The organism is Enterobacter sp. R-1.6.2, from assembly GCF_035064085.1.
Lineage (GTDB): Bacteria > Pseudomonadota > Gammaproteobacteria > Enterobacterales > Enterobacteriaceae > Enterobacter > Enterobacter asburiae_B.
Window position 1 is genome coordinate 113,976 of record NZ_JASEYI010000007.1, and the last position, 56,397, is coordinate 170,372.

55 protein-coding genes and 1 pseudogene (2 of these 56 running past the window's edge) are annotated in these 56,397 nt (G+C 57.5%); 21 read left to right on the forward strand and 35 right to left on the reverse strand.

From position 1 onward, the window contains the following. Positions 1 to 14: the start of a hypothetical protein gene (locus QMN93_RS09945; protein ID WP_193138813.1), read on the reverse strand. 670 nt of this gene lie to the left of the window's left edge; the window shows 14 of its 684 coding nt (coding positions 1–14); its start codon is at positions 12 to 14; its stop codon lies beyond the left edge, outside the window. A gap of 185 nt (positions 15 to 199) precedes the next feature. Next, the gene (gene trpS / locus QMN93_RS09950) at positions 200 to 1,201 is read right to left on the reverse strand and encodes a tryptophan--tRNA ligase (RefSeq protein ID WP_193138814.1); all 1,002 of its coding nucleotides are present in this window, start codon (positions 1,199 to 1,201) and stop codon (positions 200 to 202) included. Positions 1,202 to 1,400: 199 nt separating this feature from the next. Between trpS and fosA the strand changes: the two genes are divergently transcribed. Then, positions 1,401 to 1,826 (forward strand): FosA/FosA2 family fosfomycin resistance glutathione transferase, encoded by a 426-nt coding sequence (fosA, locus tag QMN93_RS09955; protein ID WP_193138815.1) that lies wholly within the window; start codon positions 1,401 to 1,403, stop codon positions 1,824 to 1,826. 108 nt (positions 1,827 to 1,934) lie between these two features. On the opposite strand, the gene QMN93_RS09960 is transcribed toward fosA, so the two are convergent. The 4 genes from QMN93_RS09960 to QMN93_RS09975 are packed head-to-tail and all read right to left on the reverse strand — an operon-like array spanning position 1,935 to position 6,681. Continuing rightward, positions 1,935 to 2,756, reverse strand: a complete 822-nt coding sequence (locus tag QMN93_RS09960; RefSeq protein WP_033144516.1) for an alpha/beta fold hydrolase — start codon at positions 2,754 to 2,756, stop codon at positions 1,935 to 1,937. Positions 2,757 to 2,786: 30 nt separating this feature from the next. Beyond that, positions 2,787 to 4,406 (reverse strand): MFS transporter, encoded by a 1,620-nt coding sequence (locus QMN93_RS09965; protein ID WP_033144517.1) that lies wholly within the window; start codon positions 4,404 to 4,406, stop codon positions 2,787 to 2,789. Then, positions 4,403 to 4,810 (reverse strand): DoxX family protein, encoded by a 408-nt coding sequence (locus tag QMN93_RS09970; protein ID WP_193138816.1) that lies wholly within the window; start codon positions 4,808 to 4,810, stop codon positions 4,403 to 4,405. Before QMN93_RS09970 ends, QMN93_RS09965 begins: the two co-directional genes overlap by 4 nt. Then, positions 4,810 to 6,681 (reverse strand): amidohydrolase, encoded by a 1,872-nt coding sequence (locus QMN93_RS09975; RefSeq protein ID WP_193138817.1) that lies wholly within the window; start codon positions 6,679 to 6,681, stop codon positions 4,810 to 4,812. Before QMN93_RS09975 ends, QMN93_RS09970 begins: the two co-directional genes overlap by 1 nt. A gap of 217 nt (positions 6,682 to 6,898) precedes the next feature. Here QMN93_RS09975 and QMN93_RS09980 point away from each other — a divergent pair, with 217 nt between their 5' ends. The 5 genes from QMN93_RS09980 to QMN93_RS10000 all read left to right on the forward strand — a co-directional run bounded on the left by QMN93_RS09980 (position 6,899) and on the right by QMN93_RS10000 (position 14,121). Next, positions 6,899 to 7,585: a hydrolase gene (locus QMN93_RS09980; RefSeq protein ID WP_023334356.1), complete on the forward strand. Its 687-nt coding sequence runs from the start codon at positions 6,899 to 6,901 to the stop codon at positions 7,583 to 7,585. 61 nt (positions 7,586 to 7,646) lie between these two features. Then, positions 7,647 to 7,868 carry a DUF1427 family protein gene (locus tag QMN93_RS09985; RefSeq protein WP_029739325.1) on the forward strand — a complete coding sequence of 74 codons (222 nt, stop codon included), beginning with the start codon at positions 7,647 to 7,649 and terminating at the stop codon, positions 7,866 to 7,868. Then, positions 7,865 to 8,125 (forward strand): XapX domain-containing protein, encoded by a 261-nt coding sequence (locus tag QMN93_RS09990; RefSeq protein ID WP_010427264.1) that lies wholly within the window; start codon positions 7,865 to 7,867, stop codon positions 8,123 to 8,125. The genes QMN93_RS09985 and QMN93_RS09990 overlap by 4 nt, the downstream gene beginning before the upstream one ends. Before the next feature lie 23 nt (positions 8,126 to 8,148). Further along, on the forward strand, positions 8,149 to 8,529 hold the full coding sequence (locus QMN93_RS09995) for a response regulator transcription factor (protein ID WP_193138818.1): 381 nt from the start codon (positions 8,149 to 8,151) through the stop codon (positions 8,527 to 8,529). Between the two features lie 9 nt (positions 8,530 to 8,538). Next, positions 8,539 to 14,121, forward strand: coding sequence for an ATP-binding protein (locus QMN93_RS10000; RefSeq protein ID WP_193138819.1), 5,583 nt, complete (start codon positions 8,539 to 8,541; stop codon positions 14,119 to 14,121). Positions 14,122 to 14,124: 3 nt separating this feature from the next. On the opposite strand, the gene QMN93_RS10005 is transcribed toward QMN93_RS10000, so the two are convergent. Next, positions 14,125 to 14,742 carry a response regulator transcription factor gene (locus tag QMN93_RS10005; RefSeq protein WP_033144524.1) on the reverse strand — a complete coding sequence of 206 codons (618 nt, stop codon included), beginning with the start codon at positions 14,740 to 14,742 and terminating at the stop codon, positions 14,125 to 14,127. Between the two features lie 185 nt (positions 14,743 to 14,927). Beyond that, positions 14,928 to 15,314 carry a VOC family protein gene (locus QMN93_RS10010; protein WP_045888820.1) on the reverse strand — a complete coding sequence of 129 codons (387 nt, stop codon included), beginning with the start codon at positions 15,312 to 15,314 and terminating at the stop codon, positions 14,928 to 14,930. 88 nt (positions 15,315 to 15,402) lie between these two features. Between QMN93_RS10010 and QMN93_RS10015 the strand changes: the two genes are divergently transcribed. Next, entirely contained in the window at positions 15,403 to 16,005 is a 603-nt protein-coding gene (locus tag QMN93_RS10015) for an ATP-dependent Clp protease proteolytic subunit (protein ID WP_023310243.1), read from the forward strand. Between the two features lie 58 nt (positions 16,006 to 16,063). On the opposite strand, the gene QMN93_RS10020 is transcribed toward QMN93_RS10015, so the two are convergent. The 15 genes from QMN93_RS10020 to QMN93_RS10090 form a co-directional block, all read right to left on the reverse strand. Further along, the gene (locus tag QMN93_RS10020; protein ID WP_033144527.1) at positions 16,064 to 16,360 is read right to left on the reverse strand and encodes a hypothetical protein; all 297 of its coding nucleotides are present in this window, start codon (positions 16,358 to 16,360) and stop codon (positions 16,064 to 16,066) included. Between the two features lie 141 nt (positions 16,361 to 16,501). Continuing rightward, a complete protein-coding gene (locus QMN93_RS10025; RefSeq protein WP_064673167.1) occupies positions 16,502 to 17,752 on the reverse strand; it encodes a hypothetical protein in 1,251 nt (416 codons plus the stop codon). A gap of 1 nt (position 17,753) precedes the next feature. After that, the gene (locus QMN93_RS10030) at positions 17,754 to 18,182 is read right to left on the reverse strand and encodes an IrmA family protein (RefSeq protein ID WP_048980632.1); all 429 of its coding nucleotides are present in this window, start codon (positions 18,180 to 18,182) and stop codon (positions 17,754 to 17,756) included. A 25-nt stretch (positions 18,183 to 18,207) separates the two neighbouring features. Further along, positions 18,208 to 18,684 carry a hypothetical protein gene (locus QMN93_RS10035; RefSeq protein ID WP_193138820.1) on the reverse strand — a complete coding sequence of 159 codons (477 nt, stop codon included), beginning with the start codon at positions 18,682 to 18,684 and terminating at the stop codon, positions 18,208 to 18,210. A gap of 51 nt (positions 18,685 to 18,735) precedes the next feature. Then, positions 18,736 to 19,218 (reverse strand): hypothetical protein, encoded by a 483-nt coding sequence (locus tag QMN93_RS10040; protein ID WP_033144529.1) that lies wholly within the window; start codon positions 19,216 to 19,218, stop codon positions 18,736 to 18,738. An 11-nt stretch (positions 19,219 to 19,229) separates the two neighbouring features. Then, complete coding sequence (locus QMN93_RS10045; protein ID WP_033144530.1) at positions 19,230 to 19,928, reverse strand: hypothetical protein; 699 nt, start codon at positions 19,926 to 19,928, stop codon at positions 19,230 to 19,232. A gap of 18 nt (positions 19,929 to 19,946) precedes the next feature. Then, on the reverse strand, positions 19,947 to 21,482 hold the full coding sequence (locus QMN93_RS10050; protein WP_083239558.1) for an SUMF1/EgtB/PvdO family nonheme iron enzyme: 1,536 nt from the start codon (positions 21,480 to 21,482) through the stop codon (positions 19,947 to 19,949). Continuing rightward, positions 21,472 to 22,653, reverse strand: coding sequence for an ABC transporter permease (locus QMN93_RS10055; RefSeq protein WP_226852594.1), 1,182 nt, complete (start codon positions 22,651 to 22,653; stop codon positions 21,472 to 21,474). The genes QMN93_RS10050 and QMN93_RS10055 overlap by 11 nt, the downstream gene beginning before the upstream one ends. A gap of 31 nt (positions 22,654 to 22,684) precedes the next feature. Next, positions 22,685 to 23,353 (reverse strand): ABC transporter ATP-binding protein, encoded by a 669-nt coding sequence (locus QMN93_RS10060; protein ID WP_033146480.1) that lies wholly within the window; start codon positions 23,351 to 23,353, stop codon positions 22,685 to 22,687. 17 nt (positions 23,354 to 23,370) lie between these two features. After that, the gene (locus tag QMN93_RS10065; protein WP_048980623.1) at positions 23,371 to 25,326 is read right to left on the reverse strand and encodes a vWA domain-containing protein; all 1,956 of its coding nucleotides are present in this window, start codon (positions 25,324 to 25,326) and stop codon (positions 23,371 to 23,373) included. A gap of 8 nt (positions 25,327 to 25,334) precedes the next feature. Next, positions 25,335 to 26,294, reverse strand: a complete 960-nt coding sequence (locus QMN93_RS10070) for a hypothetical protein (protein WP_193138822.1) — start codon at positions 26,292 to 26,294, stop codon at positions 25,335 to 25,337. A gap of 6 nt (positions 26,295 to 26,300) precedes the next feature. After that, on the reverse strand, positions 26,301 to 28,964 hold the full coding sequence (locus tag QMN93_RS10075) for a putative virulence factor (protein WP_193138823.1): 2,664 nt from the start codon (positions 28,962 to 28,964) through the stop codon (positions 26,301 to 26,303). Then, complete coding sequence (locus tag QMN93_RS10080; RefSeq protein WP_033144535.1) at positions 28,964 to 31,969, reverse strand: virulence factor SrfB; 3,006 nt, start codon at positions 31,967 to 31,969, stop codon at positions 28,964 to 28,966. The genes QMN93_RS10075 and QMN93_RS10080 overlap by 1 nt, the downstream gene beginning before the upstream one ends. Further along, positions 31,970 to 33,343 carry an SrfA family protein gene (locus QMN93_RS10085; RefSeq protein WP_231926979.1) on the reverse strand — a complete coding sequence of 458 codons (1,374 nt, stop codon included), beginning with the start codon at positions 33,341 to 33,343 and terminating at the stop codon, positions 31,970 to 31,972. Between the two features lie 249 nt (positions 33,344 to 33,592). Beyond that, positions 33,593 to 34,813, reverse strand: a complete 1,221-nt coding sequence (locus QMN93_RS10090) for a VWA domain-containing protein (protein ID WP_033144537.1) — start codon at positions 34,811 to 34,813, stop codon at positions 33,593 to 33,595. A 332-nt stretch (positions 34,814 to 35,145) separates the two neighbouring features. On the opposite strand from QMN93_RS10090, the gene QMN93_RS10095 reads away from it, so the two are divergent. Further along, positions 35,146 to 36,267 carry a cupin domain-containing protein gene (locus QMN93_RS10095; RefSeq protein ID WP_193138824.1) on the forward strand — a complete coding sequence of 374 codons (1,122 nt, stop codon included), beginning with the start codon at positions 35,146 to 35,148 and terminating at the stop codon, positions 36,265 to 36,267. Positions 36,268 to 36,366: 99 nt separating this feature from the next. Here QMN93_RS10095 and QMN93_RS10100 read toward each other — a convergent pair whose 3' ends face one another. After that, positions 36,367 to 37,782 (reverse strand): PLP-dependent aminotransferase family protein, encoded by a 1,416-nt coding sequence (locus tag QMN93_RS10100; RefSeq protein WP_033144539.1) that lies wholly within the window; start codon positions 37,780 to 37,782, stop codon positions 36,367 to 36,369. Between the two features lie 176 nt (positions 37,783 to 37,958). Here QMN93_RS10100 and QMN93_RS10105 point away from each other — a divergent pair, with 176 nt between their 5' ends. Next, positions 37,959 to 38,120 (forward strand): DUF1127 domain-containing protein, encoded by a 162-nt coding sequence (locus QMN93_RS10105; protein ID WP_023334364.1) that lies wholly within the window; start codon positions 37,959 to 37,961, stop codon positions 38,118 to 38,120. A 94-nt stretch (positions 38,121 to 38,214) separates the two neighbouring features. On the opposite strand, the gene QMN93_RS10110 is transcribed toward QMN93_RS10105, so the two are convergent. After that, the gene (locus QMN93_RS10110; RefSeq protein WP_032660945.1) at positions 38,215 to 38,469 is read right to left on the reverse strand and encodes a DUF4282 domain-containing protein; all 255 of its coding nucleotides are present in this window, start codon (positions 38,467 to 38,469) and stop codon (positions 38,215 to 38,217) included. A gap of 81 nt (positions 38,470 to 38,550) precedes the next feature. Continuing rightward, complete coding sequence (locus tag QMN93_RS10115; RefSeq protein ID WP_193138825.1) at positions 38,551 to 39,939, reverse strand: PLP-dependent aminotransferase family protein; 1,389 nt, start codon at positions 39,937 to 39,939, stop codon at positions 38,551 to 38,553. Between the two features lie 101 nt (positions 39,940 to 40,040). On the opposite strand from QMN93_RS10115, the gene QMN93_RS10120 reads away from it, so the two are divergent. Beyond that, the gene (locus tag QMN93_RS10120) at positions 40,041 to 40,520 is read left to right on the forward strand and encodes a carboxymuconolactone decarboxylase family protein (protein WP_010427243.1); all 480 of its coding nucleotides are present in this window, start codon (positions 40,041 to 40,043) and stop codon (positions 40,518 to 40,520) included. Here the strand turns inward: QMN93_RS10120 and QMN93_RS10125 are convergent. Next, positions 40,507 to 41,409 carry a LysR family transcriptional regulator gene (locus tag QMN93_RS10125; RefSeq protein WP_193138826.1) on the reverse strand — a complete coding sequence of 301 codons (903 nt, stop codon included), beginning with the start codon at positions 41,407 to 41,409 and terminating at the stop codon, positions 40,507 to 40,509. The genes QMN93_RS10120 and QMN93_RS10125 overlap by 14 nt on opposite strands. 100 nt (positions 41,410 to 41,509) lie before the next feature. Here QMN93_RS10125 and QMN93_RS10130 point away from each other — a divergent pair, with 100 nt between their 5' ends. The 7 genes and pseudogenes from QMN93_RS10130 (at position 41,510) to QMN93_RS10160 (ending at position 46,914) form a co-directional block, all read left to right on the forward strand. Further along, the gene (locus tag QMN93_RS10130; RefSeq protein ID WP_193138827.1) at positions 41,510 to 42,925 is read left to right on the forward strand and encodes an aldehyde dehydrogenase family protein; all 1,416 of its coding nucleotides are present in this window, start codon (positions 41,510 to 41,512) and stop codon (positions 42,923 to 42,925) included. Between the two features lie 152 nt (positions 42,926 to 43,077). Then, positions 43,078 to 43,401, forward strand: coding sequence for an antibiotic biosynthesis monooxygenase (locus tag QMN93_RS10135; protein WP_033144543.1), 324 nt, complete (start codon positions 43,078 to 43,080; stop codon positions 43,399 to 43,401). Between the two features lie 4 nt (positions 43,402 to 43,405). Further along, a pseudogene (locus QMN93_RS10140) lies at positions 43,406 to 43,495 on the forward strand (amino acid-binding protein); the annotation flags it as partial. Next, positions 43,470 to 44,165 carry a helix-turn-helix transcriptional regulator gene (locus QMN93_RS10145; protein WP_193138828.1) on the forward strand — a complete coding sequence of 232 codons (696 nt, stop codon included), beginning with the start codon at positions 43,470 to 43,472 and terminating at the stop codon, positions 44,163 to 44,165. The pseudogene QMN93_RS10140 and the gene QMN93_RS10145, both read left to right, overlap by 26 nt. Positions 44,166 to 44,313: 148 nt before the next feature. Then, the gene (locus tag QMN93_RS10150; protein ID WP_064673177.1) at positions 44,314 to 44,784 is read left to right on the forward strand and encodes a MarR family winged helix-turn-helix transcriptional regulator; all 471 of its coding nucleotides are present in this window, start codon (positions 44,314 to 44,316) and stop codon (positions 44,782 to 44,784) included. Next, a complete protein-coding gene (locus QMN93_RS10155; protein WP_109846354.1) occupies positions 44,781 to 45,848 on the forward strand; it encodes an HlyD family secretion protein in 1,068 nt (355 codons plus the stop codon). Before QMN93_RS10150 ends, QMN93_RS10155 begins: the two co-directional genes overlap by 4 nt. After that, entirely contained in the window at positions 45,838 to 46,914 is a 1,077-nt protein-coding gene (locus tag QMN93_RS10160; protein ID WP_182383002.1) for a DUF2955 domain-containing protein, read from the forward strand. Before QMN93_RS10155 ends, QMN93_RS10160 begins: the two co-directional genes overlap by 11 nt. Here QMN93_RS10160 and QMN93_RS10165 read toward each other — a convergent pair. Next, positions 46,911 to 48,182 carry a DUF445 domain-containing protein gene (locus QMN93_RS10165; protein WP_193138829.1) on the reverse strand — a complete coding sequence of 424 codons (1,272 nt, stop codon included), beginning with the start codon at positions 48,180 to 48,182 and terminating at the stop codon, positions 46,911 to 46,913. The two genes, QMN93_RS10160 and QMN93_RS10165, sit on opposite strands and share 4 nt — an antisense overlap. A 170-nt stretch (positions 48,183 to 48,352) precedes the next feature. Here QMN93_RS10165 and QMN93_RS10170 point away from each other — a divergent pair, with 170 nt between their 5' ends. Further along, the gene (locus QMN93_RS10170) at positions 48,353 to 48,640 is read left to right on the forward strand and encodes a BrnT family toxin (protein ID WP_193138830.1); all 288 of its coding nucleotides are present in this window, start codon (positions 48,353 to 48,355) and stop codon (positions 48,638 to 48,640) included. Next, a complete protein-coding gene (locus QMN93_RS10175; protein ID WP_033144548.1) occupies positions 48,627 to 48,929 on the forward strand; it encodes a BrnA antitoxin family protein in 303 nt (100 codons plus the stop codon). Before QMN93_RS10170 ends, QMN93_RS10175 begins: the two co-directional genes overlap by 14 nt. Positions 48,930 to 48,959: 30 nt before the next feature. Here QMN93_RS10175 and QMN93_RS10180 read toward each other — a convergent pair whose 3' ends face one another. Then, on the reverse strand, positions 48,960 to 49,598 hold the full coding sequence (locus tag QMN93_RS10180) for a LysE family translocator (RefSeq protein WP_193138831.1): 639 nt from the start codon (positions 49,596 to 49,598) through the stop codon (positions 48,960 to 48,962). Positions 49,599 to 49,645: 47 nt separating this feature from the next. After that, the gene (locus tag QMN93_RS10185) at positions 49,646 to 50,335 is read right to left on the reverse strand and encodes an AraC family transcriptional regulator (protein WP_226852701.1); all 690 of its coding nucleotides are present in this window, start codon (positions 50,333 to 50,335) and stop codon (positions 49,646 to 49,648) included. 205 nt (positions 50,336 to 50,540) lie between these two features. Between QMN93_RS10185 and QMN93_RS10190 the strand changes: the two genes are divergently transcribed. Further along, entirely contained in the window at positions 50,541 to 51,911 is a 1,371-nt protein-coding gene (locus QMN93_RS10190; RefSeq protein ID WP_193138832.1) for an NAD-dependent succinate-semialdehyde dehydrogenase, read from the forward strand. Positions 51,912 to 51,956: 45 nt separating this feature from the next. Here QMN93_RS10190 and QMN93_RS10195 read toward each other — a convergent pair whose 3' ends face one another. After that, on the reverse strand, positions 51,957 to 52,277 hold the full coding sequence (locus tag QMN93_RS10195) for a hypothetical protein (RefSeq protein ID WP_182383010.1): 321 nt from the start codon (positions 52,275 to 52,277) through the stop codon (positions 51,957 to 51,959). Continuing rightward, entirely contained in the window at positions 52,277 to 52,822 is a 546-nt protein-coding gene (locus QMN93_RS10200; RefSeq protein WP_023310269.1) for a YfaZ family outer membrane protein, read from the reverse strand. The genes QMN93_RS10195 and QMN93_RS10200 overlap by 1 nt, the downstream gene beginning before the upstream one ends. A 411-nt stretch (positions 52,823 to 53,233) precedes the next feature. On the opposite strand from QMN93_RS10200, the gene QMN93_RS10205 reads away from it, so the two are divergent. Continuing rightward, positions 53,234 to 54,592 carry an esterase-like activity of phytase family protein gene (locus tag QMN93_RS10205; protein WP_193138833.1) on the forward strand — a complete coding sequence of 453 codons (1,359 nt, stop codon included), beginning with the start codon at positions 53,234 to 53,236 and terminating at the stop codon, positions 54,590 to 54,592. A 476-nt stretch (positions 54,593 to 55,068) separates the two neighbouring features. Here the strand turns inward: QMN93_RS10205 and yjiA are convergent, their stop codons facing one another. From yjiA to QMN93_RS10220, 3 genes are all read right to left on the reverse strand, one after another. Beyond that, positions 55,069 to 56,022, reverse strand: a complete 954-nt coding sequence (yjiA, locus tag QMN93_RS10210) for a GTPase (RefSeq protein WP_047059031.1) — start codon at positions 56,020 to 56,022, stop codon at positions 55,069 to 55,071. A gap of 10 nt (positions 56,023 to 56,032) precedes the next feature. Beyond that, positions 56,033 to 56,236 carry a YbdD/YjiX family protein gene (locus tag QMN93_RS10215; RefSeq protein WP_003856610.1) on the reverse strand — a complete coding sequence of 68 codons (204 nt, stop codon included), beginning with the start codon at positions 56,234 to 56,236 and terminating at the stop codon, positions 56,033 to 56,035. Positions 56,237 to 56,336: 100 nt separating this feature from the next. Then, positions 56,337 to 56,397 carry the 3' end of a carbon starvation CstA family protein gene (locus tag QMN93_RS10220; protein WP_023334384.1) on the reverse strand. The gene runs 2,093 nt beyond the window's last position, so only the last 61 of its 2,154 coding nucleotides appear in the window; its start codon lies off the right edge, out of view; it ends in the stop codon at positions 56,337 to 56,339.

The following is a 56,397-nucleotide window of genomic DNA, read 5'->3' on the forward strand; positions in this document are numbered from 1 at the left end:
TCTACATCAGCCATAGTATCCCTTTAATTGTATTATAAAGGATAATATCAATGTGATATTTATGCGATTAAAGCAATTTATTTTATCTAAACGATAGATTAAGAATTATTAACGGCATTAATATTATCTAAATGAGATAATACGCGGCTTCATGCCTATCCCACGCACTCCACCGCTCAATCTCAATCAACTCACTTCATCAAAACACCGGCACCCCCAGTCCCACCTTCACCTCCCTCAACGTCTCCTGCGTCACCCCCTGCGCCCGCTCGGTCCCGCGCTTCAGCATCGCCATTAGCTCCCCCTTGTCTTGCATATACATCGCTCTCCGCTCCCGCATCGGCGCAATCAGCTCCTGCAGGCATGCCTCTAGCTCGTTCTTGCACGCCCGGTCGCCCAGCCCGCCCGCCTGATAGTGCGCCTTCATCGCCGCCACTTTCTCCTTGTCCGGATGAAACGCGTCGAGGTAGGTAAACACCACGTTCCCCTCAATCTGCCCCGGGTCGCTCACCTTCAGGTGGTTCGGGTCGGTGTACATGGCGCTCACCGCACGGTGAATGGTCTCTTCGCTGGCCGAAAGGTGCAGCGTGTTGCCCAGCGATTTCGACATCTTGGCGCTGCCGTCGATGCCGGGCAGGCGGCTGGTGTCGCTCAGCATCGCCTTACAGTGGCGCAGTACCGGGGCGGGCAGGAGGCTGTTCATCTTGTGCACAATCTCGTTGGTCTGCTCAATCATCGGCAGCTGGTCGTCGCCGACGGGCACGCACTCGGCCTTAAACGCGGTGATGTCCGCCGCTTGGCTGATGGGGTAGGCCATAAACCCGACCGGCAGCGAGCGGGCTAAACCCTTCTGCGCAATCTCGTTTTTCACCGTCGGGTTACGCTCCACGCGGGCGACGGTGACGATGTTCATATACAGCATCGTCAGCTCGGCGAGGGCGGGCAGGGCGGACTGCAGGCAGATCGTGGTGAGGTTCGGGTCGAGGCCGGCGGCGAGGTAGTCGGCCAGCACTTCGGGGATGTTGTCGCGAATTTTCTGCGGGTTGCTGCCGTTGTCGGTCAGCCCCTGCAGGTCGGCAATCAGCACAAACTGGCTGTGCGTCTGCTGGAGCGCCACGCGCTGGCGCAGCGATCCGACGAAGTGGCCGAGGTGCAGCGGGCCGGTTGGGCGGTCGCCGGTGAGGATGGTTGGTGCGTTCATAAAGACTCCTTAACGTTGTAATGCCGAAAGGGGTCTTAAATGTGAGAAAGCCGCCTTTCGGCGGCAATCTGAAAATGGGGAAAACTACTCCGTGCCGCCTTTAAGAAGGCAGCCACCAGCGGTTTACGGTGAGCACGGCGTGGTTTATGTTCATCTCTTTACCGTATCACGTCCGGCGAGAAAAACAAAAGGGCACGTCATGCTGCAATCTCTCAACCATCTGACCCTCGCGGTCAGCGACCTGCAAAAAAGCGTCACCTTCTGGCACGAGCTGCTGGGGCTGATGCTGCACGCCCGCTGGAATACCGGGGCCTATCTCACCTGTGGCGATCTGTGGGTCTGCCTGTCGTACGACGAGTCGCGCGAGTACGTGCCGCCGCAGGAGAGCGACTACACCCACTACGCGTTTACCGTGGCGGAAGAAGATTTTGAACCGTTGTCGCAAAGGCTTGAGCAGGCGGGCGTCACCGTCTGGAAGCAGAACAAAAGCGAGGGGGCATCGTTCTATTTTCTCGACCCGGACGGGCACAAGCTGGAGCTGCACGTGGGCAGCCTCGCCGCGCGGCTGGCGGCGTGTCGGGAGAAGCCCTACGCGGGCATGGTGTTTACCTCAGACGAGGCTTGAGGCGCGCACCTTCAGCCTGCAGGTCCTGTCTCAGCGATCACTGGCTACGTGCCGCTGGCGGAGCGAAAGCGCCGGGTGGCGGCTGCGCCTTACCCGGCCTGGAAAAAATTACAGCGACTTCACAAACGCCAGCAGGTCTTCGTTAAGCTGGTCCTGGTGGGTCAGCGCGAAGCCGTGCGGCGCGTTGTCGTACACCTTCAGCGTGGCGTTTTTGATCATCTCTGCCGCCAGCTTGCCGGTGCTTTCAAACGGCACGATCTGGTCGTTGCTGCCGTGGATCACCAGCGTCGGCACGTCGATTTTCGCCATATCCGGGCGGAAGTCGGTTTCGCCGAACGCGGTCACGCAGTCGATGGTGCCCTTCAGCGACGCCAGCAGGGCGATGTTCAGCGTCTGGGTCAGGGCACCGGCAGAGACGGTCTGCCCGGCGTTGATGCCGTAGAACGGCGTCGCGAAATCGCTGATGAACTGGGCGCGATCTTTACGCAGTCCGTCGCGAATGCCGTCGAACACGCTCTGATCCACGCCCTGTGGGAAGGAGTCGGATTTACCGAAGATCGGCGTCACCGCGCCCAGCAGCGCCAGACCGGCCACGCGCGCGCTGCCGTAGTTGTTGATGTAGCGGGTCACGTCGCCGCCGCCCATGGAGAAGCCCACCAGCGTCACGTCCTGCAGGTCCAGGGTGGTGATCAGGTCGTTGATGTCGGACGCAAAGGTGTCGTAGTCGTAGCCGTTCCACGGCTGATCCGAGCGGCCAAAGCCGCGACGGTCAAAGGCGATGGCGCGGAAGCCGCGCTCCGCCAGATAGTTCAGCTGGCTGTCCCACATGTCGCCGTCCAGCGGCCAGCCGTGGCTGAAGAGAACCGGTTTGCCCGCGCCGCCGTCCTTGTAGTAAATCTGCGTGCCGTCTTTTGCCTTAAACGTTGCCATAGTGTGTTCCTGTGCAGGTGATGGTTAGGGTTATACCGGCGCGACCAGGTAGCGTATTGCCGGTGATGTTGTGCCCTGATGAAAAGCCAGAACGCGGCTCTGCAGCAGGAGGTCATTCATGGTGTGGCGCTCCTGCTGGCGCAGATGCTCGATCCACGAGCCCATCAGGAAGGTCTCGATAAACAGACCGGGGCGCTCAATATCCTCGTATACCGCCCAGCTCATCGCCCCGGCGCGGCGGCGCACCCGGCGCAGCTCGTGGACGGCTTCCAGGAAGGCTCTGGTGTTCTGCGGGTCGATGATGTACTCGTGCGACACCAGCACCGGGCCGCGCTCGTTCGGCAGGTCAATCTCCACGCCGTCCAGCGGCTGGCCGCTGAGGTCGAGGTTCAGGTCAGGATCTTTGCCAAGCTTCCAGCGGAACACCGTCGCGCTCGCCAGCACCATCCCCAGCGTGGCGACCACCAGCGATGTCGGGGTGCCGAAACGGGAAGCGATCTGCCCCCAGATGGCGCTGCCTGCGGTCATTGAGCCGAAGAACACCGTCAGGTAGACCGCCAGCGCGCGGGCCTTCACCCAGCGTGCGGCGCTGCGCTGCGCGCCGAGGTTCAGCGTTGAAAGCACCGCAATCCACGCGAAGCCGGTGAAGAACTCAAACAGGTTGAGCAGCCAGACGTGGCGCACGAACGCCAGCGCCAGCATGGTGAGGGCAAAGGTCAGGCTGGCGGCCACCATCAGGCGGTCGGCGTCGAGCCGCTGGCGCAGGCGCGGCAGCAGAATGGCCCCGGCAATCGCCCCCAGGCCAATGCACGCCAGCATCACGCCGTAGCCCGCCGGGCCTAGGCCCAGCTCGCGGCGCGCCACCAGCGGCAGCAGCGCCCAGCCCGCGCTGCCGAAAACGAAGAAGGCCACGGTGCGCACCAGCACGTTGCGCAGCACCGGCGCGGCGTGTACGTAGCGAATCCCGGATCGCACCGCAGAGAAGAAGTGCTCCGGCGGCAGACGCTGAATGGACGGTGCCGGACGCCAGCGCCACAGCACCCACGCCACGCCGACCACGGAGAGCGCATTGAGGGCAAACACCATCCACGGCCCGGCGAGCGACAGCAGGAAACCGCCCAGCGCCGGGCCAATTGCCCGGCTGATGTTCACCCCGAGCGAGTTCAGCGCCACGGCGGCGCCCAGCTCCGGCTTGCTCACCAGATCGGGCACCACGGCCTGAAACGGCGGCGAGCTCATCGCCGCGCCCACGCTCAGCAGAAACGTCGCCACCAGCAGAACGGCGGGGGTGACGTGTCCGGTGAAGGAGAGCACCGTCAGCCCGGCGGCGGCGATGAACACCCACAGCTGGGAGAAGAGCAGGTATTTACGCCGGTCGACGATGTCCGCCATCACCCCGGACGGCAGGGCGAAGAGGAACATCGGCAGGCTGCTGGCCGCCTGCACCAGCGCGATATCCAGCGGGTCGGCGCTCAGGGTCAGCATGCTCCAGTTGATGCCGACGTCGCTCATCCATGAGCCGACGTTAGAGACCACCGTGGCGATCCACAGCATGCGGAACACCGGCTGGCTCAGCGGCTGCCAGGGCGAAACCGTCGGTGCGGGCGTCGTCTCGACGTGTGCGTCGCGAACGTCGTTAACCTGGGTCATGCGTACCTCTCCGCTGTCTTACGCTGCAGCCGCCACTGGCCCGGCCCGGTGAGGGCGAGGGTGGTGAAGATAATCAGCAGCAGCCAGCCAAACTGCCCTTCGGCAATCGACCAGTTCGGGTGGACCGCCAGCATTGCCACCAGCAGCACGGCGATAATCGGCAGGCACGCCAGGCGGGTGTACACGCCCGCAATGATAAACAGCGGGCAAACCACCTCGGCGACAATCGCCGGGATCAGGCTCGCCCAGGGCCCGAAGCCGAACGGATCTTCAATGCGCGTCAGCTCTTCGCTGAAGTGCAGCACCTTCGGCAGGCCGTGCACGTACAGCAGCAGCAGGCTGCCGGTCAGGCGCAGGAAGAACAGCCCCAGGTCGATCCGGGGCGGGATAACGGTGTTTTTCATCAGAATGCAAAGCAGCTGCAGCCCAGCGCCCCCCAGAAAGCGTTATCGTCGGATACCGGCATCTCTGACGTGCGGGCGAAATCATGCTGGTGGCTGTGAACCCCGCACGGGCCGCTGCAGTGGTGGATAGGGCTCATCCCGACGCGGGCGGCCTGCGGCGGCGCGCTGCGGTAGTGGCCCGGCACCTTCACCACCGGGGACCACTCGGGAAGAACCGGAATGGCCGGCGGCGCGAGCGGGCCAAAGCTGCCTGCGGCGTAGACGATGTCGCCGTTGACCACGGTGAGGACGGACTCGATGCCCTTGATCTCCTCTTCCGGCACGCGGAAGAAGTCTTTGCTCAGCACGGCCAGGTCGGCGAGCTGGCCGACCTTGATCTGCCCCTTCTGGTTCTGCTCGCTGGAGAACCACGCGCTGCCCTGGGTCCAGAGCATCAGGGCGGTATCGCGATCCAGACGGGCGCTATGGTCGTACATCTGCATCCCGCCGACGGTGCGGCCGGAGACCAGCCAGTAGAGCGCGGTCCATGGGTTGTAGCTCGCCACGCGGGTGGCGTCCGTCCCTAAGCCCACCGGCACGCCGGTCTCGAGCATTTTCGCCACCGGCGGCGTGTGGCGGGTGGCTTCGATGCCGTAGCGCTCGGCAAAGTACTCGCCCTGGAACGCCATGCGGTGCTGGACGGCAATGCCGCCGCCGAGCGCTTTGATGCGGTCGATGTTGGCCTGGGTAACGGTTTCCGCATGGTCGAAGAACCAGTGCAGGCCGTTGAACGGTATGTCGCGGTTCACCTTCTCGAAGACGTCCAGCATGCGGCTGATGGATTCGTTATAGGTGGCGTGCAGGCGGAACGGCCAGCGGTGCTCCACCAGATGGCGCACCACGCGCTCCAGCTCGTCTTCCATGCCCGGCGCGAGGTCCGGGCGCGGTTCGAGGAAGTCTTCAAAATCGGCGGCGGAGAAGACCAGCATCTCGCCCGCGCCGTTGTGGCGGAAGAAGTCGCTGCCCTGGCCCGGCGTGAGCATGTCGGTCCATTTTTCAAAGTCTTCCAGCTCGTGGCCCGGACGCTGGGTAAACAGGTTGTAGGCGATGCGGATGGTCATCTGCTTTTTCTCGTGCAGCTCGGCAATCACCTCGTAATCTTCCGGGTAGTTCTGGAAGCCGCCGCCCGCGTCGATGGCGCTGGTCAGCCCCAGACGGTTCAGCTCGCGCATGAACTGACGCGTGGAGTTGACCTGCTGCTCAAGCGGCAGCTTCGGCCCTTTAGCGAGCGTGGCGTAGAGGATCATGGCGTTCGGACGGGCAATCAGCATCCCGGTCGGGTTGCCGTTGGCATCGCGCTGGATCTCTCCGCCCGGCGGATTTGGCGTGTCCTTGGTGTAGCCGACCACCTTCAGCGCGGCGCGGTTGAGCAGCGCGCGGTCGTACAGATGCAGGATGAAGACCGGGGTGTCCGGCGCGGCGTCGTTGATCTCGTCCAGGGTCGGCATCCGGCGCTCGGCAAACTGGAACTCGGTCCAGCCGCCCACCACGCGCACCCACTGAGGCGACGGCGTGCGCAGGGCCTGCTCTTTCAGCATCCGCAGGGCGTCGGCCAGCGACGGCACGCCTTCCCAGCGCAGCTCGAGGTTGTAGTTCAGCCCGCCGCGAATGAGGTGCAGGTGCGAGTCGTTCAGGCCGGGGATGGCGGTGTGGCCTTTTAAGTCGACCACCTTGGTGCCGTCGCAGTGGTGCTGCATCACCTCGGCGACGGTACCCACTTCCAGAAATTTTCCGTCGCGCACGGCAACGGCTTCCGCGACGGGGTTCTCGCGATCGACGGTGTGAAACTGGCCGTTAACCAGAATGAGATCGGCTTTACCGAGGGTAACCATACGTGCTCCTGACTGAGAGGGGAATGGTCAGGATTATGGGAACCGGTTTCGGCAAAGATCCAGTTATACAATAGGATAGGTATACCAAAGTATAACTATACCTAAGGTTAACTATACGAAGAGATAATTACGCGCAAAGACGGAAAACCGCAGGATGAGGGTGTCTTTATCGTCGCGGCGTTCGCGGCGATTTCACCCTTAACCACTGGAAAATGCTATGACCTCTTCAAAGCTCGAAGTGTTAACCCCTGCGAACTGTCAGGTAATCTTTATCGATCACCAGCCACAGATGGCGTTTGGCGTGCAGTCTATTGACCGTCAGGTGCTGAAAAACAACACCGTGGCGCTGGCGAAAGCGGCTAAGGTGTTCAACATTCCAACCATCATCACCACCGTTGAGACCGAAAGCTTCTCCGGTAACACCTATCCGGAGCTGCTGGACGTGTTCCCGGGCCAGGACATTCTGGAGCGTACCTCCATGAACTCCTGGGACGACCAGAAGGTGCGTGACGCGCTGCAGGCCAACGGCAAGAAGAAGGTGGTGGTTGCCGGCCTGTGGACCGAAGTGTGCAACAACAGCTTTGCCCTGTGCGCGATGCTGGAAGGCGACTACGAAATTTATATGGTGGCGGACGCGTCCGGCGGCACCTCCAAAGAAGCCCACGACTACGCGATGCAGCGCATGATCCAGGCGGGCGTGATCCCGGTGACCTGGCAGCAGGTGATGCTGGAGTGGCAGCGCGACTGGGCGCGTAAAGAAACCTACACCGCGGTGATGGATATCGTACGTGAGCACTCCGGCGCGTACGGCATGGGCGTCGATTACGCCTACACCATGGTGCACAAAGCGCCGTCTCGCCAGAAGAGCGAGCACCGCACCTTAGCGCCGGTCCCGGCTCGCTAAGTTCCGCTGGCGGGCTGGTCCCTCATCCGGCTCGCCGCTGCCTTTTTCTCTGGAGTTCACAATGAGTACTGGGCTGATATCCCTTGCGGCAGGCGTGTTGATTGGCCTGATGTATGCCGTGCTGAAGGTGCGCTCCCCCGCGCCGCCCGCGCTGGCGCTGATTGGCCTGCTGGGGATGCTGGCGGGTGAACAGGCGACGCGACATCTGTTATCCCGCGACGGCGCGCCGCCGCCTCCGGTGACCGTTCCGCAGGCCAAATCGCAGACGGGAGCGTCGTCATGAAAGCATGGATAATTTCGCTGGTGTGCGGCGTGGTTGCTGGGGTAATTTACGCTCTGCTCGACGTCCATTCCCCGGCGCCGCCGGTTGTCGCCCTGCTTGGCCTGTTTGGCATGCTGGTGGGCGAACAGCTCATCCCGGTGGGACGGCGTTTACTGAGTCGCGAACCGCTTACCCTCGCCTGGTTTCGTCACGAATGCGTGCCGAAAATCAGCGGCACGGCGCCCCCTGCGCCCGCGAAGGACGATCGCGACGTTTAATGATTTACCAGAGGAAAGACAGCATGACGCTGCCGTGGCGCATTGCCATCATTGATGACGAACGATCCGTCCGCAGCGGGCTGAGTAATCTCCTGGAGTCGGAAGGCTATGCCGCCGATACGTTTGATTCTGCAGAGGTGTTTCTGAGCCATCCCTTCGCCCTGTCCGGCGCGGCGCTGGTGATCACCGACATCAAGCTGCGGGGCATGAGCGGCCTGGAGCTGTTTGAAAAGCTCCGGCTGCTGGCCGTACCGCCGCCGCCCGTGATCTTTATCTCCGGTCATGCTGATGAAAATATGCAGCGGTACGCTCTTAATCTGGGCGCCGCTGCATTTTTGCGTAAGCCCATTAACATCGATATTCTGCTGGATCATATTCAGCGGGAGCTGGCCCGCCGACAATAAGGATCGCGGATGAACGAACACGAGCAGCCTGCATTTTGGCCCGCCCAGGGGAATCTTCACCAGGGGCGGGTTTTTGTCCTTAAAGAGGATGTGATTTTTACCGTGCTGGCGCAGGAGGGCGGAATCGCCTGGATGCACGCGCGACATCCTCATTCCGGCGGCTCGTTCATTATCGCCACCGCGGTCAGCGACGAAGAGGAAGAGCGGGCCACCCGGCTGCTCAAAAACGAGTTTGCGCTGCGCGACGTGCTGCAGGACAGCTGGGCCATTCGCGCCGTTGCGTCAACGCAGTACCGGGGGCGCTTCGCGCTGGTGTACGCCCCGTTTTCGTTTGAACTGCTGGCGCGGCGCGCGGGCAGGGCGATCTCGGGCATCACGCGCTTTCTCGAGATGGCGATCCAGATCTGCGTTCCCCTGCGCCAGATGCATCTGCAAAACCTGATCCACGGCGATATCAAGCCCGGCACTATTTTTGTTGATCACGACGCCACCTGCCGTCTGGGCAGCTTTGGCCTTTCCAGCAGTCTTTCCGATGCCATCACCCAGACCCGGCTTGCCGTTTCAGGGGGCACGCCTGCGTATATGTCGCCGGAGCACACCACCCGCACCCAGCGCCCCGTCGACGGCCGCAGCGATCTCTACAGCCTCGGCATGGTGCTGTATGAACTCCTGACCGGACGCCTGCCGTTTGAGCTGGGGGAGGACGATCGGGCCAACTGGGCGCACTACCATATTGCCTCCGCGCCGCTGGCTCCGGACGCGATCCGCCCGGACGTGCCGGGGATGCTGTCGACCATCATCCTGAAGCTGCTGGAAAAGCACCCCGATAACCGCTACCAGACGGTCGACGGGCTGATTGCCGACCTCCGCCGCTGCCAGGCGACGCTGACCTGCGAGGGCGAGATCGTCGCTTTTACCCCCGGCCAGCAGGACCGCACCCCGGCGATCCATCTGGCGGACTCCCTCTTCGCGACGCATCCGCAGGCGAACGACGTTATTGCGGCGTTTGAGCGGGTGAGTCAGAACCTGGTGCCGGAGCTGGTGACAATCGGCGGGCCGTCGGGGATCGGCAAATCTTCGATCATCGCGACGGCGCTCAAAACGCTGCAGCAGCGTACGGTGCTGCTGGCGGTGGGCAAAGTCGACCAGTTTTCGCCGTCGCTGCCCTACGGCGTATTAAGCTCCGCGTTCCGCACCCTGACGCTGCACCTGCTGGGGCTGCCCGCAGACGAGGTGGCGAAGTGGAAAATCCGCCTGTCTCGCGCCCTGGAGGGGCACGAGGCGCTGGCCGTCAGCCTGGTGCCAGAGCTGGGCCTGCTGCTGGAGAGCAAGCCGCGCTTCTCGGCCGATACGTTTTCCATAGATGCCCGGGCGCGCTTCAGCCATATGGTGCTGGCGCTGGTAAAAACCTTTGCCTCGCAGGGCTGCCCGCTGGTGCTGGTGCTCGACGATCTCCAGTGGAGCGACGCCGCCAGCCTGCACACGCTCAAATATCTGCTGATGAACTGCGGCGCTGTTCCGCTGCTGGTGGTCGCGGCCCACAGGGATATCAGCGCCGTGCCCGACGCCGCCCTGCAGGCGCTGCTGGCAGGCCTGCCGGAGGCGGCGCAAAACGCGAGCGAGATTGTCCCGCAGGCGCTTTCCGTGAAAGCGGTGGCGCGCTGGCTGGCGACGGTATTTCGCACCCGCAGCGCGGCGACGACCGACCTCGCCACGCTGATCCACGAGAAGACGGGCGGCAACCCGCTCTTTGTGCACGAGTTTTTCCGCCGCATCGTGGATGACGGCCTGGTGGTGCACAACAAATATCAGGACAAGTGGCACTACGATCTGCAGGCGATCCGCGCCAGGCATTACACCGAAAACCTCGTCACCCTGGTGCTGGAGCAGCTTGAAGAGCTTCCCGACGAGACGCGCCGCCTGCTGGGCAGCATCGCCTGCCTCGGCGGCACGGGCGAGATGGAGATGATCTGCCGCGTGGTCGGCATGTCGATGGCGGAAATGCGCTATGCGCTGCACCCGGCGGTGATGGCCCAGCTCATCGTGCTGGCGGAAAAAAAGTACGCCTTCACCCACGACCGGGTGCAGGAGGCCGCCTTTGCGCTGCTGGATCGGCATGAGAGAAGCCATATTCACCTGACCACCGCCAGCCTGCTGGCCGACGCCGCGCGTCAGGCGGCGGGGAACGAGCTGCTGTTCCGCGCCGTTCACCACGTCACGGCCGCGCTGGACAGCATCCAGCCCGCCCCGCAGCGCGAGATGTTCCGCGAGCTGAGCCTTCTGGCCGCGCGACGCGCGAAGCGCTCGGGGGATTATCCTTCGGCGCTCGGCTATATCCAGACCGCCAGAGCACTGGGCAACGCCGGGACGGTGTCGGACTTTATGCTCGATATCGAAGAGGCGGGCTGCGAGTTTGCGCTGGGGCACCTGGAGCGGACCCGCGAGCTGTGTGACGCCATTCTCGGCTGCCCCGGCGGGCTGACCGAAAAGGCGCTGGCGGCGAACCTGCTGGTGGAGGTGTACATTCGCCAGTCGGACAGCCGTCTGGCGCTGGAGGCGGCGCTCTGCTGGCTGGGGATTTTCGGGATCCAGATTAGCCGCTATCCGGAAGATGCCGACTGCGACGAGGCCTGGGCGCTCTTTTGCAACCGCACGGCCGACGCGCCGCAAAACCTGTTTGCCCAGCTGTCGCGGATGGATAACCCGGAAACCGAAGCGGTGATGAACCTGCTCTACAGCGCCAGCATTTGCGCCAGCTTCATCTGCCCGCGCCTGCACTTTTTGCTGCTCTGCCGCATGATGCACCTGACCCTCGACCACGGCATTACCGGCGCGTCCACCACGGCGATGGCCTGGTTTGGCGTGCTGATGGGCCACCGCTACGCCGAGTATCGCCTTGGGTTCCAGTACGGCACCCTGGCCCGCGAGCTGGTGAATCGCCACGGCTACGACGCCTTCGAAGCCAAAACCCTGCTGCCGCTCGACCAGCTCAGCGTCTGGACCCAGCCTTTATCGTTTACCATCGAGTGCGCGAAGGCCTGCTTCACCTCGGCGGTGACCCACGGGGATATGACGATGGCCTGCTTTGCGGCCTGCCACCAGGTGATTAACTTCCTCTCGCGGGGCGATCACCTGGACGGGGTGCTGACCAGCATCGATCGCGGCCTGGCGTTCGTGCGTAAAACCCACTTCCAGGACGTGGAAACCATTTTGATGGTCCAGCGCGGCTACGTTGAGTTCCTGCGCACGCCGGTCATCGGCACCTGGACCGCGTCGCAGGTGCTGCCGGAGGCGCTGCTTCCCGCGTCGCCGGAGCAGGCGCCGGAGAAGAACTCCACCATGCTCTTCTGGTACTGGCTGTATCGCGGCATGGCGCACTTTACCTGCGGCGAATATGCCGACGCGCAGGCGGATCTCGAGATGGCGGGCTGGTACGCGTGGTCTGCGCCGGGCCACATCCATCTGCTGGATTACCATCTCTACAGCGCCCTGGCGCTCTCCCGTCAGCTGACGCCGGAGACCTTCTCGGCGAATCACCGCCGCAGCATTCACGCCCACTACGACAAAATCGCCCTCTGGGCGCGCGTTAATCCCGGCACGTTCGCGGATAAAGAGGCGCTGATTTACGCCGAAATCGTGCGTCTGGACGGAATGAACAGCATTGCGCTCGAGCAGTATGAGAAGGCGGTCCGGCTCTCCCGCGAGGGCGGCTTTAACCCGATCAACGCTCTGGCCCACGAGCTGGCGGGCCGCTTTGCGCTGTCCTGCGGTTACCCGACAGCGTCGGACGCCCACTTCCGCGGCTCGATTGCCGCCTGGGGCCGCGCGGGCGCGCAGGCCAAGGTGCGCCAGCTGGAGCAGGATTTCCCGCACCTGCTGGCCTCCGGGCAGGCCAGCGCCTACGACACGGTGGCGTTCGCCCAGAATGAGACGATCCGCGATCTGCAAAGCGTCATCAAAGCCTCCCGCGCGCTGTCGGAAGAGATTAACCTTGAGCGCTTAATCGAAAACCTGATGACCATCCTGCTCGAACGCGCCGGGGCGCAGCGCGGCCTGCTGCTGCGCGTGAGCGAGAGCCTCATCCCGGAGATTGAGGCCAGCGCCTGGACCAGCACCGAGGGCGTGCGGGTGCGGATCCTGAAAGACGTGCCGACGGCGACCGACCTGCCGCTGTCGGTGCTGGCGGCGGTGATCCGCACCGGGCAGGAGATCCGCACCGGCAGGCCGGAGGAGTTCCATCCCTTCAGTCAGGACCCTTATCTGGTGACCTCGGGGGCGGCGGTCATGTGCGTCCCGATGTTCAAACAGGCGCGGCTGGTGGGCGTGCTCTACCTCGAAAACCGCCTGATGCCGGAGGTCTTCACCGCCGAGCACTCGCGCGTGGTGAGCCTGCTGGGCGCGCAGGCTGCGGTATCCCTTGAGACGGCGCGGCTGTACGCCGAGCTGCTGGCGGAGAACATCCAGCGCCGACGGGTGGAGAAAGAGCTGCGATCCAGCCAGACCTCGCTGATGCTCGGCGAGCAGATCAGCCACACCGGCAGCTGGCGCTGGGAGCTGGAGCAGGATCTGATGTTTGTCTCGGAAGAGTACGCCCGCATTCTCGGCCTGCCCGGGCAGCAAAAGACGATCTCCATGGCGGAGTTTTTGACCTTCGTCCATGAGGACGATTACGCCCGCATCAGCGCCATCGTCACCCAAAGCGTGCGCGACGGGCTCTCCATGCGCGCGGAGTTTCGCGTTAAGCGTACCGACGGCTCAACGCGCTACATCCTCGGGATTGGCGATCCGGTGGGCGTGGGCAGCGAGGTGAACGAGTATTACGGCATCATCACCGATATCACCGGCCAGCGCGCGGCGGAGGATGCCATGCGGGTCGCGCAGGCGGATCTGGCACGGGTGTCCCGGGCCACCACCGTCGGACAGCTGACCTCATCCATTGCCCACGAGATCAACCAGCCGCTGATGTCGATCGTCTCGAACGCCGGGGCGAGCCTGCGCTGGCTCAACCGCGAGCCCGCCCGTCTGGATAAAGTGCGTGAGGGGCTGGAGGAGATCGCCGCGGAAGGCGCGCGGGCGGGGGAGATCATTCGCAGCATCCAGTCCCTGACGCGCAAGCAGGATCCCACCTTCTCGCGCATCGACATGCACTACCTGATCCACCATATCATCACGCTCTCCCGCAGCGAGCTGGAGCAGAGACACATTAGCGTTGATTATCTGTTACAGGCGCAGAACAGCTTTATCACCGGCGATAGCGTGCAGATCCAGCAGGTGCTGTTGAACCTGGTGATGAATGCGGTAGAGGCGATGGCCGAGGTGAAGGATCGCGCCAGCACCATTACCCTCAGCACCGCCAACGCGGACGGGAAGGTGATCGTTGAGATCGCCGATACCGGGAGCGGCATTGAGCCCGAGCGGCTGGAGCAGATTTTTGACTCGTTCTACTCCACCAAGGCGCAGGGGATGGGGATGGGGCTGACCATCAGCGCCAGCATCATCGAGCGTCACTGCGGGAAGCTGAGCGCGCGCCGCAGGGAGCCGTACGGCACGGTGTTCGCGTTTGCGCTGCCGCTGGCGGCGCAGGAAGGGTAAAGGTTACTCCGCAGGCTGGCTATTGGTCAGGCGCTCAACGGCCCTGACCAGCTCCGCCACGGAGCGCACCTGCATTTTCTCCATCACGCGGCGACGGTGCACCTTAACCGTGATCTCGCTGACGCCCAGCTCGGCGGCAATCTGCTTGTTCAGCATGCCGCTTATCGCCAGCGTCAGCACCTCGTGCTCGCGCGGGGTGAGGGACATGTGGCGCTGCTTCAGAGCATAGTGCTCTTTATTGCGCACGGCGTTGTGTTCCGCCAGCTGAAGCGCGGACTCGATGGCGTCGATAAGCGCGGTGGATTCGACGGGCTTGGTGAGAAATTCGTACGCGCCGCCTTTAATGGCGCGCACCGACATCGGGATAGTGCCGTGGCCGGTAAGAAAAATAATCGGGATTTCGCGCCCGCTGTCCTTAAGGGCATCAGCCACCTCAAAGCCCGAGATGGCGGGCATTTGCATATCGAGGACTACGCACGACGGGAGCTCTTCAAAGCGGTGTTGAAGAAACGCTTCTGCCGATGAAAAGCCGACGGCGTTCAGGTCCGCCGAATCCAGCAGCCCGATCACGGACTGCCTGACCGCGTCATCGTCATCAACCACATACACAATGTGTTCCATTCACCGCCCCGGTGCTGATTTACATGTCGAGGATGCAAACAATCCCGCCGGTTACGTAAGGGACTGTTTATGCTGACTTTCATCTTAACACATTAACTATCATTATCATTTAACAATATGATAACCGTATGAAGATGAAGTATAGCGATCCGTGACCGGAGCGGTGAAGGAACGAAACGCTGATTTTATGCACCCACAAGCTCGATGCGGTTGCCGTCCGGATCCGCAATTACCGCTTCATAGAAGCCGTCCCCGGTCATGCGCGGGGCGCTGAGCAGCGTGCCGTTGGCCTGTGCACGCCCGGCCATGCTGTCGACCTGTGCTTTGCTGCCGACGTTGATGGCGATATGCGCCCAGCCGATAAACTCCGGGTGCGCAGGGGCGTCGGGCAGATCCGGCAGCGTCATCAGCTCGATGGTCGGCCCGTCATCCAGCGTAATAAAGTGTGATTCGAAACCGGGACGATTTTTACTGACGTAGCGTTCGTTACTGCGGCCACCAAACACCGTTTCCCAGAACTGAACCTGCGCGTTCAGGCTGCGGGTCCAGAGTGCGACATGGGCAATATTCATAAGCTCCCTCGTTATTTGTCTGTGAGGACTTTCACCGGTAAAACAGGCTACACTCTGGTTTTGAGCGCGACAAGCTGAGGAAATAACAATGCACTACACACTGAAAGATAGCGACAAGGAAAAAGCGGAAGGGTCAAACGGCGCGGGCGCTCTGCAGCAAAAACTGCTGGAGTCTCGTTCGATTGTGATCTCCGGTGAGATCAACCAGGAGCTGGCGCAGAAGGTCATCACCCAGATGATCCTGCTGCAAAGCGTCAGCAACGATCCGATCAAGCTGTACATCAACAGCCAGGGCGGCCACGTGGAAGCGGGCGATACCATCCACGACTTCATCAAGTTCATCCGCCCGGAAGTGCACGTCATCGGCACCGGCTGGGTGGCGAGCGCCGGGATCACCATCTTCCTGGCGGCGAAAAAAGAACACCGCTACTCGCTGCCGAATACCCGCTTTATGATCCACCAGCCGCTGGGCGGCGTGCGCGGTCAGGCAACGGATATTGAGATCGAAGCGCGCGAGATCATCCGCATGCTGGATCGCGTGAACAAGCTGATCGCCGACGCCACCGGCCAGCCGCTGGAAAAAGTGAAAAAAGACACCGATCGCAACTTCTGGATGTCTCCGGCAGAAGCGCTGGACTACGGTATCGTGGGTAAACTGATTACCCATTATGACGAGCTGAAGCTGGATTAAGTTTTCGCGGCGTGTTTGAGTCGGGTGACGGCTTCGCCTAACCCGACCTACGCCGGACCTAGCGTACCTCGAACACCACCGCCATCCAGTTCGTTCGCGTGCCTGGCGGAAACGCCGGGTAAGGATCGAGCCGTGTGCATGCCCCCGCCCAGATGTATGTATCCTCATCAATGCGATACCAGTGCGCGTTGCCTTCCACAGCATCCCCCATCACCGCAGCCTGCACCGTCAGCTGGCTTCCCGCAGGGAGTTCACGCGCCACGGGCGAGAATACCGAGGGGTTCTGTTTACGCGTGTAGACCGCTGTTGTGGTCTTAACAAAGCCAGTGACCGGCAGTTCAGTGAAATCGCTCATTTCAGGCCTCATGACAGTTCTCTCTTAACGTAACGATATAAGCCGCTGTAAATATGGCGATCACGATAAAGCGTGAAACTGTCAGAATGTGTCATGCAGAAGTCTGAAAGGCACCCGTTGAGCGGGTGCCTGGAGGATTACTTAATTCTGGGCTGCGATGCTGATAAGTTCGTAGATTTTTTTTGCCCCGGCATTTGATTGAGTCAGTTCAATATTATGTTTCTGGCCATTCTTCATATGCAGGACAATTTTTTTATTAAAGGATCCTTTTATGACTACGCTACTGACTTCGCTGAAGCGGGCGTAGAAAGTTTCATACAATTTTCCCAACACGCAAAAAACACCGTCATCGGTTAATACCACACCATGATCCCCTTGGCCGAAAACCGTTTCGTCGTAGTAGAACAGGATCGCATCTTCCGTGAGAGGAGGCAGCGATTGACGATGACTGGCCGCCTGGACGAAATTGCTTATTTTTTTCGCGTTGAGATTGTCGTAGCGGTAAAAGTTGTGGTCTTTGTTCGTCGCATACTGTGTTAATTCACCCCCGGCTGGTTTGTGTTCCAGCGCTGGCAAGGTTTGCTGTGGCTGTTGTGGTGTTGTTATCGTTGCCTCCGATACGGAACCAACCATAGAGGCACCAACAGCTCCCATCCCCGGAAGCGTCTGGGAGGTCACGCTATGTTGAATGGTGGTCACAGTTCGGGTGTAAGCGTTGACATGGCTCCCGCCTCGCATATGCGCTGATACGTTTTGCGGGGTTTTGACCACGGTCTGCACCGGGGTCAGCACGGTTCTGAATGCCGCGCGTAAGGATGCCACAATCGAGACGATCAGAAGTGCGATAAGTGGGACCGAAAGCCACATAATTGAAAAATAGAAAATACTTTGCTTAGTGTTGGTTGCCAGCTGCGTTAACCTGGAACAATAAAGCCCTGCAGTTATCACGTACACGACACCACAAGCGATAGTGGCAGCCATGTTGCTCTCCCCGTCCATTGCCATTTCCTGGATAACGGGAAAGAGCAAACATCCATAGAGAACAGCGCTAAAGAGCGCATCGGGAAGTAATGTTTTTATCGTCTCAAAGGCTTTCGCAATATTGTAGAAGATCCATAGAAGTAACAATATCCAGCCAATGACAGGAATAGCTGCGGCGATAGCCATAAGTATCATGCTGACGATCATACTGCCAAGAATATTGCCTAAATGCCCTTCTGAAATAAGATACCAGATAAAATACAGGAAGGAACCGGCGAGAACGGCCGGGAAGGCGACCACAACGCTTGCAGGTATAAAGAAAACGAACCCGCCAAAGATAAGTAATAACAAAAAGCAAAGGCCAGGTCCATTATTGTCAGGTGTTGAGTTTGCTTCAGCGTCTATAGACATATTAGTGATCTGCCTGCGGGTTAATGATAGGGAATGGAATAAATGCCCTTGGTGTAAGCAAACTGAGAGGTAAAGGCTGTTTGGTCTTTCCGTTAACTAATGCCAGTGACGTCAGGCGCAGCGTGAGATTGCTTTCGCAATAATGCTCGCCTTCGGCGAAAGCCGTTTGGTATCGCGTGGCATCAGAATCGCCGAATGGGTCTACCTGCAAAGTATCATGAGCTACAAGGTTATTTTTTGCATCAACGAGGTCAAAGCCTATCTCTAACGAACCAACGCTTTCCATGCCACTGTCCAGCGTGAAAGTGGCGCTGCACATCCCTTGATTTGCCCAGACGGTGTTTGAGTGCCAGATCTCAATCGCATGAGTTGGAGCAGCGAATAAAAGACATGCGAATACTGTGCTACAGTGTAAGTAACGGCTCATCATATTTTACCATCCTGAAAATGATGTATTAATCAACATAACCGTATGTTGCATCATCACCGGTGTCCGCTTCTTTTACGAGGCCTTGACCGCGATATTCATTAGGTAAAAACCCCCCATTAGTGCACTCTTTTTTCATGATGAGCTTTTGGTTTTTATATACTTTCAGGCCGGTATAATCCCATCCTTTTCCCGTACCGCTATAAACAACATAGCTGTAGTTGCCATTGATGAAACGATAATAATAAGCGCCTCCACCTGAGAACGTCATTTCACCCAGGCGAACCTGCGTTTTGTCTCCCTCATTTTTGGGGAGAGTCATTTCTACTTTTTCAAGTGAGCCGTAATAATAAGTAGGAACATCGTGATCCAGACGGACGATAACGTATTTTCCGTTCGTGAGTTCGCAGTTGAAAATAAGTTCAGGCTCAGGCGGTGCAGCATGAACGCTTGGAGTTGTCGCCAGAAGTGTCAATAATCCAGCAGAGAGTAATTGAGATTTCAACGTTATTTTTCCTTAGCAGGTAAAGCAGCCGGTAATCCGGCTGCTATTTTATTATTGTGAAGCCAGTGTTTCTTGTAATTCATTCAGCTGTCCCTGCAGCTTCTGCAGTTCCATCTGTTTTTGCAATTCGGAAGCGCTTGGTTTGTTTTGCGCCTCCTTCATACTTTTTTCCAGGTCTGCAACTTGCTTTTGAGCATCAGCCCGGCCAGCTGTTTTTTTCTTCAACTGGGCGACCAGATTGTTCATCGACTTTTGCAGTTCTTGCTGCGATTTTTGTTTACTGGCTACGTTGGCATTGCTCAGTGCTTTCTCTTTTTCAATCGCATCATTCACCGCTTTGAACTCTTTATTCAGTTCCTGATCGTGTTGCAGCGTTTTTTGTTTATCTTCAACGCGCTTATCCCAGGTGCCGGAGTAGTTGCAGTTAAATTTGGTAATAATGCTGACATCACCGGTTGTCGGGTCACAATCTCGCGCGTTAGTGGCACAGCCGGCTAATATGAGTGCGCTGAGTGCAAGAAAAATATAACGCATTGCTATTCCCCTCAACCGACTTTCAGCGCGGTGCGCTGGGTATAGAGGCTATCGAGCTCGCCCTGCAGAGAGCCAATTTTGTCGCGCATCAACGCAATCTCGCTATCCAGATTTTGGGTATCACTGCCGGATTTGCTCATGTCTGCAGAAACGTCCTGCCACTGCTTCTCATGTTTTTTCATGTCGGTGATGGTGCCGCGAAGGTAAGCAATGTTGGCATCCACTCCTTTAATTTGCTTCTGTACGGCGTCTTTTTTCACCGTGTTTGCAGCCATATCTTTTTCTATTTGAGCGAGGGTCTTTTTATCAGAGTCGATAACCGATTTTGCAACGCTGGTTGCGTTCTGAATGCGTTTGTTTTCGGCTTCAACATCCTTAATCGTTGCGTTTAACTGCAGCTCTTGGGAGGCGTATTTTTTGCGCTGATTATCCAGATAGGCGTTAGCCCCCATACCCACACCGCAACCGGCGATAGCGGCGGCGGCCATACATACCGCTTTGTTGCTGGAGTTACTGACAGCGCAAGCCAGTGCGCCGATTACCGCGCCGCCAGCACAGGCCTGCCAGCCTGATTTATTGAAAAACTCAACGTCCTGATTATTGGCAAGGCGCGGGTCGACGCCGCCACTACTTCCCGTACTGCCATTCTGGCACCCCGCCAGAAATACCATCATTCCTGCTATCACTGCTGTGCGAATAACCTTTAACATTCCAATCTCCTGAACTATTTAATTATTTTTTTTACATGAACTAAGCCACGCCTCGCGCGCAACTTTTCCATCTTTCCAGTACCCCTGAAGGTTCTTCCAGTAGGTATCGAGATAACCGTTAAGGTTGGTTTTTCCGCGTGCAGCCATCTGTTGCAATACGACAGCGACCTGCGGTTCGATGAGGGGTTTGTCATAGGTTGTGCCCATGTCTACCAGGGTGTCAGCGTAATAACTGGTAATAAAATCAAGGGCTTTTTGATGTTGACCAAGCTGTTCCTGACGGCGGGAGCAATTAGCATCAAGCTGGCTGCCTGCGGCACAGGTTTTGGTGAAGAGCTGGTTGAGACGATCGTAAAACTCGCCGTCATCTTTCATTTTTGTGCACAAAAAGGCGCCCAACTGTAACGATGTGCGTATTGCCTGATCCCGTTGTTCATCCCGAAGCTGGCTATTTGCGCGCAGCTCACCGCGCAGTTGCTCAAGTTGTTTCTTCAGTGCGTCATCCTGGACTTTTGCCGAGATAGCATTCAGGTTTTTTAGCGAATCATCAGCTTTGCCTGCAGGTGTCTCCTTTTTACCCGTGCCTAATGATTGCCACTCTTTTTCAATCTCTTTCACCCGCTCGCGTGATGTCAGGGTTGTGGAAACTAAAACCAGACGAACACCGGTGCTTTTGGTTGTATTCTCGCCCGCATTGGCATAGTACGGCTCCTCTCCACGCAGTGAACTGCGGATATCCGCCTGAGGAGTCATATAACTGCCCCCCCGAACGACATAGCCCCCAGCCTTACCATGCAGGCGATCGAGCTTGTTCAGGCGGAACGGGTCAAACATCATCTCTGCTGCGTTGCCCAGTATGTCGTGCAATCCGAGCGGGTTAGGTTTCAGCAGGCCGGTAAGCTGAAGTTTTCCATTTGCAGACTGTGCCCCCGCAAACCAGACATAACCGTTTAATCCTTCAGGCATGGGGAAGTGGCGATCGCGGAACTCTGCGGGGGAAACCGCGAGCCCGCCGCGTGCGGCAAACTCCCACTCGGTTTCTGTCGGAAGCCGTAAAAATCCCGCCTGACCATCATCTTCAGGCAGTGCAGAAAGTTTTTCTTTTCGTAACCACAGGTTGTATTGATTTGCGAATACCATGGCATCCATCCAGCCAATACTCACCTTCGGTAAACGTCCTTTCATATCCGTCGTCGGGCATTCCCCAGAAAGCGCGCGATACTGCAGGTCGCTCAGTTCATATTTGGCCATCAGGTAATAACGGCCCTTACCACCCTTCTCCGGGAAACTGCCTGCAATGTGTTCCTGGCGAGATTGTTCAACGTATCCCCAGTCGTCGCCTTCTTGCCCCAGCGTGATGTTGTAATCTTCCAGCGGTTTATTCAGCGGGATAGCGACTTTGCGAAATGCCATGGCACCGTCGCACGGCATAGGCAATATCACGTCATCGGCCAGAGGTTTTGGGTTCCAGAACTTTTCATCCCAGGTGGCATTCGCCGCGCAGGCGTACCCGAGTCCAATGATAGCCAGGCTCATCGCCAGTTTAGATTTCACGTAAACTCTCCGCAGGTTCGATTTTCAATGCGCGCAGTGCTCCGATAGCGGCCACGCCTAACGCCACGGCAAGGACACAGAGCAATGCGGCGATAAAATGAAGGGGGACAAGGTGACAGACGAATGCCTGGTCCGGTAAAGAACTGCCCAACACATGGTTGAACAATGCGCTGCCCAGCAGGTAGATGATCACACCCAGTCCGTATGAGACGCCGGTCAAACACAGCGCCTGAATAATAATAAAAAGCGTCACAGCGCGACGGCGAAAACCCAGAAGGCGCAGCACGGCCATATCTTTGCGCTTACGATCAATGTTGGCGATGAAGGCACCGACTAACGAGGCGATGCACCCTGATGCAGAGATCCAGGCAATCACGCCAAAGATAATCCCCAGCACACGGTCGATGGCACGCACAGACTCAATTTGAGCTGACTGAGTGATAGCCTCAATGTTCTGCGTCTCCAGCCACCGCGCGAGGAGTGAAACGTCATCTATCGAACTGGCATAGATACGTGCTCTTGAATAGCGGGTTCTCTCTCTGGGCGGCTTGCCATCGCTGACCCCCAGCAAGGGAACCTGAAAGCCATCGCGGTAGTCTTCCAGAGCAACAAGCAAAGACAATGTAATAAAGGCACCTTGACGTGAAAATTTTGCGTCATCCAGCACGCCGGTAATGGTTAAAGCGAACGTGGCGCGTTGGTTTTTCCCTTCGCTTTTTCGGCTCACCATCAGGCGCAGGATATCTCCTGGCTGCACGCCAAGGCGCCGTGCCGCACTGGCGCTGAGTACGGTATCGCTGTCTTTGACCGGTGCTCTGACATCCTGCAAAAGAGGATCGCCTTTGGCCGTCGGGATCATTTCAGCACCCGGGACAAAGTGTTGCCCGTCCCGGACCAGATCGGCCTGAGTGTTCAGCGAACGGGTTAACGGAATCGAAAATCCGACTTCTGAACGGCGGGCGAGCTTATCAAGCCAGGCAAAATCATAATTACCATTACCCGTTATACGTACTTCCCGGGTGCGAGGGTCGTCGAGAAGCTGATGGCGAAGCTGGCTGACAATGCCATTCTTCAATCCGAACAGCAGCAATAACGGTGCGATAACGGCAATCAAAGAGAAGATGATGCACAGCGCGACCTTGCGATCGTGAATGAGATCGCGCAGAGCCATACGGCATAGCAGGGTGCCTGACGCTGGCATATCAGCTGGGTAAGAAGACACTTTTTCCCTCTCCGGTCACGGCCTGATATCGGTCAATCCCAAAATGCGTCACGCGCTGCCAGTCGTGGCTCACAACAATGGCTGCCATATCCAGTGAGCGCACCATGCCGATCATCAGGTCAAACAACCGGTCTGCATTATCAGGATCCAGCGCCGCAGTCGGTTCATCGGCAAGGAGTAAGCGTGGCTGGTGGGCAATCGCACGGATGAAGGCAACGCGCTGGCGCTCGCCGATAGAAAGCCGGGAAGGCATTCTTGTCAGCAGCGGCCGCACGCCCAGGCTGTCGATGGCCTTATCGAGCCAGGCTGACTGTAGGCTAAGTCCTGCCAGCCTGCGAACCAGAGTGATGTTTTCTATCACGGGTAACCAGGGCAACAAGCCGCCGTGCTGTAGCATAAACCCAAGCTCGCGTGCGCGAAGCGCGGCCAGGACAGGCTCGTTTTCAGCCATGAGCGGTATTGAAATATCGCGACCGGCGAGCCGGTATTCGGCAAGATGCGCTGGGCGGAGGATCGCCCCTATCATCTCCAGAAGCGTGCTTTTACCGCACCCGCTAGGCCCGGTTAGAGCGACCACCTCTCCCTTTTTCAACGAGAGGTGCGGGAGGGCGACGCTATAGCCATGCGTCCCGCCCCGGCTGATCTCCATATCGCGGATCCTCAACATCAGGGCAGGTTCTCCAGAGGTACCGGATAAACGTTATCGCGTGGGTCGCTATCGGGCGCTAATGCCACCCAACGGTCTACATCCTGGTTGTAGCGTTGATAGTAATTAAGCTTGGTATTCAGCCTGCGGATGAAACGCTCCTGCTCAAGGCCATCCCAGCTTTTCCAGGTTTCTTCGTCCAGGCTCAATACTTCACTGAGGTAAGGTAAGCTCTCGATATATTCACCGAGCAGCCCCATCTCTCCGAGGCGGGTCGCATTTTTCCCTTTCGCCTGGTTTGGATCGTTGCCCATGGTTGCCGCCAGAGAACGCAGGCTGGCAAACATGTCATCCGGAGAGATCATCCCCTCATTGGCGGCATTGACGATCTTCTTCATGACATCGCTCAGATCGCTGAGCTCGCTTTTCGTGAGCAGTACGCGCACCTCGGTCGCCGGGATGTTTTGGTCAATCAGATCGCGGTCGCTTATCCATGACTTGAATACCGGTGGTGCCGTGGTGCCTTGCTTTTCACCCAGATAGGCAAGACGCATTGCCTTACTTAACTTGTCGGCATCACTGAGCAGGGGATCTTCTTTCTTACCGGCATATTTAGGGCTTGCCCCCAGCGCGCTCCCCGCCGTTTCTTCGCCGCTCCAGGCTGTTTTAATCTGGCCGGTAATGGCATTCGCCAGGTTATCGACCATACTACCGAAGCTATTTACATCACCTGAATCAATAGGATAGTAGAGCGGTTTGTGCAGGAATGGATTTAACGTCAGCTCCTGATACTGGGCTTCAGCAGAACTGTGATTTTTCTTACCATCAGAGGTTTTCAGATGTAACGCATACAGCGCAACGCCACGATAGGCGGCTTCCTGACGCACCTGGGCGGCATCCAGATGGGTTGACGAGAGCTTATCTGTGCCATCAAGCGCGCCTGCGTCAGTAATCAGTACAACGTAGCGGGCGCCAAACTGCGTCCAGTCCACTTTGTCCAGCGCTGTCATGACCCCGCCGTAAGCATCTTCATCAACCTTGCTGCTGGAAACGGTAGCCTGCTTCAGGTCATGTACTTTAGCGAGGAAGTCTTTACCATCTTTAACGGTATTGGGGTCGACATACATCTTGCTGTCGTATTCAAGACCCGGAACCGCTTTCACGCTGGAGCGGAAAGCTACCAGGCCAAACTTGACCTGATCCTGTAAGTGTTCCTTCTCGATCCTCTTGTAGATCTTATCGATCGCCTCTTTAGTGCGATCGATATACGGCCCCATCGAGATGGTGGAGTCGATCACAAAGACAACCGAGGCGGAGAACCCTTTCATCATGTTCTTTTCATCAGCAGCGGACGCGGCCTTTTTTGCGGGCGACTTTTCGCTGACGGAGGCAACGTTGAGTACACGTACCTGGAAGCCGGTATCGGTAAACACATCATCTGAGCCAAGAACAGGTAAGAGATAAAAGTTTTTTAACTGATCCACCATGTAATCAGGCTCGCGTGCCAGAACCTGCGGGACCGGTTTATGGCTGCTCAAACTGTTGAGCATTGGTTGCAATGTTGCCGCAGGGTTTTTGCTGTTCAGAAGAGACTCAACGTCGGATTTCTCTTTAAAGAACAGCATCGGTTGACGGCCAGCAGGATTGGTAAACGCCAGCGTCAGCTGCATTTTCCAGTCAACGGTGCAGGAGGAATTCATCCAGCCAGCGGTATGACCAAAGCTGTCCGGCCCAACCTGCAGCCACGTGTCCTGACCCTGCGTTGTCCTTTGGTAAACATAGAATCGACTGAAGGCCGGCTGCTCTTTACCTGCTTCACCTGCTTTGGCGGACAGCTGGCAGCCTGGGTAAGTCAGTACCCGCTGGAATAACGCATGTTTACCTTCCTGCAAAAGCGGCTGTTTACCCGCGGCACAGGCGGGGGATGCCAGCGTTGCGGCACACACCAGGCTACTGAACCAATGCATGTATTTCATTGTTTATCCTATTTCTTCAGCTCAGCTAAACGGGCTTTGGCCTCGTTATTCTGCGGGTCCTGATTTACAACCGATTCATACCAATACGCCGCTGTCTCTGCGTCAGGATTGAAGCATCCCCCTGGTTTTGCGGTTTTCGGGTCATATTCTTGTGCATAACGAACGGCCATCTGCGTATCGCCGGACTGGGCTTTATAGGCGTAAAGGCGCTGAGCGATATCGCAATGTTTTGCCGCTTTCGCTTTTGCGATGACGTCCAGCAGTTGTGCACTACTTGGCTGGCTACGCAGGCACCCTTTAACGAACGCCATTTCATTGCCGCTCGCCATTTGTTCATCACCACACGGCCCGGTAATTTTCGCGACGGGCGCGGGAGGTGCCGCTGGAATTGCAGGCTCTGGCTTACGGGTAAACCACCACCCAGCAGCGGCCAGCAGGAGCAATAGAATGGCTAATCCCGCAAATAACGGCAGCTTACTTTTCGGCTTATGCGGCTGTTGAGATACAGGCTTTTCTGCGACAGGTTCTAAAACGACAGGTTCCGGTTCTTGAACGGACATCGGCTGCACGATGGGGGTATCATTCAGCGTCTGTATATTTTCCGGGAGTGGGTTTTCACCACCGGCCTGGGAGCTGAGTAGCCCTTCAGCGATGGTCAGAATCCCCATATCCTTATTACTTCCATCTTTGATGGTGATGCGATAGGCCGCCTGGCGGTTGGCGAGTAGTGGATCGATCAGAGAAGGGCCGACCTGAACGCAGGGCGTCTCCTCATTTTGTATCAGTGGAGGAAGGGCGAGGAAAATCTCGCCACTGACCCAATCACCGTGGCTATCCAGATACAGGCGATCCTGATTACGTACTACCGAGATTGTGACGCCCTCGGCATCGCCTTTCCAGCCTTTCAACAAGAGCAATGCGAATCCTGGTTGTATAGGGGTCAGCGTCTTAAGTTCAGGTTTGATCACGTCCAGTTACTCCTTTGCCAATTTAATCTGGCGGAGAATGACGCCCAGATTTTCGTTCTGCGCGACGCTAATCTCGCGTCCGGCAGAATGACCTGCGTTTTCGGTAATGAGTGCTTCCAGGCCAACCAGCCAGTCGATGATAAAGAAGGCACTGTAGTTCAGCTGTTGCGGCGTCAGGCGTGCCAGGCGTTCATCACCTTTCCAGACCACGCTGTCGCACGTTGGTGGACGGGTAAAGATCGGCTGTTCGGGCTGGTTGAGACGGGCCGGGCGTTTCGATTCCGGCATATTTTGATAGCCCAGCCAGGTGATGAAATCGCTCATCACGTGAAGCACGCGTGAAACCTGACGCTCGACCATACGTTCGCGACGAACGCCAGCCTGCTCGGTATTTTTCATTGCATTGACCAGCGCGTCCTCGACACGTGAACGCAATAACCCCGTGATCAATTCGTCTACCAGCGCTTCGGCAATCGGGCGCGGAAGACTGATGTAGTTGAGCATGGCGGCGGTTTCAGGCAGGCCGCGCAGATGGTTAATCCAGAGCTGAACGCTCTGGTGCGCGAAAGCGATCTCATGGCTGTGCGTCGTCACCGCAGTTGCGCTGCTTTCGAAAGCATCTTCCACACCGATATCAAAGAATCCTGCATCTTCTTCTGCTTCAGGCGCAGACAGGGTCGTTTGCTGCATGTAAAGTGCATGGAGATCGCGGCGTGCCGGAACCAACCGCGCCAGCAGTTCGCCGTGCATGCCGCTGCGTTTTTTCAGGGTGGCAAGGATCTCTTGCGCAATTCGGGATTTTCTGGACAGCTCTTCTTCGCCGTCCGGCTGGTACCAGTTCCCCAGTCCCCCTTCGACCAGTTCGTGGCGGATCTCGTCGAGCTGTTCTGCGATCCGCTCCAGTTTCAGTTCAGGGCGGGCGACGCGGGCCAGATAATCGGCCATTCGGCGCATACCACCGTCGTTGAGGGTGAGCATCGCATCCCAGGCTTCAGCAGGGTTCGCGATGTAGCGAGCGACAGCTTCATCTTCAAGGAAGGTTTTCCGCATCAGTGCTAGCTGCCCGCCATTGTCGTCGTTGAAAGCCGCTTCACTACCTGCGTTCATGCGGATAAAGGGCGTTTGCTGGCGCGGTTTGCGTACCAGGAACGTGTTATTGAACGCCTGACCCTGGCTCCATTCCTGCATCCATTTGTACTGGCCAAAACGCTCGGTCATCGCCATTTTGATCATCCCGCCAAGCCCCCAGGACTGGCGAAGAAGTGCTTCGTCATGGGAAAGGTTTTGGCTAATGCGCAGATCAAACATGGTTAATGCCCAGACTAGGCCAGGTAAGCGACGACCACGCGCGTCGGCATCGGCGCCCTGGGTGTAACGGATCCACTCGTCCAGAACGCCGCCCACTTCTTTGACATCGGACTGTTTTGTTGAGGCCGTACACACCACCAGGACATTCATCTCCTGGTTTTCGGTGTAGCGTTCAAAAAGATAGGCCACTTTTCCGCGCAAAATTAACTGCGCTAGCGGGTTGCTCTCTGCATTTTTAACCTCGCGAGTGACATCACTCATGGACTCCACCGCCAGACGGCCGCGATAACCCGGGAAATCAAGCAAGTCGACGGCTTCGAAGATTGTTTCGCGAGGCGGAGCCATTAACGGGATATGCAATTCAACGGTAAGCGCAGTGAGCTCTGCCAGCGATAGCGAAATAGACGCACCCGTTTGCCCATTTACCACAGGACAGACTTCAATAGTCTGATCCGACGGGGTATTCAGCCGCTCCAGCATATCGACGTTCATGATGCTATCCCGCTGGATAAGCAGGCCGTTTTCGTTACGAACCAGCGTGCTCAGCGGGGCATGCAGCTCCTGCACTCCACCGAGACGCTGTAGCGTGTTGGCAAAACGGATATAGGCATTGGTTAGTTCTGGTACTTCGCCCCATAAAACGGAGAAAAGCTGGCCGCGATCTTCAACAGAAAGCCATGGTGCGAGGCTTACTGCCTGTGGCCAGTAGGTCAGGGCAAAACGGCTTTGCGTTTTCTCAGCATGGCGGATGAGGTAATCCCAAAAAGAAACTACGTCATCTTCGGTCACGCCAGGGCTGCGGGAGGTCAGGCGTCGTTTCGACAGGGACGTTAACAGATCGCTGATGCGTTTTTCATCGAACTGCCAGTCAAATTTTTCCTGGTTGAAGTCATGGATGAATGCGTTGGCGAGGATCTTCCCCATTTCCACTTCGTTGAAGAGCTGTAACGTGACAGGCCAGCGGTCGTCTGAGCTCTGAGCACTGCGGCTAAACCGGGTAACAAGACCCGTCGCCTCTTTGCCGCCGCCAGGCGGGTTGATGTGTGTCAGAAAATCGAGCTGATTGCCGCCGAGACGTGTTTCCAGCTTTCCGTTTTCACCCGCAGCCAGCGCGGAAATGAGATACGATTTGCCTGCCTGCGACAAGCCAAAGAAGCCGATTGTCATCGGTTTCGCTGCGGCCTGCGCCAATCTGCGTGCTTTGTTACGGCTGCGGCGCAAGTTCATGGTCAGGCGATCGGCTTCAGTGTTCAGGCGCGGCGCGTCCTGACGAACGCTTGCGATCCAGTCAATGGCCCGGCCTGCACCTTGTTCGACGCCATTCCAGCCCTGGATAATGGTGTTGGGATGAATAGTGCTCATTAGCTTTTAATACTCCCGCTATCCAGCCAGTAATGGGTTTCACTCAGCCCATTACCGACCATTGTGTTCAACTGGAATGCAACATCTCTACGACCATAACCGCGCTGTGCGTTTTTCATTTCCATCGAGCCAATCTGGAAGCGCTCCGGACTGACCGGTTCTTCGCTACTACGTCCACGTCCCTGTTCTGCGGTTAAACCGATGCTTATTACAGCATCACCCGACAGCTCGCTTGCCAGGTTCGCACTGGTAATTTTTAGGGTGTAAAGTGCGGTCGATGGCCAGCGTTCGTTATCAAGCTGGCGAAAACCGATACGCACTTCCCCCCGTGCTTCAAAGCCTTTCCCTTCCGGTAACTGGAAATCAGCGGAGTCCAAATCAACGTCGCGATAGGCGACATTGCTGTCTTTAATCACATTGTTTCCATCAAGCATCCCGACATAGCGGATGGTTGAATAAGGCTTAAAGTTCGCAGTGCGGAAGAAGAAGTTGTTGAGCCTGGATTTCTCCGCTAACAGGCACAGCATCGCCCCCACAACGGCTGTCGATTTCGGATCGTCAATGCATCCTTTCTTGTTAAACGGATACCAGCCACCGGTTTCATAACCGTGGAGTGGCAGCACGCGAGAAGGGGGAACAGGTTGAAGCTGGCGAATGAGCGCTTGAATTCCCGGCAGGCGGGATGGACGACCGGTTAAAAGTAATACATCGCAGTTGTAGTGCCAAAGCACTTCGCACAACGCGCGCAGGCTGTGGCAAATGTTCATTCGCCCGCTGCGAGGGTCGATAAATTCATTGTGCAGACGCGCAAGATCCAACTCCAGCGGTACATCCAGAATGGAGAACGGTACTTCGCTCGCAAGCTGTCCGGAACGGGCAACGTCGTTGACGTAATCCTGTACTTTCTCGGTTGGAAGATTATCGGCAAGTAGCTCACGGAAGGTGTAATTCAGTATCTCCCGCCCATTTTCCGGGGAGTACTCTTCATAGCGATGCAAAATAGATAATGCCAGAGGCGCGAAGATCTGTAATGTAAGCTGCTGACGTAATACCTGTTTTCCGGCTTCGATCGATTCACTACCGAACAGTTGTGACATCATTGATTCGGCTGCAAGATCGCTGTGGCCGACTTTGGTCATGGCCGCTTTTACTGCTGGCTGGAGGAAAAGCCGTATAACATCCAGCAGTATGTCGTCGCCTGCTACCTTAAACCCTTCACGGAAAAGCTGTTTCGGGGTAATCCGGACGTTAATGCCCTGGCCTTCATCCAGCGTGTAGCGAGAAATGACGAGATCGGTCGTTCCTCCGCCAATGTCAATCGACGCAATTTTTAATGAGCGTGTATCGCTGGTGTCCTTTTGAGTATCGGGACGGCGAGTAGCTGCAAAAAATTCGTCCGTGCGACCGCCAAAGTAGTTCTGCGTTTCGTTATAGAGATATACCAACTGCCCACAGGTGGCTTCGTCCCACTTCACGTGTACGCCTGGATGGGCGTATTTCAAGCACTGCGGGTCATCGCCTTCATAATCCATCTCTTCCCAGCCGAGCGCTTTCCAGACCATGCGGATAGCGTCATGCATGCTCTCCTCAAAGATAGCGCGCTCAGGCTTTGGCATCGCCGGAGGGACAGTCATAATGACATTTCGTAAACGACGCGGTGTGCTGGCGTGGTTCATCTTCAGCCGCTGTGAAGGGCTGTTGATTTGCATGAGAGCCTGGCTTAATACCTCTGACAACATCATCGTCATCAGCGAGCTACGACTGTATACCGGCGTGAAGACGGGCATACGGTCTTCTTCATTTTTCAGGCGAATGAGCAATTTCCCCTGATCGTTGATCATATACAGCAGCGGTGCTGCAGTGGCTAACGGCTCTCTGTCACTTTTCACGAAGGCCTGGCTAAAGCGCCATCCCGGTGAATAGGGTTGATCGTCCCAGAGGTAGCGTTTAGGGCTGGAGATCCCTGTTGAGCCCTCGGTACCCAGGCGTTGAGCCGCCATTCTGAAGGCTTCTCCGCCGACGCGTCCAATGGTTGGCCATGTGAAGGCATCGCTGCGCCCGCTTTTTAGCGAGAAATCCTGCTTGCCGAATTCGGCCTGGGCAAACTCGAGACGGCTGTCAAAAGGCTCGTTATAAACAAATTGCGGTTGGCTCAAATCTCGCAGCTGAAGCTGATAAAGTTGAGAAAGCCCTTTATTGTCGTCACGATGTTCTTCGATCAGGATGCCGCAGCTACGTGAGTTACCAATGTCCAGCACGAGATCTACAGGTATCGCTGAGTCCCGGATTTTTACGTCGTTGACCTGTACTTCAGGAACGACAATCGTCGTCGCCAGGACATGCAGCAGGTTAAGATAATGCGCCTGATGTTCCTTCTGCAGTAGTTGTTCATCAATGTCATCAATATGTTGGCGTAATACTTCGCGAGCCTGAGTACTGAAAATTTCCCGTAGCCATTCATTCACCCATGGCAGTGAGAGAAACTCCCCCATCTCGTGAGGATGGCGTGCCAGAGCAAATCCCGCGCCTGAACGGATATCATCCTCGCCCGGTGCGAGATACTGCGTATTCTCGCGATCCGGGAAAATTTTGGTATCAAAAATCAGAGTAGCGCGCCAGGTATTGCCCTTTTCATCCGGCTCAGGCAGCTCATGGAACTGGACGCGTGACCAGTTATACGGCCCGTGAGCAAAGGCTCGTGGCGGGTTGAAGCGGAAAAATGGCAGCGGTAACCAGAGGCCGCGATAGAGGCGTAGCGACTCTTCGGTCGTCAATGTGTAGTCGGAGTCTGCGTAGCGAGGAGGTTCGCTGTCAGGTTGAGGGATCTGCAGCTTATCTTCCCTCTCATTATAGATAAGCCGCATAATAGCCTCGTCACCCTGTTGACGAAGAAATTCCCCATATTCTTTACGCGTGGGCAGGGTAAAGGCGAAATCAAGGAACTGGATCCCGCTGTCGCGAATAAGTTTGACCTGTTTTTTAAAATCAGTGAGTTCAGCGAGCATTTACTGACTTGCCTCCTGCTTCATCGAAATAGGGAAAAGTGTTTTGGCGTCGTAACGGCCTTTGCAATCCGCAATGTTTTGCGCGCCGGGAGCACACAGAATTTCTGGCATTTGGTAGCGTGAGCCATCGGAGCACTGTGCTTCTCCCTGATTGTTAATGGCGAGATGACCTGACTGAATGGCCGCGTTGACCGCGCCACGACAGGTCACACCGTCGCCACGGATCATCTGTACTTCGCCCTTACCGTCATTGATTTGGTAACTCAGACTAAGGGGCTTTCCTGTGCGTTGATCCTGAATACCAGCCCCTGCGTGCCAGTTCCCGTCCAGAAAACGGGTGTTTCCTTGGGCCAGTGAAGATGCGGGCAGGGTCAACGGGACTTTAGCGCCAGTTGAGGTATTGGCCGATGGCGCTTCGAGAGCAGGTGCTGTTCCGCCGGGATGAGGGCTATTCGTGGCTGACGCAGGATCCACAGCAGATGCCGTTGCTGCTGCGCTTTGTGACGGCGTTTGTAATGCTGATTGCTCTTGTGACGTTGTGAGTGAAGTGCCCGTGGTGCTTAAAATCTCACTGCCCGTTGTCGAATGCAGGTTCGCCTTAGACGTTGTTGTGCTGATGATGGCCCTTGACGACGGCGCAAGAGATTCGGCTGTTGGAAGGTGGGGCGCGGGCAAAGCGGGTACGGAAGATGAAATACCAGGGATCGTTATGCCTGGCATGCAACCCCGTAAGAACAGTAACGCTAAAAGGAGTAACAGAAGTAGCGGCAGTAGCCAACGCAACCATGCGGGTAAGAGCAACCACCAGCGTCTTTTGGCGTGCCTTTGATGCGTGAAAGTGCGTTCTGGTATCACCGGTTCAATACTGGCTGATTGCGGAGGCAAGGCTGTAGATATGGGACGCAAACAGTCTAACGGCTCGATGCGGGCCTGGTTAGTGGCGTTCACAAATCCCCAAAAACTGATGACCGGCTTTCCACCTACCAGCCACACGTGCTGCTGATCGGGGAATTGCATCGCTTTCTCAAGTAATTTCCCAAAGAGCCGGCGTTCCGGCTGCTGGCTTTGGGCAAATTCATTACTTATCTGGCGAAACGCTGCATGGGTGGTTTCGAGTTGCGCGAGCGCGGCCTGGCGCTCAGCTTCCGTTGCGGCCGTCCATGGAATAACGTCACCGGCCAGCGGGGCATACCAGTCGATTCGATCGCCATGCTCGCTGATTTGCGGGATGGCTAAAGTGTCAGCAACCGCCGTTTGTTTTCTAAGTCGTAGGGTTTCACGCAGCTGTAATGCGGAAATATATACTGCCTGTCCATTCTCACCCATCGACTGATATTTATCGAGCTTGTCACTGCATAGAAAAATTTCTTTCACGCTGCATGCCTTTGCTGTTAAACGAACAAGTGAAAGCAAGTTCCACTGTGGAAAAGGACGCCGCAAATACGCCGGGTAATCTGCGTCAATTGTTTATGGCAACAAAATATTGAGTATTATCGGCAAATGGCCGAAAACGTTTAGACCTAAACTAAACTTATTATTGGGACGTGCGCATATCCGATTGCCGCAAAAAAAGTTTCGCTGTGAAACTATATTTCTGGCAATGTATTCATTTTCTCTAATGTGTTAATCACAACCCTGCGGTATATATTCCTTCACGGCGTTGTTCATCATCTTATTAAACTCCTGCGTATTATTGACAGCAAATACCTTTCCACCTGTATTGCTGGCAATACAGTTTCCGGCGCCGGTATTCATGATATCGACAACATTGACCTGTAATCGGGGCTTACGTTTTTTTAGCTCAAGCGCGACATCGCAAGGCGAGCCTCCGCATGTCTCTTCCCCGTCCGTCACCAGTAGAATTATGGCATCACGGTCAACGCCATTAACTCGTTTCCCCGCCTCTTCTAACGCCTCTGCCAGAGCGGTTTTACCCACCGGCTGGATTTTATCAATTAACTTTTTTAGCTCAGCGCGTTGTTCCGGCAGGAAAGCCGGAGTTGCGTTCACCTGGTGGCAATTAGCTGCGGCAATAAGGCTAATGTCCATGTCATTTGGCACGTCATCGATAATGTGTTTAGCGGATTGATGTGCGAGCGTAATGCGACGAGGTTCACGATCGATACCGGGTACAGGTTTATCCTGCATCCACCGCATTATCTCTTCTGGTGTGGCATCCATGCTCATGGCCATAGAGCCAGAAGCATCAAAAATAATAACCATTTCAGGTGCCTGCTGTTTTGTCCGCTGTGCCGGGCAGAGCATTTTGACCTGATGCTCAGGGGCTGGCTGGACGGGAGAAACGGCAGGAGTGGCTACTTTGACAGTCGGCCAGCAGCCGCGCAGGAGAACAAGAGCCAGAAGCAGAGCCAGTGCTAAAAGCCCCAGCCATAACCACCCACGCTTTTTAGCCAGCGGTTCTGCCGGCAACTTAGTTTCAGGCATGATGTCCCAGCCTGTAATCACAGGCTGACCGTCAACGATCCATATTCTTTCTGGTGAGGGCTGTCTGGCTATTTTTGCCAGTAACTGCAGTGTTTCGGGAGAAGTCTGCGCGCTAGTCGAGAGTGTTTGATGAAGTTGAGTGAGTGCCGCCAGCTTTTGTGAGAGGAGTATGGCGATTTTGTCTCGCTCAACGACGTTTAAAGCGTTAAAGCGTTGGGGTTTGCCATTTATTTCGCTATACCATTCAACCGCACCATCTTCAGCCTGCTGAGGGCGGGCAAAAAGATTGAGATAAGTTTTAGAAAGGTGTCGGTCAATAAGATTATTTAAGGCAGAAAACGTTGAAATATATTCTTGTAAGCAATGTTCGCTTTCAACAGTCCTTGTGATTCTAATCATTGCCTTTAATGAGCCAGGTATGCAAAAGAAAATAGCTTAGAGCTAAATATAAAGAATGACAATCTCTAATGCTAATCTTGTTCTTAAAATTAAAAAACTACCAGTTTTAAGAGGTAAGATGCCTTGAGTAAAAGTAAACGTCGGACGGGGGAAAAGGTTCATGAAAAATTATCATTTAAGTTTTACTTTAATACCACTTCACCTAATGACCAGGTTTAATCATTGCCAACACGCGCGTGGCAGGCAAATCATCTGCGCTTGACCCACGACAAAGCAGCCCTCCACGCTCTCCACCATAATCGCGCCTGTTTCCCCTCTCACTGGTGCTACCCATGGCGTATCAACTGAACCTGAACTGGCCGGAATTTCTTGAGAAATACTGGCAAAAACAACCCGTAGTGCTGAAAAATGCCTTCCCGAATTTTGTCGACCCGATCACCCCGGACGAGCTGGCAGGGCTGGCGATGGAGCCGGAAGTCGATAGCCGTCTGGTGAGCCATTTCAACGGCAAATGGCAGGCCAGCAATGGTCCGTTTGAGCACTTTGACGATCTGGGCGAAACCGGCTGGTCGCTGCTGGCGCAGGCGGTGAACCACTGGCATATGCCCGCCGCTGAGCTGGTGCGTCCGTTCCGCGTCCTGCCGGACTGGCGTCTGGATGACCTGATGATCTCCTTCTCCGTGCCGGGTGGCGGCGTGGGTCCGCATATCGATCAGTACGACGTGTTTATCATTCAGGGGATGGGCAGCCGCCGCTGGCGCGTGGGGGACAAGCTGCCGATGCGTCAGTTCTGTCCGCATCCGGCGCTGCTGCACGTCGATCCGTTCGAGCCGATCATCGACGAAGATCTGGCCCCGGGCGATATCCTCTACATCCCGCCTGGATTCCCGCACGACGGCTTTACCCATGAGACGGCGCTCAACTACTCCGTCGGCTTCCGCGGGCCGAACGGTCGCGATCTGATCAGCAGCTTCGCCGATTACGCGCTGGAAAACGATCTGGGCGGCGAGCACTACAGCGATCCGGATTTGACCTGTCGCGAACATCCGGGCCGCGTGGAGCAGTACGAGCTCGATCGCATTCGCCAGATGATGATCGAGATGATCAGCAAGCCGGATGATTTCACAAAATGGTTCGGCAGCTTTGTCTCCACGCCGCGCCACGAGCTGGATATCGCCGCCGCTGAGCCGCCGTACGCGCCGGAAGAGGTGCTGGACGCGCTGCAGGGCGGCGAAAAGCTGTCTCGCCTGAGCGGCCTGCGCGTGCTGAATATTAACGGCAGCTTCTTTATCAACAGTGAACAACTGGAGACGGTAGACGCGAAGGCGGCGGATGCGCTGTGCCGCTACACCGAACTCGGTCAGGCCGAGCTGGGCGATGCGCTGAATAACCCGGCGTTTGTTGAAGAGCTCACCGGGCTGATTAACCAGGGATACTGGTACTTCGACGAGTAACCTGCCTGTTGCCCGGTGGCGCTGCGCTTACCGGGCCTACAGGATCGGTTTTCTCCCTCTCCCTGTGGGAGAGGGTCGGGGTGAGGGCATCAGGCCGCACTACTCCTCCATTGCAATCACAATCGCTTCACCCATCTTCTTCAGCGCCTCGCGATTCTTCTCCGTCGGCGGCAGCGCCACGTTGATCCGCAGACAGTTGCGGTACTTCCCGGAGGCGGAAAACAGCGACCCGGCCGCGGCCTGGATCTTCAGCCGACACAGCTGCTTGCTGACGCACACCATGTCGACCTTTTCCGGCAGCTCAATCCACAGCAGGAAGCTGCCCTGCGGGCGCGTGACGCAAATCTCTGCCGGAAAATACTGCCGCACCCAGCAGGTGTAGGTTTCCATATTCTGCTGATAAATCTGGCGCATACGACGCACGTGGCGATGGTAATGGCCGTCGCGAATAAACGCCGCCACCGCCATCTGGGTGCCCGGCACGTTAAACCCGCCCGCAGCGTATTTCATGTGCATCACCCGGTCGTAATAGCGCCCCGGCACAATCCAGCCGACGCGCAGGCCCGGCGCCACGGTTTTGGTAAACGAGCTGCAGAGGATCACGCGGCCGTCGATATCCATCGAATGAATGGTGCGCGGGCGCGGGTACTCCGCCGCCAGCTCGCCGTAAATATCGTCCTCCACAATCACGATATCGTGCCGCTGGGCCAGGGCTAAGACCTGCTTTTTCCGCGCTTCCGGCATGATAAACCCGAGCGGGTTATTGCAGTTGGGCACCAGAATCACGGCCTTGATCGGCCACTGCTCCAGCGCCAGCTCTAACGCCTCGATGCTGATCCCGGTCTCGGGATCGGTAGGAATTTCAATCGCCTTGATGTCAAACCCGCGCAGCATCTGCATGGTGCCGTGAAACGACGGCGACTCCACCGCCACGATATCCCCCGGCTTGCACACCGAGAGCAGGGCAATCGACAGCGCGCCGTGGCAGCCGTTGGTGATGACAATCTCGTTCGCCGCTACGGTGGAGCCGCCGTCCAGCATCAGGCGGGCGATCTGCTCGCGCAGCTCCAGGCGGCCGTCGAGCACGTCATAGCTCAGCATCTCGGCAGGATTATGCTGCGCGATGCGGCTCATCTCGCGCCACAGGGGCTTCAGGCTCGGCTGGTTAATATCCGGCGAGCCGCCGCCGAAGGAGATCATCTCTTTGTCGGCGCGGGCGTCCAGCAGCATCATCACCTCATCCCACTGGGTGACGTCCACGGGGCGCTGCACCGGGCGCGTCATGGCCGGAACCGGCGGCTGGGCCTTGCGCTGCGAGACAAAATAGCCGGAGCGCGGCTGAGGGGTGATCAGCTGGAGGTTTTCGAGGATTTGATAAGCCTGCTGTATGGTGCTGATGCTCACGCCGTGCTCCTGGCTCAGCGTGCGCACCGACGGCAGACGTTCGCCGCTGCGATACAGCCCTTGTTCAATGCGTTCTGCCAGAAGGTTGGCCAGATGTTGATAGCGCGTCATGCTGTATCCTTTGTTTTCACCATACAGATTGTAAAACCAGTACAGATTGCCGTAAAAATTGGCATGCAGATACTGTTTTAGCGGATCTGTATGTTAAACAAAAGGTGTTTTTGAGTCTGTATTGCACAGGCCGATTTCCAGGATGATAACCCCACTGGTACAGTGAGGAGAGCATCATGGAATTCTATGAGAATCGTTCAAAACGTCCGTTCGTCGTGTTTGTCTGGATCGGCAAAACGATCTGCAACTGGTATCGCATCAACCGTACCCGCCGCATCCTGAGCCAGATGAGCGACGAGCAGCTCAAGGACGTTGGGTTGTCGCGGTATGATGTGTGAGCATAGGATTGCCCTGTGGCGCTACGCTTACCGGGCCTGCTCGATCCCGTAGGCCGGGTAAGGCTTAGCCGCCACCCGGCATATAAAAAGCGGATTATTCGGCAGATTTTACCGACGTGTTTTCAGCGATACGGCGCAAATATTCGTTGTTCTTGAACGCAACCATAATCAGTTCGAACATCACGCGGCATCCGACCAGGCTGCATATCGTACCGATAAAGCCCGTGATGAGGTGGTCGCTGAACATGGTATACACACCGCCCGCAAAAATAAGCAGCATGGCGATCCAGTAAAATAAGACCAGCACGCGTGGTGTTAATAAATAATCAAATCCCAAAATTGATTTCATTTTCTTTTCCTTAGAAATGTAAAAAAGCCATCAGATTATATCGATATTTTAAATCGGTGCTAATTGGGCAGATATCTGATTTCAGAGTAATATTTCAAGCGTCTCCCGTTTCGGCCTCTCCAGCAACGCCAGCGCCTCTTCATACGACCGCACGTTGTTATAGCCCATCACCAGCCCGTAGCGTTTGCCCGACCCGCAATACCACTCCGAAAGCGCATTCACCTGCAGCTGCTGTTCCTGCCAGCAGCGCGCCACTTCCCGGTCACCGCTGCCTCTGGTCAGGAACGCCACGATATGCATCCCGCCGTCGTTTTGCTCGGTGAAAAACAGATCGCCATACACCTCGCGGAGAGCCGCAATCATCCAGTCGCGGCGGGTCTGATACAGCGCGCGCATCTTTTTCAGGTGACGGAAAAAATGCCCTTCGTTGAGAAACGCGGTGAGGATCTTTTGCGTCAGCACCGGCTGGCCGCTGGTGGTGATATCCGCGCAGTCGGTAAAAGCCCCGACGGTGCTGGCGGGCATCACCACGTAGCCCATGCGCAGCGACGGCATGATGGTTTTACTGAAGGTGCCCATAAAAATCACCCGATCGTGCTGGTCGAGGCTTTTCAGCGACGGCAGCACCTTGCGGGTGTAGTGAAACTCACCGTCGTAATCGTCTTCGATGATCCACGCCTCGTTCTGGCTGGCCCAGTCGAGCAGCTGCTGCTTGCGCGGCAGCGATAGCGTGACCGCCAGCGGGCTCTGGTGCGACGGGGTGACGATGGCAAAACGGGCGTCGCGATGGTGACGGAGCAGGTATTCCGTGTCGATACCTGAACGGTCGACCGGCACCGTGTGCAGGCGCGGCACGATCCGCTTGAGCAGCTGCTGGCCCATAAAATAGCCCGGATCTTCAAACACCACCTTGTCGCTGCGGCTGGCAAGCGTGTCGAGGATCAGCCGCAGGCTGCCGCTGTAGCCGCTGGTGATCAGCACCTGTTCGGCGCTGCAGGACAGCCCGCGTGAAATATTAAGATAGCTGGCGATGGCCTGGCGCAGCGGATACCAGCCCAGAACGGGCGGGTTGAGCATCTCCTCCTGACGCATGGCGCGTGTCGCCTGGCCCGCCAGCAGCAGCCATTTTTTATACGGAAAGCTGTCGAGGGCGGGGATGCCGGGGCGCAGAAACCCCGCCCGCTCGCGCTGGCTGATGAGGGATGCCGGAAGCGTGCCGGTGGGCTGTTCCGCAGGGGCAGTGTTATCCGGCAACAGTAAATCCGGGTTCACCCGCGTGCCGCGCGCGCCCTGGCTCACCAGATACCCTTCACCCGTCAGAATGGCGTACGCCGTTTCGACGGTTTTACGCGCCACCTTCAGCTCTTCCGCCAGCACGCGGATGGCGGGCACCTTATCGCCCGGCTTCAGCACGCCGCGCGTGATGTTGTCGCGATAGCGGGAATAAATCTCGTGATAGCCCGGCTTCATGTCCTACCTCGTTTCACGCATTTTGTATCTTTTTACTATGTCATGAACGGCGTAGATTTGCTGCATCGCATGACATATGCCGCATAAAAAGAGGAAAGACAATGAGCACTCGCGTCAACCACCATAAAGCTACACCTGCCCTAGCTAACGCCCTGTCCGCCCTGAGCATGGAGGTGGCAAAAACCTCCATCGACCCGGCGCTGAAGCACCTGATCGACATTCGCGTGTCGCAGCTGAACGGCTGTACCTTCTGTCTGGATATGCACTCGAAAGAGGCCAAAATCGCCGGCGAGCGCGAGCTGCGCCTGTACCATCTGGCGGCCTGGCGCGAGTCCCCGCTGTTCAGCGCCCGCGAGAAAGCCGCGCTGGCCTTCACCGAAGCGCTGACCCAGATTGGCGTTCACGGGGTAAGCGACGCGCTGTACCGCAGCGTGGCGGAGCACTTCTCGGACGTTGAGATTTCAGAGCTGAACTTCGCCATCGTGGCGATCAACGCCTGGAACCGTCTGGGGATCACCTCCCGCATGGAACCCGGCTCGCTGGACGCGGCTTACGGGCTGAATAAGGCTAACCTGGAATAATCCCGCGCTCGCGGATCATCGCCACCAGCGCCCGTAGCCCTGGCGGAACGTGGCGATGGCCGGGGTAATACAGGCGTAGCCCGGCAAAGGGCTGCGCCCACTCGTCTAAGACGCTCACCAGTTCTCCACGCTCCAGCTCTTCACGGATATACAGTTCCGGCAAAAATCCCACCCCTAATCCCGCTTTCACGGCGCGGATCGAGGCAAAAAGATCGGACGTCGCAAAGCGCGGCGGCACGGCAAGGGCGTATGTTTCCCCCCGACGCGCCAGCTCCCAGCGGTAGATCCCGCCATGGGCCATGCGCATGCCGATCCCCTGATGCGAAAGCAGATCGTCCGGCGTCTGCGGAATGCCGTGACGTGCAAAATAGTCCGGCGTGGCGGTGACCAGCTGGCGGATCTCCCCGGTCAGCGGCACGGCGATCATGTCCTGCGGCACGGACTCTTCAAGGCGGATCCCCGCGTCGTAGCCTTCCGCGACGATGTCGATCATTCGCGCTTCGCTGACGGTCTCTACGCGCATCTTCGGGTAGCGGATCATAAAGTCGATCAGCAGCTGGTCCAGAAACAGGGTGCCGATATGGTTCGGCACGTTCAGACGCAGCGTGCCGGCGGGTTCCCCGGTGTCGCTGTGGATCTCCTCGCTGGCGAGACGGATCTCCTGCAGGGCCGGGCCGATACGCGCCACGTAGCGCTGTCCGGCGTCGGTGAGCGCCACGCTGCGGGTGGTGCGGTTAAAGAGGCGGGTATCAAGGCGGCTCTCCAGCCCGGCGATGGCGTTGCTTACCGCCGTGGCCGACATGCCCAGCTCCTGCGCGGCGGCGCGAAAGCTGCCGCGTCGCACGACCGCCATCACCACTTCCAGCTCTGTCAGACCTGAACGATGCATAGATTATCCTGAAAATCGAAACAACCCTTGCAGCATAGCGTGGATTATCGCAACGGAGAAGCCGTGACAGACTGTGCTCACACAGCCTGAGGAGGTTTATATGCACACCATCGAACAGATCTTTATTAACGGCGAATTTGTTACCCCGCACGGCACAGAGTGGTTTGATTTGTACAACCCGGCGACGGCGCGGGTTATCGGCCAGGTTCGTCTGGCGGATGAGGTTGACGCGGAGCGCGCCATTGCGGCGGCAAAAGCGGCTTTTCCGGCGTGGTCGCAGACCACAAAGCCGGAACGCCTCGCGGCGCTAAAACGTATGCACGCCGCCGTGGCCGCTCGCCACGACGATCTGCTCGACGCGATCGTTGAAGAGTACGGCGCGCCCGCTTCACGATCGGCGTGGATGGCCAGCTATCCGGCGGAGGTGATTGCTCAGGCCATTGAGGCGCTGGAGGCGTTTGAGTTCGTCACTCCCGCAGGCGCGGCCACGGTGCAGATGACGCCGCTTGGGGTGGCCGGGCTTATCACGCCGTGGAACAGCGACGCGGGGTTTATCTGCGGCAAGCTTGCTGCCGCGCTGGCGGCGGGCTGTACGGCAGTCATCAAGCCGAGCGAAATGAGCGCCCTGCAAACCCGGATTGTCACCGAAGCGCTGCGCGATGCCGCGCTGCCGCCCGGCGTGTTTAACATCGTCACCGGGCGCGGCGAGACGGTAGGTGAGACCATCAGCCACCATCCGGACGTGGCAAAAATCTCGTTTACCGGCTCCACGAATACCGGCAAGGCGATCCTGCGCAACGCGGCGGAGAGCTTTAAGCGCGTGACCCTGGAGTTAGGCGGCAAATCGCCGACGATCCTGCTGGATGATGTGGATCTGGCGCAGGCGATCCCGCTGGTGATTCAGGCCGGGTTTATGAACAGCGGGCAGGCGTGCGTGGCCGGGACGCGCATTCTGGTGCCGCAGGCGCGCAAGGCGGAAATCGAAACCGCGCTGGCGCAGGCCGTGGCGGCGGTGAAATCCGGCGACCCGCGCGATAGCGCGACGGACGTCGGCCCGATGGTCAGCGAAAAGCAGTGGCAGCGGGTACAGGGCTATATCCGTAAAGGCATCGAAGAGGGGGCACGTCTGCTGGCGGGTGGTGAAGGGCGGCCAGAGGACACCCGGGACGGCTGGTTTGTGCGCCCGACGCTGTTTGCCGACGTGAACAACCAGATGACGGTCGCCCGTGATGAGATTTTCGGCCCGGTGCTGTGCGCGATCCCTTATCGTGACGAGGCGGAGGCGATCGCCATTGCCAATGATACCGACTACGGACTGAGCGCGATGGTGCTGGGCGGCGATGCGAACCGCGCGCGACGCGTGGCGCAGCAGATTGTTTCCGGTCGCGTGCTGGTGAATACCCTTGCCCATGAGCCGAAGGCGCCGTTCGGCGGGTTTAAGCACTCCGGCGTGGGGCGCGAGATGGGCGAGTGGGAAATTCGGGCGTTTATGGAGCCGAAGTCGATTCTGAGCTAAAACCTGCCCGGTGGCGCTGCGCTTACCGGGCCTACAGGAGCCCACAGGCCGGATAAGAGCAGCGCCATCCGGCACAACATTTCGCTCTTTGCCGAAGCATCATTCCTCTCTACCCTGCATCCTCTCCCCGACATCACAACGGAGAGACCATCATGATTGCAGTCATTTTCGAAGCCAAAGCCGCGCCCGCCCATCAGGCGCGCTACCTACAGCTCGCTGCCGAACTCAAACCTCTGCTGGCGGACATCGACGGCTTCATTGATATCGAACGTTTTCAGAGCCTGACGACCGACGGCAAAATCCTGTCCCTTTCCTGGTGGCGCGACGAAGAGGCCGTCCGCCGCTGGAAGCAGAACGTCTTCCATCAGGCGGCGCAGGCCGAAGGGCGGGAGTCGATTTTCGCGTACTACCGTATCCGGGTGGCGCAGCTGGTGCGGGAGTACAGTTCCGAAACCGGAGGGCACGCGGATGTATGACGTTCACCTTATTCTGCTGACGGATGATGATAAGCTGGCCGCAGAGATCACCGAACCCTGGGCGACACATGTTAAAAACGAGCCTACCTCCTGATAACAGCGCGGCGCTGGAACAGGCCATTGCTGCGGTGGCTGCCGCAATGGCCGATCTGTCGCGCGTAAAGATGCTGTGCGCGCTGATGGACGGGCGGGCGTGGACCGCCACCGAGCTGAGCGCGGCGGCAGACGTTGCGCCGTCGACCGCCAGCGGCCATCTCGCCCGGCTGGTGGAAGGGCAATTGGTTACCTGCCTGTCGCAGGGGCGGCACCGCTATTATCGTCTGGCGGGGCACGACGTGGCGGCGCTGGTCGAGCATATGATGGGGCTCTCCTGGAGCCGCATCACCCCGCCGGAAACAACCGCGCCGAAAGCCATGCGCGAGGCCCGAACCTGCTACGACCATCTTGCCGGAAGGGTTGCGGTGCAAATCTACGATTTTATGCAGGCGGAAGGCTGGCTGGAGGCAGACGGTTCAGCGCTCACGCCGTATGGCCGCGAGCAGTTCCTGAAGCTCGGCGTTTCGTTAAGCGCTCACCCGCGCCGCAAAGCCTGCTGCGCCTGCCTGGACTGGAGCGAGCGGCGGTTTCATCTGGGCGGTGAGGCGGGCGCGGCGCTGCTCATTCATCTGGAAAGCAAAGGGTGGATCCAGCGGGTGGCGGGGTACAGGGAGGTGGTGGTGACGGCTTCAGGTAGGGCTGCTGTTAAGAGACTTTTTAGCCGCTAAACTCTGATGCGGGCTGGTGCCCTCACTCCGACCCTCTCCCACGGGGAGAGGGAGACGTCGTTTCGCAATTCCTGCTCTTTCGCCTCTCGTTTCTTGATACTTACCCTGATAACTATCATCGTTACCGCGTGTGACGAGAGGTTTCCCCATGAGCGAAGAAGAACTGTTTAGCCGCAGGCCGATGGGCATGCGGATGGCGATGATCGTGCGCCAGTGGCGTGCGGTAATCGACGACGCCATTCTCGATACCGGGTTAACCCAGTCGAGCTGGACGGTGATGATGCAGCTTCATCAGCTCGGGGATAACGTCTCCGTGAGTGAGCTGGCGGAGGTGCAGGGCATTGAACTGCCGCCGCTGATGCGCACCCTGACACAGCTGGAAAAGCAGGGTTACCTGCTGCGCTCCGTATCGCCTTATGACAAGCGCATCCGGCTTCTGACGCTGACGCCTGAGGGAAAAGCCCTATTACAAAGGCTCACTCGGGTGATTGAGACCTATCAGGCGCGCGTATCGCAAAACATCGCGCCGGAACATATCGACATTTTCAGCGCCACCCTGAATCAATTCGCCTGCAATTTGCGGACAATCCGCGAAGAAGATAACAAGACCGAAAAATAATGACCCCTGAACAAAAGTTTGCCCGCTGGGTAAGGGTGAGTATTGCCTCTTTCCTGCTGATGTTTGTCTACTTTATCGTCGCGGATATCTGGATCCCGCTGACGCCGGACTCCACCGTGATGCGCGTGGTGACGCCGGTTTCTCCGCGCGTCTCCGGCTACGTGGCGGCGGTACATGTCCACAACAACAGCCAGGTGAAGAAAGGCGATCTGCTGTTTGAGCTCGACGACACGCCGTTTCGCAATAAAGTGGAAGCGGCGCAAATCGCGCTTGAGCAGGCACGCCTTTCCAACGACCAGCTGGATGCGCAGATCGCTGCCGCGCAGGCCAGCCTGAAAACCGCCGTGCTGACCGCGCGTAACGACAAAGTGACCTTCGATCGCTACCAGAAGCTGAGCACCCTGCAGAACGTCTCGCAGGCGGATCTGGACAAAGTCCGCACCACCTGGCAGAGCAGCGAGCAGTCCGTCAGCTCTATCCAGGCCAATATCCATAACCTGCGCATTCAGCGCGGCGAGCGGGACGAGCACCGCAACGTTACGCTGCAAAAATACCGTAACGCGCTGGATGAGGCAGAGCTTAACCTCGGCTGGACGAAGGTCTACGCCCAGGCGGACGGCACGGTCAGTAATCTGCAGTTAAGTCCCGGTTTCTATGCCTCATCCGGCTCCGCTGCGCTGGCGCTGGTGAACAACCAGACCGATATCGTGGCCGATTTTCGCGAGAAGAGCCTGCGCCATACCCATCAGGGCACCGATGCCGCCGTGGTGTTTGACGCCTTTCCGGGGCACGTTTTCCGCGCCCACGTGACCAGCAGCGACGCGGGGATACTGGCGGGTCAGGAGGCCGTGAACGGCCAGCTGTCCGAGCCGGAAACCTCCAACCGCTGGGTGCGCGATGCCCAACGCATGCGCATTCACGTGACGCTGGATGAAGCGCTGCCGAAGCATCTGCCGACCGGCGCCCGCGCGACCGTGCAGCTCTACAACAGCGAAGGGCCGTTTGCGCGCTTTTTCTCCGGGATGCAGATCCACCTGGTGAGCCTGCTTCACTATGTCTATTAGCACCCTGGCGCGGGTATTTACCCCGCACGGCAACATCGTCTATACGGCAAACGACTTTCGCCAGACCCTGCGCATCGTCTTCGCCGGGATGATTGCGCTCAGCATCTCCAGCTTCTACAACACCAGCTACGGCGTATTTTTCGTGGTCTACCCGATCATGCTCCTGTCGCTGGTGCCGGTGTTTAACCGCCACGTGGCGAAGCAGTTTATCTTCAGCGCCGCGCTAAACTGCGTCGAAATGATCATCATTATCGGCTATCTGTCGCAGTGGCCGGTCATCATGACGCTGGTGGTGTTCGCCCTGTACGTGATGCGTTTTCGCTTTATGAGCAAGGGGCCGCTGTTCCTGTTTGGCTCAATGGGCGTGGTGTGCCAGAGCGTGATGCTCAACTTTATGAGCTACCCCACCACCAGCTGGCACACGCTGCTGTTTTCCAACATCGAAGCGAGCATCATGGCGGTGTGCCTGAGCGCGCTGATGAACTATCTCCTGCCGGACGTGGAGCCCCGCAGACCGCCGCCGCTGATTGAGAAAGACGACGCCCGCGTGCGCCACGAGTCGCTGCTCTCCGGCACCGTCGCGACGCTGATATTCGTGGTGTTTCAGATTAGCGACTTAAGCGATTCGCTTTCGGCGCTGATGGCGGGGATTTTGATCCTGTTCCCGATGCACTACCGCGGTTCGGTGATGAGCTCGATCTGGCGCGTGGTCGGCGTGGTGCTGGGCTGTCTCTACATTCTGGTGGTGCAGCTGATTCTCTACGATCACAGCAGCCATATGCTGTTGATGATGCCGCTGATCGGCCTCGGGCTGGCGTTTGGCGCGCGTCTGCACGTGATGGAAAAGGTGGGGGCGGGCGTGGGGTTTTCCAGCATTACGACCATCGGCATTATGTTCGGGCAGAACATGCACCCGGACACTGACCTGGTGTTCAGCGATCTCTACCGCATCACTTCCGTCACCTTTTCGCTGGTCGCAACGCTGACGATGGTCTTTCTGGTGCACCTGATCCTCAACCGCTTCGAGGCGACGCGCTACGTCATCGCGCCGCCCAAAGTAGATTAATGCCCCAGCACGGAAGGCAGCTGCGAGAGTAAAAACAGGATCAGGCCAATCGTCCCGCCCACCAGCGTACCGTTGACGCGGATGAACTGCAGATCTTTACCGATATTCAGCTCAATCTGTCGGGACATGTCTTTGGCGTCCCAGCTTTTGACCGTGTCGCTGATGTGGCGCGTCAGGAACGCGGCGAAATCCGGCGCGAGGCGGTGCGCGGCCTGCTCCAGATGCTCGTTCAGCGACGCACGCAGGCTGGCGTCATTACAAAGCGTTTCGCCAAACCACAGCCCGGCGTTGGCGATGCGTTGCTTCACGCGCGAATCCTCGCTTTGCATATCCGCTTTCAGCCACTGGCGCAGGTCGGCCCACATCTCTCCCAGATAGCGGTTAAACGCCTCATCGTTTTTCAGGTAGTGCTTGATGTTGTCGGCTTTCGCCGCCATTTCCGGATCGTTTTTCAGGTTGTCGATAAGCTTCAGCGTGGCGCGGTCGAACGCCTGGCGGATCTGGTGCGTGCGGTCGTGGCTGATATCGTCCAGCAGCGCGTTCACCGCGTTCGACACCATCTCCGCGCTTTGATCGCCCAGCCACTCGGTGGGCAGCACCATCGCCTTGCGCGGATGTTCGGTCTTCAGCCAGTGGACAATCTGATCGGCAATAAAGTCCCGCGTGCTCTCCCGCTGAATCAGGGTAATCAGACGATTGATTATCGCATCCAGCAGCACCTGGTGGCGGTTGTTTTTGGTCATGCTCTCCAGCATCACGGCGCTGGTTTCGGTGAAATCGACCTTATCAATCGCCTTGTGCACCGCCCGTTTGAGCAGGCGCTGAATGCGTCCATCGTCGGTGAGTTCGAGAAAACCGCTCATCACCTGCATCAAATGCAGCCCGACGCGCTGGGCGTTGTCGGGCTTGCTGAACCAGGCGCCGATCATCTGGGCAGGTTCATAGCGGCGAATCAACGCGACCAGCGATTGCGTGTCGAGAAACTTCTCCTGCACAAACTGGCCGAGATTGTCGCCGATCCGGTCTTTATTGCGCGGGATAATCGCCGTATGGCGCGAGATAAACGGAATGGGCACCCGGCGGAACAGCGCAACTACGGCAAACCAGTCTGCCAGCGCGCCGACCATCGCCGCCTCGGCAATGGCCTTCACGCCGCGCACCCAGAAGGTCTGCGGCAGGAACAGGGTGGTGATAAACGCCGCGGCGGCAACCAGCAGCAGCGACAGCGCCAGCAGCTTGGCGCGTTTGAGTTCAGCTATTTTTTCCATGGGTTAAGGATAGAGGGAAGCGGGGGGAAAGTGCAAAGAAGGAGAAGGACCTCCGCGTTTCAGCTTCTGGAATGCGCCTTCAGATATTGAAATTGAACGATGTCGACCGGTTCAATTTACGAACGTTTTGTATATGCTTTTTTGTATATACAATAAGGGAAGGGTACACTATGCCAACGGAGTTTGAATGGGATACCAACAAAGCGAAAAGCAATCTCATTAAGCATGGGATCCGCTTTGAAGAAGCTGTTCTGGTGTTTGACGATCCTTACCATTTATCTTTGCAGGATCGTCATGAAAATGGAGAGTTCCGTTGGCAGACCATTGGCCTTGTACATGGTCTAATTGTCATTATGGTCGCACACACGATACGTTTTGAAAGTGGTGACGAAGTCATTCGAATCATTAGCGCACGAAAGGCGGACCGTAAAGAGAGGAGCCGTTATGAGCATGGTTAAACATAAACGCGGTAGTGCGCCTGAGATGAGTGCTCGCCGTGAGGCTGAGCTCAAAGCACTAGCCGAAAAATCGGAAGCAGAGATTGATTACAGCGATATCCCTGCCACGGGAGATGAACAGTGGTCAGGGGCGGTGCGAGGGAAGTTCTATCGGCCACTCAAAACTCAGGCGTCTGTACGTATCGACGCTGACGTGATGGAGTGGCTTAAACGGCCTGGAAAAGGTTACCAGACGAGGCTCAATGCCATTTTGCGTGAAGCTATGCTGCGCGATCAAAACAAAAAATAAGCAACGGGCGGCGTCAGGCTGCCCGCTATCTCAGCGTATATTTTCCAGTAGCCGCCACAGCACCCACCCGCCAAATCCCATCAGCACCACCCCCGCCGTGCGCTCAATCCACCACAGCGAACGGCTGAGCTTCTTTTGCACCGACGATAGCCCCATCAGCGATACCAGCGCCAGATCCCACACCAGCACCACCACCACCATCCAGACGCCGCAGATCGATTGCTGAAGCAGCGTGACGTCCGACCCCAGTAACGCCGTCATCAGCGCCAGATAGAACAGCGCGTTCTTCGGGTTTAACAGCGCCGAACCGAGCCCCAGCAGGATCTGCTTTTGCAGCGAGGGAAAGCGCTGGTGGGTTTCATTCAGCGCCAGCACCTGTTGGCGGCTGCTAATCAGATGCAATCCGATCCACAGCAGGTACAGCGCCCCGCAAAGCTCGATAAGCGTAAACAGCCACGTAAACTGGCGCAGCGCGCTCCAGCCGATAATCACCAGAAGAATATAGAGCGCGTTACCCGCGGCAATGCCGAGGCACAGTCCGGCGCTGCCGCGCAGCCGATAGCGCGCGGCGTAGCCCACCAGCAGGAAGAAATCCGGGCCCGGGCTTAACAGGGCAACAAAGTGCGCCAGCGCCAGGGCGAGAAAAGCGGAAGGGAAGAACAGTTCCATAGCGACCTCGGTTAACAATCCGAGGTCAGAGTACGGCGCTGCAGAACCTATTTATTGTCTGATATTGATCGGCCGGTGGCGTACTGGCGCGGCGTGGCAGCGGTATAGCTGACGAAGGTCTTATGAAAATGGCTCTGGTCGGCAAAGCCGCTCTGGTAGCCGACGTCGGCAATATCGTCCCCGGCACGCAGCCGCACCTTGGCGTACTCCACGCGGGAGATGTTGAGAAAGCTGCCCGGCGTCAGGCCGGTGTCCTGCCTGAAGGTGCGGATCAGCGTCTCCTTGCGCAGCGAGAAGCGTTGGGCAAGCTCGTCGAGGGAAGGCGGGCAGGCGAGATCGGAAAGAAATGCCTGCTGAACCTGCTGGCTGGTTGCGCGAAGCGCGTCAGCGTTATCCGCGGCGCGGGGAAGGGCAGAAAGCAGCGTTTCCAGTGATGCCGGAGACAGGGTCTCGACAACGTCCTGGTAATGGGCAAACAGGGTTGGGCTACGAATCACCTGTAGCGCCAGCGGAAACCCGGTGTCGATATAGAGCATATGGTAGCTGCGCGGTTGCCCGGCGACGGGGTTACAGCTGTGTGGCACACCGGCCGGGATCGCGATGAGGTCCCCGGGGTTAAGGATGTACTCTCTGTCATGACACACGCAGCGGGTCTGGCCCTCCACAATCGCGCCGATGGAGAGCTGAGGGTGACTGTGGCGTTTGTACGCCTGCGTACTCTGCCAGGTGCTGCGCAGCTCAAGGCCTGAGGCGCGGTGAAAAGTCTAGCGGATATGTCGGGTATCGGTCATGGGCGCTCCTTCTGAAGATTTTTTATACCACGTCAGCGAACCGTCCGGCAGTGCTTCATTAAGAACCTTCCGGATATACCCAACTTTACGCCCACAGCCAGTCATGTTGACTACCCTTAATACCCTAAGCGGTAAAACAAGGAGATTCGACATGGCTTATCAGACAGTAAATCCTGCCACTAACCAGCTCATCAAAGAATACCCCTCACATACCGACGCGGATATCGAAGCGGCGCTGAAGGCGGCCGATGCGCTTTATCATTCAGACTGGGCGAAAGGCGACATCAGCCAGCGCCTGCCGGTGCTGCATAAGCTTGCCGATCTGATCGACGAGCGCGTGGAGGATCTGGCTAAAATCGCCAGCCAGGAGATGGGTAAGCTCATCGAACAGAGCCGCGGCGAGGTGAAGCTGTGCGCGCAGATCGCCCGCTACTACGCCGACAACGCGCAGCGGTTCCTGGCCCCGGAGAAGTACGACTCTGAGCTCGGTGAAGCCTGGGTGGAGCATCACCCCATCGGCGTGCTGATGGCCGTTGAGCCGTGGAACTTCCCGTATTACCAGCTGATGCGCGTCCTGGCGCCGAACCTGGCGGCAGGTAACCCCGTCATCGCCAAACATGCCAGCATCGTGCCGCACTGCGCCGAGACCTTTGCCCATCTGGTGCGCGAGGCGGGGGCGCCGGAAGGGGCATGGACCAACCTGTTTATTTCGTCCGAGCAGGTGGCGAACATCATTGCCGACGATCGCGTGCAGGGCGCCGCATTAACCGGCTCCGAAAAGGCGGGCAGCGTTGTGGCGGCGCAGGCGGCGAAGCACATCAAGAAATCTACGCTGGAGCTGGGCGGTAATGACGTGTTCGTGGTCCTGGATGACGCAGACCTTGAGAAGGCCGTGAAAATTGGCGTTAACGCGCGGCTCAACAACGCCGGGCAGGTCTGTACCGCGGCGAAGCGCTTTATCCTGCATGAAAAGATTGCAGAGGCCTTCCTGAGCAAATTCACCGAGGCGTTTAAGCAGGTGAAGATTGGCGATCCGCTGGACGAAAGCACCACGCTGGGGCCGCTGTCGTCTAAAGATGCGCTCGAAACGCTGACCAGACAGGTTAACGAGGCGGTGAAAAACGGTGCGACGCTGCACTATGGCGGCAAACCGGCGCAGCGCGACGGGAGTTTCTTCGAACCGACGATCCTGACGAATATCTCCCGCGATAACCCGGCGTATTTCGGAGAGTTTTTCGGCCCGGTGGCGCAGATGTACGTGGTGAAAAACGACGACGAGGCGGTCGCGCTGGCGAACGACTCCCACTACGGCCTGGGCGGGGCGGTATTCAGCCAGAATATCGAGCGCGCGAAGAAAATGGCGTCGCGGATTGAAACCGGGATGGTGTACATCAACTGGCTCACCGATACCGCGCCAGAGCTGCCGTTCGGTGGCGTGAAGCGCTCCGGCTACGGGCGCGAGCTGTCGGATCTGGGGATCAAAGAGTTTGTGAACCAGAAGCTGGTGGTGGTGCATAAGTAAGAGGTCATAAAAAAACCTGCCAGCCGGCAGGTTTTTTTAAAGAGATTATTGCACTTCGATCTTGTCCCAGCCGTTTTTAAACATGCAGCTGTCAACTAACGTATCCCGGCGATATTCATTCGCGTCTTCAACCGTGTAGCTCGTGGAAATATCCTTTTTCTTGTTCTTTTTGTCCGTTTTTTCCGAGCTGGATCCGGTTACGACGTTATCCGGGGGCAGATCGATCAGCGCCTGCGCTTCGCATTCCGTGAGCTTTTTATTCATTTCCGCATCGCTGACGCCCGGTTTCACCCATTTGTACTGGACGCAGCCGGCGAGCATCAGCGTGAGGCTCAGAACGCAAAGCGCGGTCATGCGGTGTTTCATCAGAAGGTGACTCCACCGCCTACATATGCGCCGTCAATCAGCGTGTGGCCAGGACGACCGTCTTTGCCGTCCACGCTCACGTGGCGGTAGCCCACTTTCAGGGTCACTGGCGTAATTGGCGTCCAGCTTACGCCGCCGTTGGCTTCGACGTAGTTTTTCACGCTGTTGTTCAGGCCTTCTGGTGCGACATAGCCTTCACCGTAGACGTGGATGCTGTCGGTCAGGGCAACGTTTACGCCGCCGCCAATCGGGAACGCCACGCCGTTATCGCCTTTTTTCGGGCCGAGGTAGATGGCTTTTGCGCCCGCGTTCAGCATCACCGGGCCAAGACCCAGGTTGTAGCCTGCGCCCACGCCGCCGGTCTGGGTACCGTCGTCGGTGTTTTTCAGCCAGTTACTTTCCAGATAAACACCGGATGAGGATTTCCCCATTTCCAGGTTGAGGTTGGTAAAGTTTTTACCCTGCTCAACGGTGCCGCCCATCGCCAGTGCGGAACCCGATACGGCAGCCAGAGCAGAAAGAAGAAGGATATTCAGTTTTTTCATGTTTTTTGCCTCGTCATTAAATTCATCTGGGCGCACCTTAACAAGCGATGTTAATGACTGCAAATGTGATATAAATCGCGGTTTTATACTGATATTGTTAACTTTTTTATTGAAGTTGTTGCAATGATGTTTGATTGTCGGGGTGTCAACAGGGGATGTTTTTAGCGTTTAGGAACCGTTTAGTTTTTTGACTAAACATAAACTGAACGAGGCGGGGATAGTGATTTGAGATGAATTAATTGGGTTTCTAATAATTTCCAAAAATGTTTCGCCTGTCACACAAAACAACAAAGCCTTACATTTCGAGCGATGAATATACGTTCAATCGCGCAGGCCGTTTTCCCTTCCATGTCATTTTTCTGACACGTTTATTCTTTACGTTGTTGGCTTCACTAACTGGATGCTAACAATATGAAAAGAAAAATTATTCCTGTGCTAATCGGCTGTGCGCTCTCTTTCTCTGGCCTGGCGGCGCAGCCCACTGCTGAGCGCTATGTCGTCAGCTTCCCTGAAGGCTCCCAGGTGAGCTACAGCGGCGCGTTTGCCAGCGCGTTTCCGAACGGACTGCCCGTGGGCATTGGCTCCGGCCTGCTGTTTACGGGCAAGCAGGGCGACGCCCTGACCTTTGCGACCGTGACCGATCGCGGTCCAAACGCCGATGCGCCAAAAATGGGTAAAAACGAAGCCAAAATATTTGTCACGCCTGATTTCGCGCCGCTGCTGATGACCATCCGCGTTCAGAACGGCAAAGCGGAGGCTGTCGACGCCCGCCCGCTGCATGATGATAAAGGCGAGATCAACGGTCTGCCGCTGCAAAGCGGCGTGATTGGCTCCACCAATGAAGTGGCGTTCAGCGACACCCTCAAGATCCTGAAGGGTGACAACCGTGGGCTGGACACGGAAGGCATCACCCCGGACGGCAAAGGCGGCTACTGGCTGTGCGACGAATATGGCCCGTTCCTGATTAACGTCGACAGCAAAGGGAAGATCCTGGCGATCCACGGGCCGCAGGCCGCGGAAGGGGAGAAATCCATCGCGGGCGGCCTGCCAAACATCATCAAATGGCGCCAGGCGAACCGGGGCTTTGAAGGCCTGACCCGGATGCCGGACGGGCGGATTATCGCCGCCGTGCAAAGCACGCTGGATATTGACGGCAAGAGCAAAAAGCAGGCGCTGTTTACGCGTCTGGTGAGCTTCGACCCGGCGACCGGGAAAACGGCGATGTACGGTTACCCTATCGACAGCGCGGCCTACAGCAAAAACAGCGACGCCAAAATCGGCGACATCGTGGCGCTCGATGACCAGCACATCCTGCTGATTGAGCAGGGAAGCGATAAAAACGACGGGATGCATAACCTGATTTATAAGGTGGATCTCAGCAAGGCGAGCGACCTTTCCGCCTTCGACAAGCCGGGCGAGTACCCGGAGTTTGATGATGAGAAAACCCTGGCGCAGCGCGGCATTACCCTTGCGGCTAAAACGCAGGTCGTCGATCTCCGCGCACTGGGTTGGCAGCAGGAGAAGGCCGAAGGGCTGGCGCTGATCGACAGCAAAACGCTTGCGGTAGCGAACGATAACGACTTTGGCGTGAAGGTGGCGATGCAAAACCCGGTCGAGGGCAAGAAGCTCAAGGATTATCGGGTGAACGCGGAAGGCAAGCTGACGCTGGATGATAAGCCGGTGGAAACCACGCTCAGCGTGAAGCCGCTGAAGAAGCCGGAGTCGGACAGCGAGCTGTGGATTGTGACGCTGCCGGAGGCGGTAAAATAAGTTTACCCTTCTTGCTAAAGGCTGGGGTATCCCCACAAGATAATGCCTGCACAGACGGCTCCCTCTCCCTTGAGGGAGAGGGCTGGGGTGAGGGGGAACATACGGCTGTGGAGGTTATTCCGTTCACTCTATGTTCCTTGCTACTCTGTAACGGCATGACCTGTGAACGTGCCAGGGTGGCTCAATCGCCACCACCCTGGCGACCCGGGCTCCCGGCGGTAAATCGCCGCTTCGCGGTGCCCTCAGCTTATTCCTTCAGGCTATCGGGTCGGGCATGAGCCTGCATCCCTGCAGGCCACGCCCTCTCGGCGCATCCCTGCGCCTCGCCCCGGCCTTACGGAAACGCCTCGGCGATTTACAGCCGGACCAGGGCATCGCTGTGAGCCACTAATTTTTCTGAAGCAACATTCATCGCTTCAGGTTAAAAAATTACCGGGGATCCCTCAGCCCCACAGGGGAGAGGAGATGCATAGCGGTTATTTTTTCAGACCCGCAAACGCCGCCCGAATTTCTTCTTCCGGGAGTTGGATACCGATAAACACCATCACGCTGTGCGGCGCTTCCTCGCCCCAGGGGCGATCCCAGTCGGCGCTGTACAGGCGCTGCACGCCCTGGAACAGCAGGCGGTTCGGCTCGCCGTCAATCCACAGCATCCCTTTGTAGCGCAGCAGCTTGTCGGCAAACGACAGCAGCAGGTTTTCCATCACCCGCGAAACCTCGCCGATGTCCACCGGGTAGTCCAGCTCCACCACAATCGATGCCACGTCGTTTTGCCTGTCTCCCAAAAAGTGGAAGCGCGGCTTTGCGGTGACGTTCTCTTCCAGCATAAAGCCGTTGGTGTTGAACAGCTGAGACAGATCGATGTCGCCGTGCGTCACCGTGTAAACCGGCGCGCGGGAGTTAATACGCGTCAGGCGCTCGCGCAGTTTTTCGCTTTCGCCCGCCACGTCGGTTTTGGTCAGCAGGATGCGGTCGGCGTAGCCCACCTGAGACTGGGCGATGGTGAACTGGTTCATCTGCTCGTCGGCGTGAACCGCGTCGACCAGGGCAATCACGCCGTCCAGCAGGTAGCGCTGGCAGAGGATTTCGTGAGAGAAAAAGGTCTGAATAATCGGACCGGGGTCGGCCATGCCGGTGCACTCGATCACCAGGCGGTCAAAGTCGATCTCGCCGCGGTCGCGGCTGTCGAGCAGGTCCAGCAGGGCGTCTTCTAATTCGTTAGAGCGGGTGCAGCAGATGCAGCCGTTGGTCAGGGTTTTGATCTGGGTGGCGCGATCGCCGATCAATTGATCGTCAACGGAGACCTCACCGAATTCGTTTTCGATGACGGCGATTTTGAAGCCGTGCTGTTCGTTCAGGATGTGGCGCAGCAGGGTGGTTTTACCGGCGCCGAGAAAACCGGTCAGCAGGGTAACGGCAATCGGGGTCATGGTCTCTCCTTTAGCAGCAGCGGACGCCGCCTTCTCCACTTCCGCCGTAGCGCGCTTCCTGACGCTCGCGGAAGAATTCGGTGTAGGTCATGTACGGCTTATCCGGATGGTTGGTCTTCATGTGCTCAACGTAGTTGTCATAGTCCGGAATGCCAATCAGCATTTTCGCCGCCTGACCGAGGTATTTTTTTGCTTCGCCTAAGTTACCAAACATTGTGGGTTCCAGACAGAAAAAGCCCGGCGATGTGAGTCCGCTGGGCTTATGTTTTCCTCACCCCAGCCCTCTCCCAAAGGGAGAGGGGGAGGATTGCGGATTAATGGTGTGAAGAGGTCTTCACGCCGCCTTCCGGCACCGGCACGTACGGGGTTTCTTTA

Bases quoted from the DNA above. Each gene is read 5' to 3' on its own strand.
- QMN93_RS10005 (WP_033144524.1), bottom strand. From the start codon at position 14,742: ATGGAACACATTGTGTATGTGGTTGATGACGATGACGCGGTCAGGCAG.
- QMN93_RS09990 (WP_010427264.1), top strand. From the start codon at position 7,865: ATGAAAGCATGGATAATTTCGCTGGTGTGCGGCGTGGTTGCTGGGGTA.
- QMN93_RS10080 (WP_033144535.1), bottom strand. From the start codon at position 31,969: ATGCTCGCTGAACTCACTGATTTTAAAAAACAGGTCAAACTTATTCGC.
- QMN93_RS10170 (WP_193138830.1), top strand. From the start codon at position 48,353: ATGCCAACGGAGTTTGAATGGGATACCAACAAAGCGAAAAGCAATCTC.
- QMN93_RS10095 (WP_193138824.1), top strand. From the start codon at position 35,146: ATGGCGTATCAACTGAACCTGAACTGGCCGGAATTTCTTGAGAAATAC.
- QMN93_RS10010 (WP_045888820.1), bottom strand. From the start codon at position 15,314: ATGAATATTGCCCATGTCGCACTCTGGACCCGCAGCCTGAACGCGCAG.
- QMN93_RS10025 (WP_064673167.1), bottom strand. From the start codon at position 17,752: ATGTCTATAGACGCTGAAGCAAACTCAACACCTGACAATAATGGACCT.
- QMN93_RS10060 (WP_033146480.1), bottom strand. From the start codon at position 23,353: ATGGAGATCAGCCGGGGCGGGACGCATGGCTATAGCGTCGCCCTCCCG.
- QMN93_RS10200 (WP_023310269.1), bottom strand. From the start codon at position 52,822: ATGAAAAAACTGAATATCCTTCTTCTTTCTGCTCTGGCTGCCGTATCG.
- trpS (WP_193138814.1), bottom strand. From the start codon at position 1,201: ATGAACGCACCAACCATCCTCACCGGCGACCGCCCAACCGGCCCGCTG.
- QMN93_RS10125 (WP_193138826.1), bottom strand. From the start codon at position 41,409: ATGCATCGTTCAGGTCTGACAGAGCTGGAAGTGGTGATGGCGGTCGTG.
- QMN93_RS09980 (WP_023334356.1), top strand. From the start codon at position 6,899: ATGACCTCTTCAAAGCTCGAAGTGTTAACCCCTGCGAACTGTCAGGTA.
- QMN93_RS10165 (WP_193138829.1), bottom strand. From the start codon at position 48,182: ATGGAAAAAATAGCTGAACTCAAACGCGCCAAGCTGCTGGCGCTGTCG.
- QMN93_RS09970 (WP_193138816.1), bottom strand. From the start codon at position 4,810: ATGAAAAACACCGTTATCCCGCCCCGGATCGACCTGGGGCTGTTCTTC.
- QMN93_RS09960 (WP_033144516.1), bottom strand. From the start codon at position 2,756: ATGGCAACGTTTAAGGCAAAAGACGGCACGCAGATTTACTACAAGGAC.
- QMN93_RS10205 (WP_193138833.1), top strand. From the start codon at position 53,234: ATGAAAAGAAAAATTATTCCTGTGCTAATCGGCTGTGCGCTCTCTTTC.
- QMN93_RS10195 (WP_182383010.1), bottom strand. From the start codon at position 52,277: ATGAAACACCGCATGACCGCGCTTTGCGTTCTGAGCCTCACGCTGATG.
- QMN93_RS10020 (WP_033144527.1), bottom strand. From the start codon at position 16,360: ATGAGCGATTTCACTGAACTGCCGGTCACTGGCTTTGTTAAGACCACA.
- QMN93_RS10030 (WP_048980632.1), bottom strand. From the start codon at position 18,182: ATGATGAGCCGTTACTTACACTGTAGCACAGTATTCGCATGTCTTTTA.
- QMN93_RS10110 (WP_032660945.1), bottom strand. From the start codon at position 38,469: ATGAAATCAATTTTGGGATTTGATTATTTATTAACACCACGCGTGCTG.
- QMN93_RS10100 (WP_033144539.1), bottom strand. From the start codon at position 37,782: ATGACGCGCTATCAACATCTGGCCAACCTTCTGGCAGAACGCATTGAA.
- QMN93_RS10090 (WP_033144537.1), bottom strand. From the start codon at position 34,813: ATGATTAGAATCACAAGGACTGTTGAAAGCGAACATTGCTTACAAGAA.
- QMN93_RS10040 (WP_033144529.1), bottom strand. From the start codon at position 19,218: ATGCGTTATATTTTTCTTGCACTCAGCGCACTCATATTAGCCGGCTGT.
- QMN93_RS10065 (WP_048980623.1), bottom strand. From the start codon at position 25,326: ATGAAATACATGCATTGGTTCAGTAGCCTGGTGTGTGCCGCAACGCTG.
- fosA (WP_193138815.1), top strand. From the start codon at position 1,401: ATGCTGCAATCTCTCAACCATCTGACCCTCGCGGTCAGCGACCTGCAA.
- QMN93_RS10130 (WP_193138827.1), top strand. From the start codon at position 41,510: ATGCACACCATCGAACAGATCTTTATTAACGGCGAATTTGTTACCCCG.
- QMN93_RS10145 (WP_193138828.1), top strand. From the start codon at position 43,470: ATGTTAAAAACGAGCCTACCTCCTGATAACAGCGCGGCGCTGGAACAG.
- QMN93_RS10160 (WP_182383002.1), top strand. From the start codon at position 45,838: ATGTCTATTAGCACCCTGGCGCGGGTATTTACCCCGCACGGCAACATC.
- QMN93_RS10215 (WP_003856610.1), bottom strand. From the start codon at position 56,236: ATGTTTGGTAACTTAGGCGAAGCAAAAAAATACCTCGGTCAGGCGGCG.
- QMN93_RS10045 (WP_033144530.1), bottom strand. From the start codon at position 19,928: ATGTTAAAGGTTATTCGCACAGCAGTGATAGCAGGAATGATGGTATTT.
- QMN93_RS10000 (WP_193138819.1), top strand. From the start codon at position 8,539: ATGAACGAACACGAGCAGCCTGCATTTTGGCCCGCCCAGGGGAATCTT.
- QMN93_RS10180 (WP_193138831.1), bottom strand. From the start codon at position 49,598: ATGGAACTGTTCTTCCCTTCCGCTTTTCTCGCCCTGGCGCTGGCGCAC.
- QMN93_RS10115 (WP_193138825.1), bottom strand. From the start codon at position 39,939: ATGAAGCCGGGCTATCACGAGATTTATTCCCGCTATCGCGACAACATC.
- QMN93_RS09975 (WP_193138817.1), bottom strand. From the start codon at position 6,681: ATGGTTACCCTCGGTAAAGCCGATCTCATTCTGGTTAACGGCCAGTTT.
- QMN93_RS10150 (WP_064673177.1), top strand. From the start codon at position 44,314: ATGAGCGAAGAAGAACTGTTTAGCCGCAGGCCGATGGGCATGCGGATG.
- QMN93_RS10175 (WP_033144548.1), top strand. From the start codon at position 48,627: ATGAGCATGGTTAAACATAAACGCGGTAGTGCGCCTGAGATGAGTGCT.
- QMN93_RS10075 (WP_193138823.1), bottom strand. From the start codon at position 28,964: ATGAGCACTATTCATCCCAACACCATTATCCAGGGCTGGAATGGCGTC.
- QMN93_RS10190 (WP_193138832.1), top strand. From the start codon at position 50,541: ATGGCTTATCAGACAGTAAATCCTGCCACTAACCAGCTCATCAAAGAA.
- yjiA (WP_047059031.1), bottom strand. From the start codon at position 56,022: ATGACCCCGATTGCCGTTACCCTGCTGACCGGTTTTCTCGGCGCCGGT.
- QMN93_RS10015 (WP_023310243.1), top strand. From the start codon at position 15,403: ATGCACTACACACTGAAAGATAGCGACAAGGAAAAAGCGGAAGGGTCA.
- QMN93_RS10120 (WP_010427243.1), top strand. From the start codon at position 40,041: ATGAGCACTCGCGTCAACCACCATAAAGCTACACCTGCCCTAGCTAAC.
- QMN93_RS10105 (WP_023334364.1), top strand. From the start codon at position 37,959: ATGGAATTCTATGAGAATCGTTCAAAACGTCCGTTCGTCGTGTTTGTC.
- QMN93_RS09965 (WP_033144517.1), bottom strand. From the start codon at position 4,406: ATGACCCAGGTTAACGACGTTCGCGACGCACACGTCGAGACGACGCCC.
- QMN93_RS09995 (WP_193138818.1), top strand. From the start codon at position 8,149: ATGACGCTGCCGTGGCGCATTGCCATCATTGATGACGAACGATCCGTC.
- QMN93_RS10055 (WP_226852594.1), bottom strand. From the start codon at position 22,653: ATGGCTCTGCGCGATCTCATTCACGATCGCAAGGTCGCGCTGTGCATC.
- QMN93_RS09985 (WP_029739325.1), top strand. From the start codon at position 7,647: ATGAGTACTGGGCTGATATCCCTTGCGGCAGGCGTGTTGATTGGCCTG.
- QMN93_RS10135 (WP_033144543.1), top strand. From the start codon at position 43,078: ATGATTGCAGTCATTTTCGAAGCCAAAGCCGCGCCCGCCCATCAGGCG.